The organism is Pseudomonas sp. HMSC057H01, assembly GCF_001836405.1.
Classification (GTDB): domain Bacteria; phylum Pseudomonadota; class Gammaproteobacteria; order Pseudomonadales; family Pseudomonadaceae; genus Pseudomonas; species Pseudomonas aeruginosa.
In genome coordinates, this window is sequence record NZ_KV828521.1 from 14,932 (window position 1) to 60,043 (window position 45,112).

General features: G+C 67.5%; 41 protein-coding genes. 26 read left to right on the forward strand and 15 right to left on the reverse strand.

Annotation, left to right across the window (positions count from 1 at the left end):
- The first annotated feature begins 14 nt into the window (after positions 1 to 14).
- A complete protein-coding gene (locus HMPREF2581_RS29035; RefSeq protein WP_003090035.1) occupies positions 15 to 440 on the forward strand; it encodes a DUF1641 domain-containing protein in 426 nt (141 codons plus the stop codon).
- A complete protein-coding gene (locus HMPREF2581_RS29040; protein ID WP_003139041.1) occupies positions 430 to 1,257 on the forward strand; it encodes a class I SAM-dependent methyltransferase in 828 nt (275 codons plus the stop codon). The genes HMPREF2581_RS29035 and HMPREF2581_RS29040 overlap by 11 nt, the downstream gene beginning before the upstream one ends.
- Before the next feature lie 9 nt (positions 1,258 to 1,266).
- On the opposite strand, the gene HMPREF2581_RS29045 is transcribed toward HMPREF2581_RS29040, so the two are convergent.
- Complete coding sequence (locus HMPREF2581_RS29045) at positions 1,267 to 2,754, reverse strand: SulP family inorganic anion transporter (protein ID WP_003139042.1); 1,488 nt, start codon at positions 2,752 to 2,754, stop codon at positions 1,267 to 1,269.
- A 349-nt stretch (positions 2,755 to 3,103) separates the two neighbouring features.
- Here HMPREF2581_RS29045 and HMPREF2581_RS29050 point away from each other — a divergent pair, with 349 nt between their 5' ends.
- Entirely contained in the window at positions 3,104 to 3,616 is a 513-nt protein-coding gene (locus tag HMPREF2581_RS29050) for an anti-virulence regulator CigR family protein (protein WP_003139043.1), read from the forward strand.
- A 114-nt stretch (positions 3,617 to 3,730) separates the two neighbouring features.
- Here the strand turns inward: HMPREF2581_RS29050 and ctpH are convergent, their stop codons facing one another.
- On the reverse strand, positions 3,731 to 5,347 hold the full coding sequence (gene ctpH, locus HMPREF2581_RS29055) for a methyl-accepting chemotaxis protein CtpH (protein WP_016254204.1): 1,617 nt from the start codon (positions 5,345 to 5,347) through the stop codon (positions 3,731 to 3,733).
- 258 nt (positions 5,348 to 5,605) lie between these two features.
- Between ctpH and HMPREF2581_RS29060 the strand changes: the two genes are divergently transcribed.
- A complete protein-coding gene (locus HMPREF2581_RS29060; RefSeq protein ID WP_003090024.1) occupies positions 5,606 to 5,893 on the forward strand; it encodes a type 4 pili assembly inhibitor PlzR in 288 nt (95 codons plus the stop codon).
- 74 nt (positions 5,894 to 5,967) lie between these two features.
- Here the strand turns inward: HMPREF2581_RS29060 and srfA are convergent, their stop codons facing one another.
- Positions 5,968 to 6,198: a stress response facilitator SrfA gene (gene srfA / locus HMPREF2581_RS29065; RefSeq protein WP_003090022.1), complete on the reverse strand. Its 231-nt coding sequence runs from the start codon at positions 6,196 to 6,198 to the stop codon at positions 5,968 to 5,970.
- Positions 6,199 to 6,516: 318 nt separating this feature from the next.
- Between srfA and HMPREF2581_RS29070 the strand changes: the two genes are divergently transcribed.
- Complete coding sequence (locus HMPREF2581_RS29070; RefSeq protein ID WP_003139045.1) at positions 6,517 to 7,059, forward strand: DUF4946 domain-containing protein; 543 nt, start codon at positions 6,517 to 6,519, stop codon at positions 7,057 to 7,059.
- Positions 7,060 to 7,098: 39 nt separating this feature from the next.
- Here HMPREF2581_RS29070 and HMPREF2581_RS33240 read toward each other — a convergent pair whose 3' ends face one another.
- Positions 7,099 to 7,245, reverse strand: coding sequence for a PSPA7_2676 family Cys-rich small protein (locus HMPREF2581_RS33240; protein ID WP_011666632.1), 147 nt, complete (start codon positions 7,243 to 7,245; stop codon positions 7,099 to 7,101).
- A gap of 136 nt (positions 7,246 to 7,381) precedes the next feature.
- Positions 7,382 to 8,074 (reverse strand): MgtC/SapB family protein, encoded by a 693-nt coding sequence (locus HMPREF2581_RS29075; RefSeq protein WP_003102512.1) that lies wholly within the window; start codon positions 8,072 to 8,074, stop codon positions 7,382 to 7,384.
- 220 nt (positions 8,075 to 8,294) lie between these two features.
- Between HMPREF2581_RS29075 and HMPREF2581_RS29080 the strand changes: the two genes are divergently transcribed.
- The 6 genes from HMPREF2581_RS29080 (at position 8,295) to HMPREF2581_RS29105 (ending at position 16,138) form a co-directional block, all read left to right on the forward strand.
- Entirely contained in the window at positions 8,295 to 9,989 is a 1,695-nt protein-coding gene (locus HMPREF2581_RS29080) for an AMP-binding protein (RefSeq protein WP_003139047.1), read from the forward strand.
- A gap of 68 nt (positions 9,990 to 10,057) precedes the next feature.
- The gene (locus HMPREF2581_RS29085) at positions 10,058 to 11,143 is read left to right on the forward strand and encodes an AraC family transcriptional regulator (RefSeq protein ID WP_003139049.1); all 1,086 of its coding nucleotides are present in this window, start codon (positions 10,058 to 10,060) and stop codon (positions 11,141 to 11,143) included.
- A gap of 176 nt (positions 11,144 to 11,319) precedes the next feature.
- A complete protein-coding gene (locus HMPREF2581_RS29090) occupies positions 11,320 to 12,987 on the forward strand; it encodes an acyl-CoA synthetase (RefSeq protein WP_003139051.1) in 1,668 nt (555 codons plus the stop codon).
- Positions 12,988 to 13,006: 19 nt separating this feature from the next.
- A complete protein-coding gene (locus HMPREF2581_RS29095; protein WP_003090005.1) occupies positions 13,007 to 13,774 on the forward strand; it encodes a 3-hydroxyacyl-CoA dehydrogenase in 768 nt (255 codons plus the stop codon).
- Between the two features lie 17 nt (positions 13,775 to 13,791).
- Complete coding sequence (locus tag HMPREF2581_RS29100; protein ID WP_003139052.1) at positions 13,792 to 14,982, forward strand: acetyl-CoA C-acyltransferase; 1,191 nt, start codon at positions 13,792 to 13,794, stop codon at positions 14,980 to 14,982.
- A gap of 28 nt (positions 14,983 to 15,010) precedes the next feature.
- Positions 15,011 to 16,138 carry an acyl-CoA dehydrogenase family protein gene (locus HMPREF2581_RS29105; protein ID WP_003139055.1) on the forward strand — a complete coding sequence of 376 codons (1,128 nt, stop codon included), beginning with the start codon at positions 15,011 to 15,013 and terminating at the stop codon, positions 16,136 to 16,138.
- A 116-nt stretch (positions 16,139 to 16,254) separates the two neighbouring features.
- Here the strand turns inward: HMPREF2581_RS29105 and HMPREF2581_RS29110 are convergent, their stop codons facing one another.
- The gene (locus HMPREF2581_RS29110) at positions 16,255 to 17,187 is read right to left on the reverse strand and encodes a LysR family transcriptional regulator (protein WP_003139057.1); all 933 of its coding nucleotides are present in this window, start codon (positions 17,185 to 17,187) and stop codon (positions 16,255 to 16,257) included.
- A 173-nt stretch (positions 17,188 to 17,360) separates the two neighbouring features.
- On the opposite strand from HMPREF2581_RS29110, the gene HMPREF2581_RS29115 reads away from it, so the two are divergent.
- Complete coding sequence (locus HMPREF2581_RS29115; protein ID WP_003139060.1) at positions 17,361 to 18,590, forward strand: acyl-CoA dehydrogenase; 1,230 nt, start codon at positions 17,361 to 17,363, stop codon at positions 18,588 to 18,590.
- 42 nt (positions 18,591 to 18,632) lie between these two features.
- On the opposite strand, the gene HMPREF2581_RS29120 is transcribed toward HMPREF2581_RS29115, so the two are convergent.
- The 4 genes from HMPREF2581_RS29120 to HMPREF2581_RS29135 all read right to left on the reverse strand — a co-directional run bounded on the left by HMPREF2581_RS29120 (position 18,633) and on the right by HMPREF2581_RS29135 (position 22,342).
- On the reverse strand, positions 18,633 to 18,824 hold the full coding sequence (locus tag HMPREF2581_RS29120) for a hypothetical protein (protein WP_003089995.1): 192 nt from the start codon (positions 18,822 to 18,824) through the stop codon (positions 18,633 to 18,635).
- Positions 18,781 to 19,824 (reverse strand): TerC family protein, encoded by a 1,044-nt coding sequence (locus HMPREF2581_RS29125; RefSeq protein WP_003089993.1) that lies wholly within the window; start codon positions 19,822 to 19,824, stop codon positions 18,781 to 18,783. Before HMPREF2581_RS29125 ends, HMPREF2581_RS29120 begins: the two co-directional genes overlap by 44 nt.
- 149 nt (positions 19,825 to 19,973) lie before the next feature.
- Complete coding sequence (locus HMPREF2581_RS29130; protein ID WP_003139062.1) at positions 19,974 to 21,368, reverse strand: substrate-binding domain-containing protein; 1,395 nt, start codon at positions 21,366 to 21,368, stop codon at positions 19,974 to 19,976.
- A gap of 59 nt (positions 21,369 to 21,427) precedes the next feature.
- Entirely contained in the window at positions 21,428 to 22,342 is a 915-nt protein-coding gene (locus HMPREF2581_RS29135) for a LysR family transcriptional regulator (RefSeq protein WP_078455726.1), read from the reverse strand.
- 94 nt (positions 22,343 to 22,436) lie between these two features.
- Between HMPREF2581_RS29135 and HMPREF2581_RS29140 the strand changes: the two genes are divergently transcribed.
- Positions 22,437 to 22,868: a VOC family protein gene (locus HMPREF2581_RS29140; RefSeq protein WP_003139067.1), complete on the forward strand. Its 432-nt coding sequence runs from the start codon at positions 22,437 to 22,439 to the stop codon at positions 22,866 to 22,868.
- A gap of 106 nt (positions 22,869 to 22,974) precedes the next feature.
- Here HMPREF2581_RS29140 and xthA read toward each other — a convergent pair whose 3' ends face one another.
- Positions 22,975 to 23,787, reverse strand: a complete 813-nt coding sequence (gene xthA, locus HMPREF2581_RS29145; RefSeq protein WP_003089983.1) for an exodeoxyribonuclease III — start codon at positions 23,785 to 23,787, stop codon at positions 22,975 to 22,977.
- 144 nt (positions 23,788 to 23,931) lie between these two features.
- Here xthA and HMPREF2581_RS29150 point away from each other — a divergent pair, with 144 nt between their 5' ends.
- The 9 genes from HMPREF2581_RS29150 (at position 23,932) to HMPREF2581_RS29190 (ending at position 36,172) form a co-directional block, all read left to right on the forward strand.
- Positions 23,932 to 24,645 carry a GNAT family N-acetyltransferase gene (locus HMPREF2581_RS29150; protein ID WP_003139068.1) on the forward strand — a complete coding sequence of 238 codons (714 nt, stop codon included), beginning with the start codon at positions 23,932 to 23,934 and terminating at the stop codon, positions 24,643 to 24,645.
- Positions 24,646 to 24,778: 133 nt separating this feature from the next.
- Entirely contained in the window at positions 24,779 to 26,518 is a 1,740-nt protein-coding gene (locus HMPREF2581_RS29155; RefSeq protein ID WP_003139071.1) for an autotransporter assembly complex protein TamA, read from the forward strand.
- Positions 26,515 to 30,180 carry a translocation/assembly module TamB domain-containing protein gene (locus HMPREF2581_RS29160; protein ID WP_003139073.1) on the forward strand — a complete coding sequence of 1,222 codons (3,666 nt, stop codon included), beginning with the start codon at positions 26,515 to 26,517 and terminating at the stop codon, positions 30,178 to 30,180. The genes HMPREF2581_RS29155 and HMPREF2581_RS29160 overlap by 4 nt, the downstream gene beginning before the upstream one ends.
- Positions 30,181 to 30,314: 134 nt before the next feature.
- The gene (locus tag HMPREF2581_RS29165) at positions 30,315 to 30,950 is read left to right on the forward strand and encodes a CDP-alcohol phosphatidyltransferase family protein (RefSeq protein ID WP_003139074.1); all 636 of its coding nucleotides are present in this window, start codon (positions 30,315 to 30,317) and stop codon (positions 30,948 to 30,950) included.
- Positions 30,951 to 31,039: 89 nt separating this feature from the next.
- Positions 31,040 to 32,800 (forward strand): bifunctional alpha/beta hydrolase/class I SAM-dependent methyltransferase, encoded by a 1,761-nt coding sequence (locus HMPREF2581_RS29170; RefSeq protein WP_003139075.1) that lies wholly within the window; start codon positions 31,040 to 31,042, stop codon positions 32,798 to 32,800.
- Complete coding sequence (locus tag HMPREF2581_RS29175) at positions 32,800 to 34,149, forward strand: phosphatase PAP2/dual specificity phosphatase family protein (RefSeq protein ID WP_016254202.1); 1,350 nt, start codon at positions 32,800 to 32,802, stop codon at positions 34,147 to 34,149. Before HMPREF2581_RS29170 ends, HMPREF2581_RS29175 begins: the two co-directional genes overlap by 1 nt.
- Complete coding sequence (locus HMPREF2581_RS29180) at positions 34,142 to 34,594, forward strand: hypothetical protein (protein ID WP_003139079.1); 453 nt, start codon at positions 34,142 to 34,144, stop codon at positions 34,592 to 34,594. The genes HMPREF2581_RS29175 and HMPREF2581_RS29180 overlap by 8 nt, the downstream gene beginning before the upstream one ends.
- 11 nt (positions 34,595 to 34,605) lie before the next feature.
- On the forward strand, positions 34,606 to 35,235 hold the full coding sequence (locus HMPREF2581_RS29185) for a lysophospholipid acyltransferase family protein (protein WP_003112154.1): 630 nt from the start codon (positions 34,606 to 34,608) through the stop codon (positions 35,233 to 35,235).
- A gap of 1 nt (position 35,236) precedes the next feature.
- The gene (locus tag HMPREF2581_RS29190) at positions 35,237 to 36,172 is read left to right on the forward strand and encodes a phosphatidate cytidylyltransferase (RefSeq protein ID WP_003089962.1); all 936 of its coding nucleotides are present in this window, start codon (positions 35,237 to 35,239) and stop codon (positions 36,170 to 36,172) included.
- Between the two features lie 188 nt (positions 36,173 to 36,360).
- Here HMPREF2581_RS29190 and HMPREF2581_RS29195 read toward each other — a convergent pair whose 3' ends face one another.
- The gene (locus HMPREF2581_RS29195) at positions 36,361 to 37,356 is read right to left on the reverse strand and encodes an aldo/keto reductase (RefSeq protein ID WP_003139082.1); all 996 of its coding nucleotides are present in this window, start codon (positions 37,354 to 37,356) and stop codon (positions 36,361 to 36,363) included.
- A gap of 118 nt (positions 37,357 to 37,474) precedes the next feature.
- On the opposite strand from HMPREF2581_RS29195, the gene HMPREF2581_RS29200 reads away from it, so the two are divergent.
- From HMPREF2581_RS29200 to tpx, 3 genes are all read left to right on the forward strand, one after another.
- Positions 37,475 to 38,386, forward strand: a complete 912-nt coding sequence (locus HMPREF2581_RS29200) for a LysR family transcriptional regulator (protein WP_003120066.1) — start codon at positions 37,475 to 37,477, stop codon at positions 38,384 to 38,386.
- Between the two features lie 155 nt (positions 38,387 to 38,541).
- On the forward strand, positions 38,542 to 39,891 hold the full coding sequence (locus tag HMPREF2581_RS29205; protein WP_003089954.1) for an alanine/glycine:cation symporter family protein: 1,350 nt from the start codon (positions 38,542 to 38,544) through the stop codon (positions 39,889 to 39,891).
- Between the two features lie 134 nt (positions 39,892 to 40,025).
- Complete coding sequence (tpx, locus tag HMPREF2581_RS29210; RefSeq protein WP_003089950.1) at positions 40,026 to 40,523, forward strand: thiol peroxidase; 498 nt, start codon at positions 40,026 to 40,028, stop codon at positions 40,521 to 40,523.
- A 149-nt stretch (positions 40,524 to 40,672) separates the two neighbouring features.
- Here tpx and HMPREF2581_RS29215 read toward each other — a convergent pair whose 3' ends face one another.
- The 3 genes from HMPREF2581_RS29215 to HMPREF2581_RS29225 form a co-directional block, all read right to left on the reverse strand.
- Positions 40,673 to 41,797: a pyoverdine biosynthesis transaminase PtaA gene (locus tag HMPREF2581_RS29215; protein ID WP_003139085.1), complete on the reverse strand. Its 1,125-nt coding sequence runs from the start codon at positions 41,795 to 41,797 to the stop codon at positions 40,673 to 40,675.
- A gap of 196 nt (positions 41,798 to 41,993) precedes the next feature.
- Positions 41,994 to 43,319: a TldD/PmbA family protein gene (locus tag HMPREF2581_RS29220; protein WP_003139100.1), complete on the reverse strand. Its 1,326-nt coding sequence runs from the start codon at positions 43,317 to 43,319 to the stop codon at positions 41,994 to 41,996.
- Positions 43,319 to 44,752 carry a TldD/PmbA family protein gene (locus HMPREF2581_RS29225; protein WP_003139101.1) on the reverse strand — a complete coding sequence of 478 codons (1,434 nt, stop codon included), beginning with the start codon at positions 44,750 to 44,752 and terminating at the stop codon, positions 43,319 to 43,321. Before HMPREF2581_RS29225 ends, HMPREF2581_RS29220 begins: the two co-directional genes overlap by 1 nt.
- A 256-nt stretch (positions 44,753 to 45,008) precedes the next feature.
- Between HMPREF2581_RS29225 and HMPREF2581_RS33890 the strand changes: the two genes are divergently transcribed.
- Positions 45,009 to 45,112, forward strand: a 104-nt coding sequence (locus tag HMPREF2581_RS33890; RefSeq protein ID WP_235221692.1) for a hypothetical protein, incomplete at its 3' end; no start/stop codon positions are given.

The window sequence follows — 45,112 nt, forward strand, 5'->3', positions numbered from 1 at the left end:
GGGGAGGAGCCGACATGGATAGCCATCAGCAGCCATACGCGTCGCAGGCGCAGGCCGATACCACCCTGTTTCCCGAGCAGACCCGCGAGAGTCTCCAGGCCCTGGCCGTCAAGTTGCAGCCGCTGATCGAGGGCCACCGCCTGGACAACCTGGTGGATCTGCTGTCACTGCTTTCGGATATCGTCGATCTGCTGGACCCGGCCATGGTGGACAGGCTGGCGCAGCTCTTCGAGCAGGTCACCAGTGTCGGTTGGTCAGTCGGTAACGCGGTACGCGTGGCCAAGGCGGAGCTGCTCCGAGAGCAGCCGCCAAGCCTGAAAGACCTGCTGCGGTTGTTGCGCGACGCCGATACCCGGCGCGGGCTGGCTCTCGTGCTGGGTAGTTTGCGCAGCCTGGGGTGCCAACTCGCCGCGGAGCAGGAGGTTGCCCATGGTGCATGACCTTCTCCGAGATCGTGCGGATCTAGAGGCGCGTTGGAACCCTTCCGCCTACATGCAGTTCGCCCGATTGCGCCAGCGGCCGGTGGTCGAGTTGCTGGACAATATCGAGCTGTGCTGTCCGGAACGGATCTACGATCTTGGCTGCGGAACCGGCATCGCCACCGAATTGCTCGCCCGCCGCTGGCCGCTGGCCGAACTGCACGGCGTGGACAGCTCCGTGGAGATGCTCGAGGAGGCCGCGCGCTTGCCGATCAAGGCCAGTTGGGAACGCGCCAACCTGCGCCACTGGTGCGCCGAGCGCCCTGCCAGCCTGCTGTTCGCAGCGGCGGTACTGCACTTTCTCGAAGATCACGGCAAGCTGCTGCCACGCCTGCTGGGGCAACTGGCTCCGGGAGGCTGCCTGGCGGCGCACATGCCGAACTGGCGCGATGCTTCCTGGTATCGCCTGATGCTCGATGCGCTGGACAGTGCGGGCCCCGGCGGTGCATCGCTGGGCAGCCCCGCGTTGCGCTACCGGCTGCATCGGCGCAATGTGCTGTCGCTGGACAACTACTACCGGCTACTGGCACCGCTGACGGCGGAGCTGGACATCTGGGAGACCGAGTACCTGCAAGTGGTGGACGGCAACGACCCGATCTTCGATTGGATCAAGGTCTCCGCCTTGCGTCCGGTGCTCGGCGAACTGGACGAGGAGGCGCGTCGGCGCTTCCTCGACCGTTACCTGGAACTGCTGCACCGTCACTATCCACGGGAACTGGATGGACGAACGCTGTTCCCGTTCCGCCGAGTATTCATCGTCGCCAGTCTCGGCCGTTGAACGGGCGTTTCAGTGATCGGAGAGAATGTCCACGGCGCCCGGCTTGTCGTAGGCGCCGAAGCGATCGACCAGGGTCGCGCTGGCGGCGTTCAGGCCCAGCACGTCGGCCTGCACGCCGCGCTGGCGAAAGCCCAGGACTACCTTGTCCAGTGCCGCGACGGCGGTGACGTCCCACAGGTGGGCGTGGCGCAGGTCGATGAGCACATGCTCCAGCGTCTCTTTCAGGTCGAAGGCAGCGACGAACCTGCCGGACGACGCGAAGAACACCTGCCCGCTCACCTGGTAGTGGCGGCGGGTGCCGTCGGCGGAGCGTTCGCTGTCGATATCGAGGTAGTGCCCGATCTTGTTGGCGAAGAACAGCGAGGCCAGAAGAACGCCGGCGACCACGCCGAAGGCCAGGTTGTGGGTGGCGAGGACCACGCCGACCGTCACCAGCATGACCAGGTTGGTCGATAGCGGGTAGCGCTTCAGGTTGCGGATCGACTCCCAGCGGAAGGTGCCGATGGACACCATGATCATCACCGCCACCAGGGCCGCCATGGGAATCCGCCCGACCCAGTCGCTGAGGAACACCACCATCAGCAGCAGCGTGACGCCGGCCACCAGGGTCGAGAGCCGGCTGCGCCCGCCGGATTTAACATTGATCACCGACTGGCCGATCATCGCGCTGCCAGCCATGCCGCCGAGCAGGCCGGTGGCTATGTTCGCCAGCCCCTGGCCCTTGCATTCGCGGTTCTTGTCGCTGCCGGTGTCGGTCATCTCGTCGACGATGGTGGCGGTCATCAGCGACTCCAGAAGGCCGACCACAGCCAGGGCGGCGGAGTAGGGCAGGACGATCAGCAGGGTGTCGAGGTTCAGCGGCACGTCCGGCCAGAGGAACAGCGGCAGGCTGTCGGGCAACTGACCCATGTCGCCGACGGTGCGGATGTCGAGGCCCAGGTAGATGGATATGCCGGTGAGGACCAGGATGCATACCAGCGGAGAGGGCAGCAGCCGGCCGATCCGGGGCAGGTGCGGGAAGCCGTAGACGATCGCCAGGCCCGCGGCGGTCATCGCGTAGACCGGCCAGCCGACATCGGTGAGTTCGGGTAGCTGGGCCATGAAGATGAGGATCGCCAGGGCATTGACGAAACCGGTCACCACCGAGCGCGAGACGAAGCGCATCAGCGAGCCCAGGCGCAGGTAGCCGGCGAGTATCTGCAGCACGCCGCAGAGCAGGGTCGCCGCCAGCAGGTATTGCAGGCCGTGGTCCTTCACCAGGTTGACCATCAGCAGCGCCATGGCGCCGGTAGCGGCGGAGATCATTCCCGGACGGCCGCCGGCGAAGGCGATCACCACCGCCATGCTGAAGGAGGCGTACAGGCCGATCTTCGGGTCGACCCCGGCGATGATGGAGAAGGCGATGGCCTCGGGGATCAGCGCCAGGGCGACGACCAGGCCGGCGAGCAGGTCGCCGCGAATATTGGAGAACCAGTTCTGTTTCAGCGTCTGTAGCATCGGGATATCCAGGGACGAGGCGCGGCCCGTGCCGTCGGTCGACGGTGCGGGCCGTGGGATGGCATTGAAAAAACAAGGGATGACGACAGGCGTTCAGGCGAACGAACGCTGGCCGCGGTCGCTCGGACCGTTGCCGGAAGGGGCAGGCATGGCTATGGCGGAGTGGGCAGCCAGGTCATCGGGGAGTGCGGGTGGTCGCTTGCGGGGAGCGGCAGCATAGCCGATTCGATAGGCCCGACCAAGCTCTACTCCGGACATTCCCTGGGGGCGCAATCGGTGGCGCTGAATCAAACAGGCGAAACGGTTCTAAGCTATCGAGGGTTCGTCCCCGCATGGAGAGAACATCATCATGTTCAACACTCGTTCTGTGCTCGCGCTGGTCGTGAGCCTGTCTCTGCTCGGCGGTACGCCTGCCGTCCTGGCCGACCCGGGCAATGGCAAGGGTAACCCGCACGGTAACCAGATGGACGGCGGAAAGGGTAACAAGGGCAACAAAGGCAACCAGGGTGGCCACGACAACCATGGCGGCCCCGGCAACAAGGGCGGCGGCGCCGGCCAGAAGGGCAACGGCGGCGGCAACTGGGACTCGGGACCGCGTATCGACGTCGGCGGGGTACGGGTGATCCTCGGCGACAACCGCGGCTACTGGAACCCGGGGCCGGCCCTGCCGCCCGGCATCCAGAAGAACCTGGTGCGCGGCAAGCCACTGCCGCCCGGCATCGCCAAGAAACTCGACGGCCGCCTGCTAGGCCGGCTGCCGCACTACGACGGCTACGAGTGGATGCAGGCCGGCACCGACCTGCTGCTGGTGGCGGTGGCGACCGGGCTGATCTACGAAGTGCTGGACAACGCTCTCGACTGAGCGGGCCAGGGCGGGTAGCGCCATAGGCGCTATCCGCCAGGCCCCGTTGGAGTGGCGGATAACCGTGTTGCGCTTGTCCGCCCTACCTCGTGGAAGTCCTTTTCTTACCCCAGGTCAGGCCCGCAGGCGTTGCAGGGCATCGCCCAGTTGCGCGGAGAGGTTGTGGAGATCACGGCTGGCGGCTTCGGTCTGCTCCACCTGTTCCTGGTTGCTGGAGGCGATCGAGGCGATTTCCGTGAGGTTGCGGGAAATGTCCTCGGCCACGGCGGTCTGTTCCTCGGCGGCGGTAGCGATCTGGCGGTTCATGTCGCGGATCGATTCGACCGAGGCGGTGATCTGGCGCAGCATGGCGCCGGCGTTGGCAACCTGCTCGGCACCGGCCTCGCTGCGCGACTGCCCGCTTTCGATGGCGCGCGCGGCATTCACCGCGCCGTTCTGCACGGTATCGATGATCTGGTGGATCTCGGCGATGGACTCGGCGGTGCGCTGCGCCAGGGTGCGGACCTCGTCGGCGACCACCGCGAAGCCACGGCCGGCATCGCCGGCGCGGGCGGCTTCGATGGCCGCGTTGAGGGCGAGCAGGTTGGTCTGCTCGGCAATGCCGCGGATCACGTCGAGGACCTTGCCGATCCTGCCGCTATCGCTTTCCAATTGGCGGATGACCTCCACCGTATGGTCGATCTCCTTGCGCATCTCGCCGATGCTGCGAATCGTTTCTTCCATCACGTCTTCGCCGCGCTGGGCGGAATCGTCCGCCTCGTCGGCGGCCTTGGCCGCGTCGCCGGCGTAGCGCGCCACTTCCTGGGCGGTGGCGGACATTTCCTGCATCGCCGTGGCGACCTGGTCGGTGCGGCTGAACTGCTCGCGGGTACCGGCCGCCATCAGGCTGGCGATCGCGTTCAGTGAGCCGCTGGCGCTGTCCAGGTCGCGGGTACTGCGCCGCAGCCGCTCGAAGATGTCCACCAGGAAGTCGCGCAGCGTGTTGGCGGCCAGGGCCAGCTTGCCGAGTTCGTCCTTGCGCCGGATCTCGATGCGCTCGCCGAAGTCGCCATGGCTGAGCTGGGCGATGTGCTCGATCAGGCGTTGCACCGGACGGACCAGGTTGCGATTGACCAGCCACAGGCTGAGCAGGGCGACGGCCAGGCTGGCGCCGATCAGCACCAGGCTGCCGAGCAGCATGGTGCGCCGGGCCTCCGCGCTGATGGCGGCGGAACGGAGATCACTGGCCTGGTGCAGTTCGTCACGCAAGGCCTGCATCTGCGCGGTGGTGGCGCGGTCGATGCCGGTCACCGCCAGGTCGCCGGCGATGGGGTCGGCGCCCGCCTCGAGGAACCGTTGCCTGCCTTGTCGGTAAGCCGTACCGAGTCGCCGGTGCTCTTCGCGCAGGCGCTCGACACGATCCTTCAACTCGCCTTCGGCCACGCTGCCCAGGCGCCCGAGGATGTCCTGCACCGCTCGTTCCTGGGCTTCGAACTGGCTCCAGTATTTCGTCTGGGCCTCTGCCTGGCGTCCGCGCAGCAGGACGTTCTTCCATTCCTGGACCTGGCCGCGGAATTGCAGGTTGGCCTCGTCGATCAGTTGCGCCGCCCGCACGGGGCCGCCGAGCAGCTCGCGGTAGGCGCGTACGTCGCCGGTCAGCGAGCCGAAGCAGGCCAGGGCTATGAGTAGCAGCGCCGCCAGGCTGCCGCCGAGCAGGACAAGGATTTGCGCACGTAGGGATTGTTGCAGCATGGAACGCCTCGATGGATTGCCAGGTTGGACCGGCACGCAGGCTGCGACGAGGCAGCCGAGGACGTCCCTGTGGCCCGGCGAGGCGGGCGTGGCGCGTGTTCCGGCTCGCAGAGTATCGACAGCGGATCTGACAACTTGAGGACGACGCAGGGGCCGGGCCAGAGCCGACGAAGGGAAATAGCTGGCATGGATGTTCTGCGGGGCTTCGGTTAATCTCTGTGACGAATGTCACATTGTGCCAGTCGAAGGATCTGACTCATGGATGTCCCTCCCACCGTTCAGGATGAACAGGCCGTTTCCCGCCAGTTGCACTCGTTGAGTGTGCGCAATCTCGCTCACTTGGCTGCCGCCCTGACCCAGCTCGGCTTCGAGCTGTCGCGCAGCTCCGACCCTGGCACCCGCCAGGCGGCCAATGCCTTCATCGGCCAGTTGGCCAATATCAACCAGGACATCGATCGACAGATCGAGCTGCTCGGCGCGCTGGACGCCGACAGCGTGGGGTTTCGCCTGCTGGACGAGGTGCAATACCCGGATGCGCCCGAATGAGCCGACGCCAGGAGCACGCAAAGAGTGGAGGGGGTGTGCGGGCCGAGAGCGGCAGTCTCCCGGCGTGGCGCTGATCAGTCTTCCTGGCGCAGGTCGCTGAGCATCTGCTCCCAGTACTGGTTGGCCTTGCGGTTGAGATCGAAGGCGGCTTGACGCAACTGGTCGTACTCGGCGCCGCTGTAGCCGCTTTCGCGCAGCTTTTGGCGAGCGGCGTCGGCTTCTTCGCGCAGACGGTTGTAGGTCGCCTGGTCGTCCGCCCAGGTCCTACCTGTGCGCCGGGTGTACTTGTCCTGGGGTTCAGCCATGGGTTCTCCTTGCGGGCCGGATGGGACTTGGAAAAACGCTGCGCTGAACAGACTTTTTCCAATGGCAAAAATTCAAAAAAAACTGACGGATTGCGCGACTTCGCTATTGGTACCGATGTCCCATACCTGTACGCCAGCCGATGAAATTTGTGCGTTCCTCGCCAAGTCGGCTAGCTTGTTCAGGCTTGCGCCTTGGCGCTCGCCGTCTCTCCGGTAAGCTGGGAACGTTGTCGCCATGGGCTCGGAGACTGCGCGGACGGCGCCATGGCGACAGGTCCGACCTTTCCCTCCGATGGGTTTTGCGAGTAAGGAAATGCTATGAGAAGCAAGGCGTCCGGCTTGGCGCTGGTGGTAGTGGCGGGGCTTGTGGCGGGTTGCGCCAGCAGTGGCTATCAGCCCGAGGTCGACTGGCCGGCCGGCTGGCAGGTGATCACCGAGAGCATCCCACCCGAGGCCCGCGACGTGGAGCAACTGGGCTCCCGGCAACTGGCGACCAAGCTCGGGCCGGGAGGCGAGAAGGAAGCCAGCATCGAGTTGCTCAGCCTGAAGATGATGGAAGAGGAGTCGGTGGAGATCGACGGCCAGTTCCAGAGTGTCTTCGATGTCGTCCAATCGGGCTACCGCAAGGCCGGGCTGGGCTCGCGCTGCACCACGCCGATCCGCTCGAACCTCGGCGGCCTGGCATCGCTGGAGACCCACTGCCGGATCAGCCAGGGCAACGAGGTGCTGCTGACCCAGATCGTGGCGATGGCCCTGGGACAGCGCGCGATGTACTCCCTGGTATATACCGCCAGTCCGGCCAACAGCGTGGTCTACCGGCAGAGCTACCTGCGCACCCGGGCCAGCCTGGTCCTGCGCTGAAGGGCCAGCCGCTCGACGCCTGGACGCGACCGGCGTCGCTCAGGCTTCCTCGGGCGGTGCCTCGACGCTGAGATAGCGCTGGGCGCCGCAACGCCGGCAACGTTGGCGCAGCATCAGGTCGGGGCCTACCGTGACCAGGCTACCTTCGTCCCAGCGGCAACCTCGCAAGAAACAACGCAAGCGCATGACTCCTCCCCGCGGGGCGGCTCGCCCCGTCCACGAAACAGGCAGTGGTGGTGTGGTTCACTCCGGCTTGTTCTTGTCTGGAGGTGGGAAAAGCCTGCGGCGAAGCGTCTAGAATGGGCAACCTAAATTCGCCGGTTCATTCCGCGGCGGGATTCATCACCCAACTGGCGGCGGTGACCTGCGGTGCCAGGCACAGCTCGCCGACCATCTGTTCCACCAGCGAATCCTCCTTGTGCAGGGTGAACACCACGGCGTTCACTTCTACGTTGCCGCTGCCTTTCAGCGCGTGGCTTTCCAAGCTCTGCAGGTTCAGGCGGTTGTCGCCCATGCGTTGCAGCAACTGCATGCGCACCAGCGCTTCGTTGCGCGCCTCGCAGGACACGCTGATCTGGTAGAAGCGCTCCTGCTCGGCCTCGCCCGAGGTGTGGCGGTCCACCACCCGGCCGAGAGCGGGCAGGAACAGGTTGGCGATGACGATCAGCGCGGTCGTCATGCAGGCCGCCAGGATGAAACCGCTGCCGGCCAGTACGCCGATCGCGCCGGTGCTCCAGATGCTCGCCGCAGTGCTCAGGCCGCGTACGCTGAGGCCGTCGCGCATGATCACGCCGGCGCCGAGAAAACCGATGCCGCTGACTACCTGGGCCGCCATGCGGGTCACGCTGACCTCGTTGTCGAGCAACAGCGGCAGGATCGAGAAGCTGGCCGCACCGAGTGCGACCATCGCGTGGGTGGCCATGCCGGAAGAGCGTTGTCGCCATTGCCGCTCGAGACCGACCAGCGCACCGAGGCCGAGGGCCGTCACCAGGCCGATGGCGATTTCCGGGGTCATGCTGTGCTCCTGTGAAAAACCGCCCATTCTACGCCGTTCCGTTGGGCCGCGCCGGAGCCGACGGCCCTGGGCGGACAAGCCTCTTGCGTTTACCTTTACGTTAACGTAAACATGCTCTTCGACTTCACCGACACCGCTCGCCGGTGTCCGTCGTAGCGCCCTGGCGGCGCAGGACGACGGTTCAGCGACATTCCCAGAACAACCACAACAAGGGAAAGCCATGAATCAGCCGAGCTATACCTCGGGTCGCCAGGATGTCGCCTTGCTGGCGACCACCGTCGGCGACGCCTTCGATGCCACCGTCGCGCATCATGCCGAGCGCGAGGCGCTGGTGGTGCGGCATCAACGCCTGCGCTACAGCTGGCGGCAACTGGCGGAGCGGGTCGATACCTACGCCCGCGCCTTCATCGCCCTGGGCCTGCGCCCCGGCGAGCGCCTGGGGATCTGGGCGCCGAACTGCGCCGAATGGTGCATTACCCAGTTCGCCAGCGCCAAGGTCGGTGCGGTCCTGGTGAACATCAACCCGGCATACCGCAGCAGCGAGCTGGAATACGCTCTCAAGCAGTCCGGTTGCAGCTGGCTGATCTGCGCCGACGCCTTCAAGACCAGCGACTACCACGCGATGCTCGGCGACCTGCTGCCGGAGCTGGCGCGGGCGCGTCCGGGCGAACTGGCCAGCGAGCGCCTGCCGGAGCTGCGCGGCGTGATCAGCCTGGCCGAGCGGGCGCCGGCGGGCTTCCTGCACTGGCAGGGCCTGCCGGGGCTGGCCGCCGCGGTAGGCGCCGAGGAACTGCGCCAGCGCCAGGCCTCGCTGCAGTTCGACGAGCCGATCAACATCCAGTACACCTCCGGTACCACGGGCTTCCCCAAGGGCGCCACCCTCAGCCACTACAACATCCTCAACAACGGCTACATGGTCGGCGAAAGCCTCGGACTCGGCGCGGAAGACCGCCTGGTGATCCCGGTGCCGCTGTATCACTGCTTCGGCATGGTGATGGGCAACCTCGGCTGCGTCACCCACGGCTCGACCATGATCTACCCGGCGCCCAGCTTCGACGCCGAGGCGACCCTGCTGGCCGTGGCCGAGGAGCGCGCCACCGCGCTGTACGGGGTACCGACCATGTTCATCGCCGAGCTGGATCATCCGCGCCGCCGCGAATTCGACCTTTCCAGCCTGCGCACCGGAATCATGGCCGGCGCCACCTGCCCGATCGAGGTGATGCGGCGGGTCATTGGCGACATGCACATGGCCGAGGTGCAGATCGCCTACGGCATGACCGAGACCAGCCCGGTGTCGCTGCAGACCGGTCCGGACGATGGCCTGGAGCTGCGCGTGACCACTGTCGGACGCACCCAGCCGAGGCTGGAGAGCAAGATCGTCGACCAGACGGGCAGGGTGGTGCCGCGCGGCGAGATCGGCGAGCTGTGCACCCGCGGCTACAGCGTGATGCTCGGCTACTGGAACGACCCCCAGGCCACCGCCGAGGCCATCGACCCGGCGCGCTGGATGCACACCGGCGACCTGGCGGTGATGGACGACGACGGCTACGTGCGGATCGTCGGGCGCAGCAAGGACATGATCATCCGCGGCGGCGAGAACATCTATCCGCGCGAACTGGAGGAGTTCTTCTTCACTCACCCGGCGGTGGCCGACGTGCAGGTGATCGGCATCCCCGACGAGCGCTATGGCGAGGAAATCGTCGCCTGGATCAAGCTGCATCCGGGCCACCACGCCGATGACGAACAGTTGCGGGCGTTCTGCAAGGCGCGTATCGCTCACTTCAAGATCCCGCGCCACTTCAGGTTCGTCGACGAGTTCCCGATGACCGTTACCGGCAAGATCCAGAAGTTCCGCATGCGCGAGATCAGCATCGAAGAGATTCGCCTACTCGCGCTGCGCCAGGGGCGCGATTGAGAGGATGGAGCCGCGCCCCGCTCCTGCGCTAAGGTGGCGGGCGGCGCGCAGCGAGGCGAGAGGGACGGGTGAAGAACGACGGCGAGACTCAGGCGAGCACCAAGGGCACCATCTCGGTGCGCCTGGTCGGCGAGGCGCTGGTGGAGTGGCGCCGGCAGGGCGGCGAGGAGGGGGAGGTCCTCCAGGCCGCCGGTATCGATCCGCAGTTGCTCGGCAAACCCTACGCGCGGGTCACCTCGCACGCCTATTCGCGGCTCTGGCTGGATCTGGCTCGGCGCATGGACGACGAGTTCTTCGGCATGGACGCGCGGCGCCTGAAGAGTGGCAGCTTCGCTTTCATGAGCCGCTGCGCGATCCACGAGCAGACCCTGGAACCGGCGCTGACCGGCATCCTGCGATTCCTCTGCCTGCAGTTCGACGACTTCCAGCCGCGCCTGCAGCGCCGCGGCGGCCTGGCGGAAATCGTCCTCGACGAGGCGCCGGGCCGGTACGGGCGAGCGCTGTCCTACTTCACCCTGTGGATGATCACCCATGGCCTGGCCTGCTGGCTGGTCGGCCGGCGCATCCCGATCCTGGCCATCGACCTGCGCTGTCCGCAGCCGGACTACATCGAGGACTACCGGGTGATGTTCAGCGACAACCTGCGTTTCTCCCGTCCCCTCAGCCGCCTGCTGTTCAATGCCGACTGCCTGGCTCTGCCGGTCCGCCGCGACAAGCGGGAGCTGCGGCGCTTCCTGCTCGGCGCGCCGGCCAACATCCTGGTCCGCTATCGCGATCCGCAGAGCCTGGCGGCGCGGATCAAGGCCTACCTGCGCAGCCTGCGGCCGGGACGCTGGCCGGACGCGGACGCGCTCGCCGGGCATTTCTTCATGGCGCCCTCGACCCTGCGCCGCAAGCTGTCCCTGGAAGGGCAGAGCTACCAGGCGCTGAAGGACCAGGTCCGCCGCGACCTGGCCATCGCGCGGCTGGACGCCGGCGCGGCGAATTTCGCCGAACTGGCGCTGGAGCTGGGCTTCGCCGATGGCAGCGCGTTCCACAAGGCGTTCAAGAAGTGGACCGGCTTGACCCCCGGGCAGTACCGGGCGCAGGTCGCGGCGGAAACCGCGTCGGCCGAGTCGTCAGGCGTCTTGTCCGAAACGCTCGGCCGTCGATAGGGCGAATGCCGCGCAGCATCATCCGCGGTATGTCGCGAACGGTTCGGGGGGACAGGCAGCCAGCCCGGATTGTCCAAACCGCTCAGGCAGATTGAAGCCTTTCGACATTGCCCCGCGCCAGCCACGGCGTGAAGATTCCGGCTACTCCATACAAAAACAAGCCGAGGAGTCCTGCAATGCGCGACTACGCCACCACTGCCGCCGGGTTCGACTTGCAGCGGACCGCCGCCGCCACGCTTTCCGGCACGCTCCAGGCGCTCAACGCCTGCGTCGAATGCTGCGACCGGCATGCCCTGCCGGGTCGGATCGCGTTGTTCTGGGAGGGCAAGGATGGCAGTCGCGCCAGCTATACCTTCAGCGAGCTGAAAGCGCTCTCCGGACGTTTCGCCAATTTCCTCCAGGCCCAGGGCGTACGCCCGGGCGATTGCGTCGCCGGCCTGTTGCCGCGCACGCCCGAGCTGCTGGTCACCATCCTCGGCGCCTGGCGCCTGGGCGCGGTGTACCAGCCGCTGTTCACCGCCTTCGGCCCGAAGGCCATCGAACACCGCGTGGCGACCGCCGGCAGCAAGGTGCTGGTCACCGATGCGGCCAACCGCGACAAGCTCGACGAACTCGCCGATCCGCCTCTGGCCGTCACCGTCGGCGGACCGAAGGGGCAGGGCATCCGTCGCGGCGATTTCAGCTTCTGGGCCGAGCTGGAGCGCTATCCGGCCGAATTCGAGCCGGTTCCGCGCAGCGGCGAGGATCCGTTCCTGATGATGTTCACCTCCGGCACCACCGGCCTGGCCAAACCGGTGCCGGTGCCGCTCAAGGCGATCCTCGCCTTCGTCGGCTACCTGCGCGAGGCGGTGGACCTGCGCCCCGAGGACGCCTTCTGGAACCTCGCCGATCCGGGCTGGGCCTACGGCCTCTACTACGCTGTCGCCGGTCCCCTCGCCATGGGCCATCCGACCACCTTCTACGAAGGGCCGTTCAGCGTGGAAAGCACCTGCCGGATCATCCGTGACTACGGCATCACCAACCTCGCCGGATCGCCCACCGCCTATCGCCTGCTGATGGCCGCCGGCGCGGCCGCGGAAACTGCGCTGAAGGGGCGCCTGCGCGCGGTCAGCAGCGCCGGCGAGCCGTTGACGCCGGAGGTGATCCGCTGGTTCGCCGACAGGCTCGGCACCACCATCCACGACCATTACGGGCAGACCGAGCTGGGCATGGTGCTGTGCAACCACCATGCCCTGGCGCATCCGGTGCGGGTCGGCGCCGCCGGATTCGCCTGTCCCGGGCACCGGGTGGTAGTGCTGGACGACGATCTCAACGAACTGCCGCCCGGCCAGCCGGGCATCCTCGCCCTCGACCGGCGGCGTTCGCCGCTGATGTGGTTCCCCGGCTACCAGGGCCTGGAAACCGCAGCCTTCGTCGGCGACTACTACCTGAGCGGCGATACCGTCGAACTCAACGAAGACGGCAGCATCAGCTTCGTCGGCCGCGCCGACGACGTCATTACCACCTCTGGCTACCGGGTCGGCCCGTTCGATGTGGAGAGCGCGCTGATCGAACACCCGGCAGTGATGGAGGCGGCGGTGATCGGCAAGCCCGACCCGGAGCGCACCGAACTGGTCAAGGCCTTCGTCGTGCTCTGCGCCGGCCACCGGCCGACGCCGGAACTGGCGGACGAACTGCAGCGATACGTGCGCCAGCGCCTGTCGGCGCACGCCTACCCGCGGGAGATCGAGTTCCTCGAGGAACTGCCGAAGACCCCCAGCGGCAAGATCCAGCGCTTTCTCCTGCGCAACCAGGAGATCGCCCGGCAACGCGAGGCGGCCCCACGGGCGGCCGCCGCGAACTGATTCAGCAGGAGAAAACGACGTGCGTATCGAAAATCGAGTGTTCCTGGTCACCGGCGGTAGCTCCGGGCTCGGCGCCGCCACCGCGAAGATGCTGGTGGAGCAGGGCGGCAAGGTGGTGCTGGCCGACATCAACGCCGAGGCCGGCGCGGCCAAGGCCGCCGAGCTTGGCGCCCAGGCGCGCTTCGTCAGGGCCGACATCGCCAGCGAGGCCGACGGCCGCCAGGCCGTGGCCACTGCACTGGAGGCCTTCGGCGGCCTCCATGGCCTGGCCAATTGCGCGGGCGTGGCGCCGGCCGAGAAGGTCCTCGGACGCAATGGCATCCATGCCCTGGAGAGTTTCCGCCGGGTCATCGACATCAACCTGGTGGGCAGCTTCAACATGCTGCGCCTGGCCGCCGAGGCCATGTCCCAGGGCCAGCCGGACGAGGGCGGCGAGCGCGGGGTGATCGTCAATACCGCCTCGGTGGCGGCGTTCGACGGGCAGATCGGCCAGGCCGCCTATTCCGCCTCGAAGAGCGGGGTGGTCGGCATGACCCTGCCCATCGCCCGCGAGCTGGCGCGCTTCGGCATCCGAGTGATGACCATCGCCCCGGGCATCTTCGAGACACCGATGATGGCCGGCATGCCCCAGGAGGTGCGCGACTCCCTCGGCGCCAGCGTGCCGTTCCCGCCGCGCCTGGGGCGTCCGGACGAATACGCCGCGCTGGTCCGGCAGATCATCGAGAACAGCATGCTCAACGGCGAAGTGATTCGCCTCGACGGCGCCATCCGCATGGCCGCCCGCTAATACAGGAGGAAGATTCCATGACCCGCGAAGATCCGATCGTCATCGTCAGCGCCGTCCGCACCCCGATGGGCGGCTTCCTCGGCGACTTCAAGGACGTCAACGCCGCTACCCTCGGCGCCGCGGCGGTGCGCGCCGCGGTGGAGCGGGCGCGCCTGCAAGCCGACGAAGTGGACGAGGCCGTGCTCGGCTGCGTGCTCGCCGCCGGCCAGGGCCAGGCGCCGGCGCGCCAGGCGGTGCTTGGCGCCGGGCTGGCGCGCGGCACGCCGTGCTCGACGCTGAACAAGATGTGTGGCTCGGGCATGAAGGCGCTGATGCTCGCCCACGACACGTTGCTCGCCGGCAGCGCCGGGGTCGCGCTGGCCGGGGGCATGGAAAGCATGTCCAACGCGCCCTACCTGCTGGAGCGCGCCCGTAGCGGCTACCGCATGGGCCACGGCAAGGTGCTCGACCACATGTTCCTCGACGGCCTCGAAGACGCCTACGACAAGGGCCGCCTGATGGGCACCTTCGCCGAGGACTGCGCCGAGGCCTACGGCTTCACCCGCGAAGCACAGGACGAGTTCGCCGTGGCCTCGCTGACCCGCGCGCAGCAAGCCATGCGCGACGGGCGCTTCCAGGCCGAGATCGTGCCGCTGACGGTCACCGCCGGCAAGACCGAGCGCCTGGTGGATAGCGACGAGCAGCCGCCGAAGGCCCGGCTGGACAAGATCCCGACCCTGAAGCCGGCGTTCCGCGAAGGCGGCACGGTAACCGCGGCCAACTCCAGTTCGATTTCCGACGGCGCCGCCGCGCTGGTCCTGATGCGCCTTTCCGAGGCCGAGCGACGCGGGCTCGCGCCGTTGGCGGCGATTCGTGGGCATGCTTCGTTCGCCGACGCGCCGAACCTGTTCCCCACCGCGCCGGTCGGTGCGGTGAAGCGCCTGATGCAGCGTACCGGCTGGTCGCTGGGCGAGGTCGACCTGTTCGAGGTCAACGAAGCCTTCGCCGTGGTCGGCATGGCGGCAATGCGCGACCTCGACCTGTCCCACGAGCACCTCAACGTCCACGGCGGCGCCTGTGCGCTGGGCCATCCGATCGGCGCGTCCGGCGCGCGGATCGTCGTGACCCTGCTCAACGCCCTGCAGCAGTACGACCTGGAACGCGGCGTGGCGGCGGTCTGCATCGGCGGCGGCGAGGCGACCGCGATCGCCGTCGAGCGCTTGCGCTGATGCAGGCAGTGAAGAAGAGGAACCCGCGATGATTCCCTGCGAAGAAGAGATCCAGATCCGTGACATGGCGCGGCAGTTCGCCCAGGAACGGCTGAAACCGTTCGCCGCCGACTGGGACCGCGAGCACCGTTTCCCGGCCGAGGCGATCCGCGAGATGGCCGACCTCGGCTTCCTCGGCATGCTGGTGCCCGAGGAATGGGGCGGCGCGCAGACCGGGCACCTGGCCTACGCCATGGCCCTCGAGGAGATCGCCGCTGGCGACGGCGCCTGCTCGACCATCATGAGCGTGCACAACTCGGTCGGCTGCATGCCGATCCACAAGTTCGGCAGCGCCGAGCAGAAGGAGCGCTTCCTCCGTCCGCTGGCCCAGGGTTCGATGCTCGGCGCCTTCGCCCTGACCGAGCCGCAGGCCGGTTCCGACGCCAGCTTCCTGAAGACCCGCGCCCGCCGCGACGGTGACCACTACGTGCTGAACGGTGCCAAGCAGTTCATCACTTCGGGCAGCCACGCGGGGATGGTGATCGTCTTCGCGGTCACCGATCCGGATGCCGGAAAGCGCGGCATCAGCGCGTTCATCGTGCCCACCGACACGCCCGGCTACGAGGTGGTGCGGATCGAGGACAAGCTCGGCCAGCACGCCTCGGACACCTGCCAGCTGGCCTTCAACGACCTGCGTATCCCGGCCACGCTGCGCCTGGGCGAGGAGGGCGAGGGCTACCGCATTGCCCTGGCCAACCTCGAAGGCGGCCGCATCGGCATCGCCGCCCAGGCGGTCGGCATGGCGCGCGCGGCGTTCGAGGCGGCGCGCGACTACGCCCACGAGCGGGAAACCTTCGGCAAGCCGATCATCGAGCACCAGGCAGTGGCCTTCCGCCTGGCCGACATGGCTACCCGCATCGCCGTGGCGCGGCAGATGGTCCACCACGCCGCCAGCCTGCGCGAAGCCGGCCTGCCGTGTCTGACCGAAGCCTCGATGGCCAAGCTGTTCGCCTCGGAAATGGCCGAGGAAGTCTGCTCCGCGGCGATCCAGACCCTCGGTGGCTACGGCTATCTCAAGGACTTCCCGGTGGAGCGCATCTATCGGGACGTGCGGGTCTGCCAGATCTACGAGGGCACCAGCGACGTGCAGCGCCTGGTGATCGTGCGCAGCCTGTAGCGGCGACTATCCGTCGTTTCCGCAACGGCGCCTTCTCCCTTCAGGGAGAGGGCGCACTGAGGCATCTCGGAAGCAAATGCCCGAGCCTCGTTCGCCCTACGCCCCTTGGCAGGCGCTCACGCCGGCTGCGCCGCCTTGTTCTCGCGCGCGGTGACCTGCTGGCACAGCTCGATGATCTGTTCGCGCATCCAGCGGTTGGCCGGGTCCTGGTCGGTGCTTTCGTGCCAGTACAGGTGGGTTTCCAGTTTCGGCACGTCGCTCACCGGCAGCTCCGCGTAGTGCAGGTCGTGGTGACGGGCGAAGCGTTCCGGCACGGTCATCGCCATGTCGGTCTGCTGGACCACCGTGGAGGCCATCAGGTAGTGCTGCGAGCGCAGCGCGATCTTGCGCTGGATGCCCATCTTGCCCAGCGCCAGGTCGATGTAGCCGAGGCCGCTGCGGCGGCTGGAAATATGGATGTGGGTCAGGCCCAGGTAATCGTCCAGGGCCAGCTTCGGCTTGCCCGCCAGTGGGTGGCCGCGGCGCATGGCGCAGACGTAGCGGTCCTCCATCAGCTTGACGTGGCGCACCTGGGGATCGGTGTTCAGCGGCGCGTCGACGGCGAAGTCGAGGCGGCCGGCGGCGAGTTCCTTGGTGGTTTCGCGGCGCTTGGCGAGGAAGCTCTCGATATGCACGTTCGGCGCCAGGCGGCGCAAGCGCTGGAACAGCGGGGGGAGGATGACCGCTTCGGTGAGGTCGGTCATGCTGATGCGGTAGGTCTTGTTCGCCTGCTGCGGATCGAAGCTGCGGCTCTCCTGCACCGAAACCCGCAGCAACTGCAGCGCGTTGCGCACCGGGCCGATGATGTTCTGCGCCATCGGGGTCGGCACCATGCCCTGGGCGGTGCGCACGAACAGCGGGTCGTTGAAGGTCTCGCGCAGGCGGGAAAGGGCGTTGGATACGGCTGGCTGGGTGATGCCGACGATTTGCCCGGCGCGGGTCAGGTTGGCTTCGGTATAGATCGCATCGAACACGATGAACAGGTTCAGGTCGACTTTGTTCAGGTTCATGGCACTGGCTCCGCGACTTTTCTTGTTATTGGGGGCTTGGATGACCCCCATATGGATCATGAATGTTCATGGACGGAAAAAATAGACTGGGCAAATCTTAAGCCCTGTTCCGGCATCGTTACCAGCGCCTTTGTCCGATGCCTCGCCTGCCAACCCGTCAGAAGGTATCCCCCATGGATTTCGCCTATTCCCCCAAGGTCCAGGAGCTGCGTGAACGTGTCAGCGCGTTCATGGAAGCGCATGTCTATCCCGCCGAGGCCGTGTTCGAGCGCCAGGTCGCCGAGGGCGACCGCTGGCAGCCGACGGCGATCATGGAAGAGCTGAAGGCCAAGGCCAAGGCCGAAGGGCTGTGGAACCTGTTCCTGCCCGAGTCCGAGTATGGTGCCGGGCTGGCCAACCACGAATACGCGCCGCTGGCGGAAATCATGGGCCGTTCGCTGATCGGGCCGGAACCCTTCAACTGCGCCGCGCCGGATACCGGCAACATGGAGGTGCTGGTGCGCTACGGCAGCGAGGAGCAGAAGCGCACCTGGCTGGAACCGCTGCTGAGCGGCGAGATCCGCTCGGCCTTCGCCATGACCGAACCGGGCGTGGCCTCGTCCGACGCCACCAATATGGAGGCGCGCGCCGAGCGCCAGGGCAACGACTGGGTGATCAACGGGCGCAAGTGGTGGACTTCCGGCGCCTGCGATCCGCGCTGCAAGATCCTGATCTTCATGGGCCTGACCAACCCGGACGCGCCGCGCCACCAGCAGCACTCGATGATCCTGGTACCGGTCGACACCCCCGGGGTGAAGATCCTCCGTCCGCTGCCGGTGTTCGGCTACGACGACGCGCCGCATGGCCATGCCGAAGTGCTGTTCGAGAACGTGCGGGTGCCCTACGAGAACGTCATCCTCGGCGAGGGCCGCGGTTTCGAGATCGCCCAGGGGCGCCTCGGCCCGGGCCGCATCCACCACTGCATGCGCTCCATCGGCATGGCCGAGCGCGCCCTCGAACTGATGTGCAAGCGCGCGGTCAGCCGTACCGCGTTCGGCAAGCCGCTGGCGCGCCTGGGCGGCAACATCGACCACATCGCCGACTCGCGGATGGAGATCAACATGGCACGCCTGCTGACCCTGCAGGCCGCCTACATGATGGATACCGTGGGCAACAAGATCGCCCAGAGCGAAATCGCCCAGATCAAGGTGGTGGCGCCCAACGTGGCGTTGAAGGTGATCGACCGGGCGATCCAGATGCACGGTGGCGCCGGGGTTTCCAACGACTTCCCGCTGGCCTACTGGTACGCCATGCAGCGCACCCTGCGCCTGGCCGACGGTCCGGACGAGGTGCACCGCGCGGCGATCGGCAAGTTCGAGCTGGGCAAGTACGTGCCCAGGGAGATGCTGCGCAGCAGCCGCTGACGGCTGTGGTATAGGGGAAAGGCCCGCGGGTGCGGGCCTTTTTCATTCCGGGGAGTCTGCCCCTTTTTCCTCGGCGTTGCGTTCCAGCTGCCACGCGCGACGGCTGTGCAGCAGGGCGGCGAACTCGCGGGCCGCCCGCTCGTTGCGGAAGCAGATCCCACGCGTGCCGAGGCGGACCCGCCAGAAAGGTTCAGCGTGGGTGTCCAGACGTTCGATCCAGAGCGTGTTCGGCATTCGGTTCGGCCTTGTCCTCGACGGTGGCTTTCGGCGTGCGGGTCTTCAGCAGGGAGAGCAGGATACCGCCCGCCAGCAGGCCGAAGGTTACGCCAAGCGAGAGGCCGGCGGGAATCTTGCCGATCACACCGTGGAGCATGATCTTCGCACCGATGAACACCAGCACCAGGGCCAGGGCGTATTTCAGGTAGACGAAGCGGTGGATCATCGCCGCCAGCGAGAAGTACAGGGCGCGCAGGCCGAGGATGGCGAAGATGTTCGAGGTGTAGACGATGAACGGGTCCTGGGTGATGGCGAAGATCGCCGGCACGCTGTCCACCGCGAACACCAGGTCGGCCAGCTCGATCAGCACCAGGGCGAAGAACAGCGGGGTGGCGTAGCGCACCAGCTTGCCGCTGGCGTCCGGCAGGCGGACGAAGAAGTGATGCTCGTGCAGTTCCTTGGTCACCCGCATGTGCTTGCGCAGGAAGCGCAGCACCGGGTTGTGCTCCAGGTCGGGTTCTTCCTCGTGCTTGTTGAACAGCATCTTCACGCCGCTGAACAGCAGGAAGGCGCCGAACACGTACATGATCCAGTCGAATTCCTTCACCAGCGCGGCGCCCAGGCCGATCATGATGGCCCGCAGGACGATGGCGCCGAGGATGCCCCAGAACAGCACCTGGTGCTGGTAGCGGCGGGGGATGCCGAAGAAACTGAAGATCATCGCCATGACGAACACGTTGTCCATCGATAGCGACTGTTCGACCAGGAAGCCGGTGTAGTACTCCACCGCGCTGGTGGGGCCGAAGGCGTACCAGACCCAGCCGCCGAAGGCCAGGCCGCAGGCGAAGTAGCCGGCGGACAGCAGCAGGCTTTCGCGCACGCCGATTTCGTGGTGGTCGCGTTGCAGCACGCCGAGGTCGAGGACCAGGAGAACGATGACGATGGCCAGGAAGGCCAGCCAGAACCAGATAGCCGTACCGAGGAACGGTTCGGTGAGAAATGCATGCAGAGCTGCCATTGGGCCCCCTCGCTTCGAATTGTCGGATGGTCATGTGACTCCGACATGGCGGCAATTGCTTACCGTCAGAGGGGCCCGCAGTCACTCGGAAAAAATAAACCAGGCTCCGGGCGCCGGCAAAACGGCGAGGTTACAAAGTGCTACAGCGTTCAGTAGACCCAGACTTCCACCCGCCGGTTCTTCTGTCGGCCCAGTTCCTGGTCGTTGCTGGCGACCGGCAACTCGTCGCCGAAGCCGGCGATCTCGCGGAAACTCACGCCGCCGCGGGCCAGTTCGCGGCGCACGGCCATGGCGCGCAGACGCGAAAGCAGGACCGAGCGCTCGGCGTCGGACTTGGGATCGCCGAAGCCCACCAGCACGGTGCGCTCCTGCAACTTCCGATTTTGCCGCAGGTAGTCCAGCAAACGCTGTACGTCGAGCAGTGCCTTGTTGTCGAGCAGCGCGCTGCCTTCCTGGAAGCGGAAGTTCACCGTCAGGCGCCGCGCCTGTTCCGCGAGCTTGCGGTATTCGGCGGGCATCTGCGGGCGCGGTGCGATCTGCACCGCCTGGATCTTCTGCGCGACGAAGCCGCTGCGGGTGACGATCGCCTGGCCGCGCGGGCCTTGGGCGAAACGTACCAGGGCCTGGGCCCAGGGGTTCTTCTCGCCGGGCTTCAGGTAGAGGAACAGGCGGCGCGACAGCGGGTAGTCCTCGGTGGCGATCAGGCTTTCCTGGGGCGCCATCGGCAGCGATTCGCCGTCGGCGATGGCCAAGGCGCGGGCCCGGCCCACCGACGCGATGCCGACGAAGCCGATGGCGTGCGGATCGGCGCTCACCGCGGCCGCCAGCCGATCGTTGGATTCGAAGCGGCGGGCGTCGCTGGCCAGGCTCTTGCCGTGACTGGCCAGCACCAGTTCCTTGAAGGTGTCGTAGGTGCCGGACTGCTCGTCGCGAGCGTACAGGCGGATGGCGCCGCCCTTGCCGCCCAGTTCTTCCCAGGTACGCACCTCGCCGGCGAACACCGCCGCCAGTTGCGCGGTGTCCAGCGAGGCCAGCGGGTTGTCCGGATGCAGGATGATCGCCAGTCCGTCGATGGCGATCACCTGCTCGGCATATGGGCTGCGCAGGTCGCCGAAGCCGGCCAGGGCGCGAACTTCGCTGTCCTTGACGGGACGCGAGGCCGCGGCGAGTTCGGCGTGGCGTTCGAGGAGGGCGGCGAAGCCGGTGCTCGAGCCGTGGGCGGATAGCTCCACCCTCACCAGGCGGCCGTCGCGGCTCTTGCCGAGCAGATGGAGTTCGTTTTCCCGTTCTCCGGGGGTACGGCGGATATCCTCCAGGCCTTCCTCTTCCATCAGGCCCTCGACCAGGGCCGGCAGGAGCTTCGCGCCGATGGTGTTGGAACCCTGGATGCGCAGCGCCGGCGTGTCGTCCGTGGGGATCGGCAAGGGGGCGGCGAATACCGACCAGGGGAAGGCGTAACAGAGGAATCCGAGGAAAACCAGGCTCAGGGTACGGCTCCAGAGGTCTTTGTCACTGGCGCGCTGGCGGTGTGGCATCGCGGGCATCGTCTTCTATGGGGAAGGGAATTTGCCGGCGAGATTAAGTCAGACGGGTGACGCTAAGGTTACAGCGTTGGGGAATCATGGCCCTGCGCCATTGTCTCGGTCAGGAAGTCGAGAAACACCCGGGTCTTGCCGGCCAGTTGGCGCGATGGATAGACCGCGTGGATCGCCGTCTCGTCGGCCTTCCAGCCGGCCAGCAATTCAACCAGGCGGCCTTCGGCCAGTTCCGCCTGTACGTACAGCCGTGGGATCAGACTCAAGCCGAAGCCGGCGAGCAGGGCATCGCGCACCGCCAGGCTGGAGGACACCCGGTAACGCCCGGCGATAGGCACCGCTACGCACTCGCGGCCCTTGCGGAAGGTCCAGCGGTCGGCATGGCCAGAGAGGCTGAAGCGGATGCACTCGTGTTCGCGCAGGGCCTCCGGCCGCAGCGGCTGGCCATGCTGACCGAGGTAGGCCGGCGCCGCGCAGAGCACGTGCTCCAGGATCAGCAGCGGGCGAGCGACCAGGCCGGAGTCCGCAACCCGGTCGCTACCGCGCAGGGCCAGGTCGATGCCTTCGGCGATCAGGTCCTGGCGGCCGTCCTGCAGGAGCAGTTCCAGGCGCAGGTCCGGATAACGCTGGAGAAAAGCCGGAATGGCCGGGGTCAGGCAGGTGAGGGCGAGGGTCAGCGGGGCGCTGACCCGCAGCAGGCCGCTGGGGCCCTGCTGCATCGAAGTGAGCGCGGCGTCGGCGGCCTCGAGGTCGTCGAGGATGCGCTCCAGGCGCTGCCGGTAGACTTCGCCGGCCTCGGTCAGGCTCATGCTGCGGGTGGTGCGATTGATCAGGCGCACCTTGAGGTGCGCTTCCAGCTCGGCGACGTTCTTGCTCACGGCGGCCGGCGAGAGATTCATCTGCCGGGCCGCGGCGGCGAAGCCGCCATTCGCGGCCACGGCGCGGAAGACCTTGAGGGCGGTGAGGTGATCCACGGGGATAATTCACTGTCAGTAATCAATGAATCAGGGATTAAAGCATTATCAACCCGAGGTGTGCTGGCTAAAGTCTCGCCATAGTCCACGGTCCTAGAGGTGAATGACCATGCAACCCTTCGTCGTCGAACGTCTCGATCACATCGTCCTGCGGGTCCGCGACCTGGAACGCAGCATCGCGTTCTATCGCGATGTCCTCGGTTGCGTGGTGGTGAAGTGGCGCGACGACCTGGAGCTGGCCCATCTACGCCTGGGCACGTCGATGCTCGACCTGGTCGCGGTGTCCGGGTCGCTCGGCCGGGAGGGCGGTGCGGCGCCGGGTGGGGAAGGGCGCAACGTCGACCATTTCTGCGTGCGCATCGAGCCGTTCGACGAGGCCGCGCTGATCGCCCATCTCGAGGGGTTCGGCCTGGTCCCGCAGGTTCCCGCGGAAATCCGCTTCGGCGCCGAGGGCGACGGCTGGTCGCTGTACTTCTTCGATCCGGACGGCAATCGAGTGGAGCTGAAGGGGGCGCGGGTGGACAATCCTGCCTGAGGGAAAGGTCGCGCGCCGGATAGGGGGGCGTCGGCGAGATCGCCCGGGCCAGGCAGCGACCGCCTGAAGGCTCATCCGGGGATGAGCCTTTTCCTTAGGCTGGGTCTCAGGCCAGTTCCAGCCAGATCGGGGCGTGATCGGAGGGTTTCTCCATACCGCGCAGGTCGTAGTCGATGCCGGCGTCCTTGAAGCGCGACTGCAGCACCCGGCTGGCCAGGATCACATCGATGCGCAGGCCGCGCTTGGGGGTGTCCTCGAAGCCACGGCTGCGGTAGTCGAACCAGCTGAAGCGGTCGTTCACCTCCGGATTCAGGGCCCGGAAGCTGTCGACCAGGCCCCAGTTCTTCAAGGTAGCCAGCCATTCGCGCTCTTCCGGCAGGAAGCTGCACTTGCCGGTCTTCAGCCAGCGCTTGCGGTTTTCCTCGCCGATGCCGATGTCGCAGTCTTCCGGCGAGATATTGATGTCGCCCATCACCACCAGGGCCTGCTCGGGCTTGAAGCTGTTCTCCAGCAGCGACTGGAGATCGGCGTAGAAGCGCTGCTTGGCCGGGAACTTGGTCGGATGCTCGCGGTTCTCGCCTTGCGGGAAGTAACCGTTCATCACGGTGATCGGGTTGCCCTGGGCGTCGCTGAAGGTGCCCCAGATGAAGCGACGCTGGGACTCCTCGCCGTCGCTCGGGAAGCCGCGGTGCAGTTCCAGGGGCGCCTGGCGGGAGAGCAGGGCGACGCCGTAGTGGCCTTTCTGCCCGTGGTAGTGGACGTGGTAGCCGAGCGCCTCGATCTCGGCCTGGGGAAACTGGTCGTCGGCGACCTTGGTTTCCTGCAGCCCGATCACGTCGGGCTGGTGCCGCTCGATCAGCGCCGCCAGCTGGTGCGGCCGGGCGCGCAGACCGTTGATATTGAAAGAGACGATTTTCATGGTGGGCGTCCTGGCAAAAACAGGAATGCTAGCCCAGCCGGGGGATGCCTGGCGACCCTGGAGGCGCTGTGCTAGTGTCCGCCGGGTACCCGATGGCTGTGTGGCTTGGCGCTTTGCCGGCCCTGTGGTCTGCCGCGGACGGGGATGGCCAGGCCATCCGCTCGACCAATCGCCGTGGCGAAGCGTGCGTGTCGCTGCGCCGGCGGCCGACAAGGAATGCGTTCCATGCCTGATCAGGTCACCGATGTCCGTCTGCTCGACGACGGCTATAGCCGCGAAGTCCGCTCGCTTTTCTACCACGCCTACCGCCACGAACCGACCTTCGCCTACCTGATGGATGCGCAGCGCGCCGGCTACGACCAGCGCGTGCGTGCCTGCGTCCGGGAGATGGTCGAGCGCCATCTGGGCGAAGAGTTGCCGGCCATCGGCCTGTTCATCGACGATCGGCTGGTCGCGGCGGCCCTGATCACGCCGCCGCAGCGGCGCCTGGATATCACCGAGAGCTGGAGCTGGCGCCTGCGCATGCTGTTCAGCGTCGGCCTGGCCGCGACCCGGCGCTACCTGGATTACCACCGGGCGGTGCAGGCCTGCCTGCCGGTCGGCCCCCATCACCAGTTGCCGATGCTCGGCGTGCATCCCGAGTACCAGGGCAGGCAGATCGGCGAGCAGTTGCTGGCGGCCGTGCAGCGCTGGTGCGCCGAGGACTCCGCTTCGCAGGGGCTGGTCCTGGATACCGGCAATGCGCGCTACCTGGACTTCTACCAGCGGCACGGCTACCGCGAGATCGGCGAGGTGACGCTGGGAGCGGTGCGCGAGCACGTCCTCCTGCATCCTGGCGAGACGCCGGCGGCGACCTGAGCGTTCCCCCGGACGCGCGAGAAAAGCCATGCCTGTCAGGCGCTTGGCGTCATAAAACCCGAATGTCAGGAGGTGGTCGGCGGCGTCCGCGCAAATCTGGACGCGCGCCACCCGCCTGCGTAGCATCCGCGCCATGAGACTGACTCAAGGATTGTTCCGGTTCCCGCTGGCCGGGCTGCTGTGCCTGAGTACGGCCGCCTTCGCGGAGAGCCAGCTTAGCGTGCGCGTCACCCCCGCCAATGCCGCCCTGAAGGCCAATATCGAGGCCTATGTGGGTAGCCTCGGCGAGCGGGACGAAGCGGCGTTGCAACGTTTCCGCCGCAATGCCGAAGCGCAGGCGGAAAAGGCGGCCCAGGCGCTCGGCTACTTCCAGGCGCAGATCGACAGCGAGGTGAAGGACGGCAAGCCGCCGAAGCTCACGCTCAAGGTAGTGCCCGGCGAGCCCGTGCGCCTGCGCCAGGTGAATATCCAGGTGCTCGGCGAGGCCGCCAGCCTGGAGAGCTTCCGCTTGCCGTCGGGCAAGCAACTGAAACCGGGCGCGAAGCTGAACCAGGGCGTCTACGAGGACGCCAAGCGGCTGATCCAGAACCAGGCCTCGCGCTACGGCTTCTTCCAGGGCCGCTTCAGCACCCAGCGCCTGAGCATCGATCCGCGCGCCGGCATCGCCGACATCGACCTGGTCTACGACAGCGGCCAGCGCTACACCTTCGGCAAGGTGAGCTTCGACGGCGACTCGATCATCGAGGAAGAACTGTTGCGCCGCATGGTGCCGTTCAAGGCCGGCCAACCCTATGACTCCGAACTGATCGCCGAACTCAACCAGAACCTGCAATCCAGCGGCTACTTCGAGGGCGTGCGGGTCGACGCCGCGCCGACCCAGGCGCAGGCCGACGGCGCGCGCCAGGCGATCCCGGTAGCGGTCCGGCTGGAGGCGCGCAAGCCCCGGACCATGGGCGTCGGCCTCGGCTTCTCGACCGACGTCGGGGCGCGCGCGAGGTTCAACTGGACCCGCCATTGGGTGAATGCCGAAGGGCATAGCCTGGGATTCGAGTCGGAAATCTCCGCACCACGGCAGAACGTCGGCGCCTGGTACGAGATTCCCCTCGATCCGCCGCTCACCGACAAGCTGCGCTTCACCAGCGGCTACCAGTTCGAAGACCTGGTCGACACCGAGAGCAAGCTGCTGACCCTTGGCGGCGAATGGCACAGCAAGCAGCCCGGTGGCTGGCAGCGGGTGGTTTCGCTGAACTGGATGCGCGAGGAGTACAAGCTGGGCGACGACTCCGGGCTGAGCAGCTTCCTGATGCCGGGGATCGGCTACTCGCTGCTGGAGACCGACAACAAGGTCGACCCCAGCCATGGCTACCGCCTGCAGTTCAACGTCAAGGGGGCGAAGGAAGGCCTGCTGGCCGACGCCGACGTCCTCCATGTCGACGCCATGGCCAAGGGCCTGACCAGCTTCGCCGGCGGCCATCGCCTGCTCGGCCGCCTGCAGGTAGGCGGAATCGCCACCAACGACTACAAGTCGATCCCGCCCTCGCTGCGCTTCTTCGCCGGCGGCGACCAGAGCGTGCGTGGCTACGACTACCGGACGCTGTCGCCGGAGAATTCCGATGGCGACAAGATCGGCGGCCGCTACATGATCGCCGGCAGCGTCGAGTATCAATATCCGCTGGCCGAGCGCTGGCGCCTGGCGACCTTCGTCGACCAGGGCAACGCCTTCAACTCGCTGGACTTCCCGTCGATCAAGACCGGGGTCGGCTTCGGCGTGCGCTGGGTCTCGCCGGTCGGCCCGTTGCGCCTCGACCTGGCCCATGCGCTCGACGACGATGGCGGTTTCCGCCTGCACTTCTCCATGGGGCCAGAACTGTGAAGGCGCTGAAGATCACCCTGCTGGCCATAGTCGGGCTGCTCCTCGCGCTGCTCCTGGGACTCGCTGCGCTGCTCGGCACCCAGGCCGGCAGCGCCTGGCTGCTCGGCCGCGTGCCGGGCCTGCAGGTCAGCGGCTTCGAGGGTCGCCTCGGTGGCGCCTGGCAGGCACAGCGGCTGTCCTGGGCGCAGGACGGTACGCAACTGGTCGTCGAGCGGCCGGAACTGCGCTGGTCGCCGGCTTGCCTGGCGGGGCTGCGCCTGTGCCTGCAGCGGGTGGCCGCCGAGCGGGTCGCGCTGGACCTGCCGCCGAGCGGCGACAGCGCCGACAGCGGGCCGATCAGCCTGCCGACGCTGAAACTGCCGCTGAGCATCGAACTCGGCGAAGTGGCGGTCGGCAGCTTCCTGCTCGACGGCAACCAGCAGGTCGCCGAACTCAAGCTGGCGGCCCATTGGCTGGCCGACGGCCTGCACATCGACTCGCTGACGGCGCGGGGCTTCGGCCTGGACCTGGCGCTCCAGGGGCGCTTGCAGCCGAGCGGCGACTGGCCCTTGCAGGCCGAAGCCACGCTCGGCCTGCCCGCTCCCGAAGGCAAGCCGTGGAAGCTGGCCGTCCAGGTCGGCGGTGAGCTGCAGCAGGCGCTGACCCTGAAAGGCCGCAGCAGCGGTTACCTGGACGGCAGCCTGGAAGGACAGTTGCAGGCGCTGGCGGAAAACCTGCCGGCACGATTGCTGATCCGCGCCGACGGTTTCAAGGGTGCGGCCGGACTACCGGACACCTTGACCCTGAATGCCATCCAGCTCGATGCCGGCGGCGATCTCAAGAGCGGTTACCTGATCCGCGGCGGCGCCAGCCTGCCGGGCGAGGGCGGGGCGGTGGCGTTGAGCCTGGACGGGCGGGTCGACGCCCAGGGCGCGGATATCCGCCAACTGCGCCTGGACGCTGGCGGCGAGCAGCGCCTGGAGCTGGTCGGACGCCTGGACTGGCGCGAAAGCCTGGCCGCCGACGCGACCCTGGACTGGAAGGATTTCCCCTGGCTGCGCCTGTATCCGCTGGCGGAGCCGCCGCCGGTGACGCTGAAGACCTTCAAGGCGGAAGTGCATTACCAGGACCAGCGCTACCTGGGCAATTTCAGCGCGGCGGCGAGCGGTCCGGCGGGCGACTTCACGCTGGCCAGCCCGGTGTCCGGCGACCTCGTCCAGCTCAACCTGCCGTCGCTGCAGCTCCGCGCCGGGCAAGGCCAGGCCGAGGGGCGGGTGACGTTGCGTTTCGACAATGGCGTGGCTTGGGATACCGCCCTGCAGCTCAGCGAACTGAACCCGGCGTACTGGGTCGCCGAGCTGCCGGGTTCACTGGCCGGTCCCTTGCGCAGCCAGGGAAGTGTTCGCGACGAGCGACTGGCGTTGGGCGTGGATCTCGACGTCAAGGGTCGCCTGCGCGGCCAGCCGGCGCTATTCCAGGCGCGCGCCGAAGGCGAGGGGCAGCGCTGGACGCTGGGCAACCTCGACCTGCGCCTGGGGGATAACAAGGTGCAGGGCAGCGGGGCGCTCGACCAGCGCCTGCAAGGCCGCCTGGACATCGCCCTGAACCGTCTCGGCCAGCTTTGGCCGCAACTCTTCGGTCGCCTCGACGGACGCCTCGACCTGGCTGGCAGCCTCGCGGCGCCGCAAGGCAGGCTGAACCTCAAGGGACAGCAGATCGCCTACGCCGAGCAGCGCATCGCCGGCCTCGACCTGCAGGCGAACCTCGATGCCCGGCAGAACGGCACCCTGGCACTGGTCGCTTCCGGCCTGCGCAGCGGCGAAACCGATCTCGGCCTGTTCAAGGCCAATGCCCGCGGCGACCAACACCGCCAGCAACTGGAACTGGACCTGCAAGGTGCCTTGCTCAAGCTCGGCCTGGCCTTCGACGGGCAGCTGGAGCGCGGCAACTGGCGCGGTCGCCTGGCGCGCGGCGAGTTGAGCAGCGGCGGCCAGGACTGGAAGCTACAGCAGCCGGCGCGCCTGGAGCGGTTGGCCGACGGCAGGGTCAATTTCGGCGCACATTGCTGGGTATCCGGCGGCGCCAGCCTCTGCGGCGGCGAGCAGCGCCTGCTGCCCGAGCCGCGGCTGCGCTATACCTTGCGCGACTTCCCGCTGGACAGCCTGAAGCAATGGTTCCCCGAGGATTTCGCCTGGCAGGGCAAGCTGAACGGCGACCTGCAACTGGACGTTCCGGCCCGCGGCCCGAGCGGCGTGGTCAGCCTGGACGCCGGCAGCGGTACGCTGCGCCTGCGCGACCAGGGCCAGTGGGTCGACGTCGGCTACGACAGCCTGCGCCTGGAGAGCCGGCTGGCGCCCAACCGCGTCGATACCTCCCTCGACTTCCGCGGACCGAAGCTCGGCGAGTTGCGGGTGCAGGCGCAGATCGACCCGCGCCCGGCGAGCAAGCCGCTGAGCGGCGAGTTCAGCCTGGCCGGCCTCGACCTGTCGGTGGCGCGCCCGTTCGTGCCGATGGTGGAGAAACTGCAAGGCAGGCTGAACGGCAGCGGCCGGCTGTCCGGCGGCCTGCTGGCGCCGCGGGTCGACGGACGGGTGACGCTGAGCGACGGCAACATCGGCGGCGGCGAGCTGCCGACCAGCTTCGAGAACCTTTCCCTCGACGCTCGCATCGCTGGCGAAAGCCTGGAACTCGGCGGCGGCTGGCGCAGCGGCAGGTACGGCCAGGGCAGCCTGTCCGGCAACCTGAGCTGGGGCGAGGCGCTGAACGTCGCCCTGAACATTCGTGGCAACCGCCTGCCGGTGGTGGTCGATCCCTATGCGCAACTGGAGGTGGAACCGGACCTGAAGATCGGCATGGCCGGCCAGGAGCTGGCGATCTCCGGCAAGGTCCTGGTGCCGCGTGGCGACATCACCATCCGCCAGTTGCCGCCATCGACGGTCAAGGTCTCCGACGACGCGGTGATCGTCGGCTCCGAGCAGCCCGAGCAGCAGCCGCTGAAGATGAAGATGGACATCGATGTCGAGGTCGGCCAGGACAAGCTGGCGTTCTCCGGCTTCGGCCTCAGCGCCGAACTGGCAGGCCACCTGCACATCGGCGACAACCTGGATACCCGCGGCGAGCTGAACCTGAACAAGGGCCGCTATCGTGCCTACGGCCAGCGCCTGACGATCCGTAGGGCGCGGCTGTTCTTCGCCGGACCGATCGACCAGCCGTACCTGGATATCGAGGCGATCCGCCGGGTCGACGATGTGGTCGCCGGCCTGCGCCTGACCGGCAGCGCCGAGCAGCCGACCAGCGCGGTATTCTCCGAACCGGCGATGAGCCAGGAGCAGGCGCTGTCCTACCTGGTGCTGGGGCGGCCGATGAGCACCGGCGAAGACAGCAACATGCTCGGCGAGGCGGCCCTGGCCCTGGGCCTGGCCGGTAGCGCACCGCTCACCGGGGAAATCGCCAAGCAGCTCGGCATCCAGGACTTCCAGCTGGACACCGAGGGCACCGGCAACAGCACCAGCGTGGTCGCCAGCGGGAATATCACCGACAAGCTCAGCCTGCGCTATGGTGTTGGAGTGTTCGAACCGGCAAATACCATCGCCTTGCGCTACCAGTTGACCAAACGCCTCTATCTCGAAGCGGCGAGCGGCCTGGCCAGTTCGCTGGACCTGTTCTTCAAGCGCGATTTCTGACGGATGCGCTGATACGGGCCATGCGTAACGCATAAAAGTGTGTCACTTTTAGCGGCGCATCGACGTCGTAGAATGGAGCGGGCGCCGACCGCCAGGTCGGTGCCCGAAGCAACTCGGCACAAGGACTGGCTGACATGATTTCCGTCTATCAACTCAAACCGCGCTTTCAGAATCTTCTTCGTCCCGGCGTGCAGCGCCTCTACCAGCGCGGCATCACTGCCAACCAGGTGACCCTGGCGGCCTGCCTGCTGTCGCTGCTGGTCGGCGCGCTGGTCGCCGGTTTCGCCAGCCATCTCTGGCTGTTCGCCCTCGTTCCGCTGTGGATGTTCCTGCGCATGGCGCTGAACGCGGTGGACGGCATGCTCGCCCGCGAGTTCGGCCAGAAATCCGACCTGGGCGCCTACCTCAACGAACTCACCGACGTGATCGCCGACAGCGGCCTGTACCTGCCGTTCGCCCTGTTGCCGGGAGTCAATCCGCTGTGGGTGGTGCTGGTGGTGCTGCTGGCGGTGATCAGCGAATATGCCGGTGCGCTGGGCACCATGGTCGGCGCTTCGCGCCGCTACGACGGCCCGATGGGCAAGAGCGACCGGGCGCTGTGTTTCGGCGTGATCGGTGCCGGGGTAGCCAGCGGCCTGTTGCCGCTGGCCTGGATCGACTGGCTGATGTTGCTGATCGCGGCCCTGCTGCTGCTGACCATCGGCAACCGTGTGCGCCAGGGCCTGGCCGAGCTGGCCGCGAGTCGGCGGGGCCGCGACGAGCAGGCCTGAGCGGGAATGGGCGAGCACCATGGAGGTGGGCGCCCGCAGGAAGCAACCCCGCCGGGTTCCCGGCCGGGGCAACGACATAGGGACATCACATGCGCGACGTACAGGAATTGCGTTTCACCACCCACGACGGGGTAGAACTCTTCTACCGCCACTGGCCGGCCAGCCGCCCGGCGCCGGACGGCACGCGCCAGGCGGTGTTGCTGTTCCACCGCGGCCATGAGCACTCCGGGCGGATCGCCCACCTGGTCGACGAACTCGACCTGCCGGAACACGACTTCTTCGCCTGGGACGCCCGTGGCCACGGCCTCTCGCCAGGCGCCCGCGGCGACAGCCCGAGCTTCGCCACCAGCGTGCGCGACGTACAGACCTTCGTCGACCATATCCAGGCCGTCCACGGTATCGCCGAAGAGCGGATGGCGGTGGTGGCGCAGAGCGTCGGCGCGGTGCTGGTTGCCACCTGGGCCCACGACTACGCGCCGAAGGTGCGCGCACTGGTGCTGGCTTCGCCGGCGTTCCAGGTCAAGCTCTACGTGCCGTTCGCCCGCAGCGGGCTGAAACTGATGCGCCTGTGGCGCGGCAATTTCTTCGTCAACAGCTATGTCAAGGCACGCTTCCTCAGTCACGACCCGCAGCGGATCGCCTCCTACGACAGCGACCCGCTGATCGCCAAGGCGATCTCGGTGAACGTCCTGCTCGGCCTCTACGAAGCTGCCGAGCGGGTGGTAGCGGACGCACAGGCGATCCAGATTCCCACCCAACTGCTGATTTCCGGGGCCGACTTCGTCGTCCATCGTGCGCCGCAGGAGCGCTTCTTCGAGCGTCTCGGCAGCCTGCGCAAGGAAAAGCACATCCTGCCCGGCTTCTTCCACGACACCCTTGGCGAGCGCGATCGTCACCTGGCCGTCGGCCGTGCCCGGCGCTTCCTCCTCGAGGCATTCGCCACGGTCCCCGAACGACCGAGCCTGCTCGATGCCGACCGCCTGGGTCATACCTGCGCCGAGGCCGAGGCGCTGGCCGCGCCGTTGCCGAAGAACTCGCCGCGCGATCTCTACTGGCGCGCCACCCGTGCCGGCCTGCGCCTGGGCAGCCTGTGGTCGGACGGGGTCAAGCTGGGCTTCGACACCGGTTTCGATTCCGGGAGCACCCTCGACTATGTCTACCGCAACCAGCCCAGCGGCAGCGGCCCGCTGGGTCGCCTGATCGACCGCAACTACCTGGACTCCATCGGCTGGCGCGGCATCCGCCAGCGCAAGCTGCACGCCGAGGAGCTGCTGCGCCTGGCCATGCAGCGGTTGCGCGAGGAGCAGCGCGAGGTGCGCATCGTCGACATCGCCGCCGGCCACGGCCGCTACATCCTCGAAGCCCTGCAAGGCGTCGAGCCGCTGCCGGAAAGCATCCTTCTGCGCGACTACAGCGAGATCAACGTGCGTGACGGCAGCGCCCTGATCGAAAGCAAGGGCCTCGCCGGCATCGCCCGCTTTGTCAAGGGCGACGCCTTCGATCGCGCCGACCTGGCGGCGCTGCAACCGAAGCCGAGCCTCGGGGTGGTTTCCGGGCTCTACGAGCTGTTCGCCGACAACCGCATGGTCGGCGACTCCCTCGCCGGCCTCGGCGAGGCGCTGGAGGAGGGCGCCTACCTGGTCTACACCGGACAGCCCTGGCACCCGCAGCTGGAACTGATCGCCCGCGCGCTGACCAGCCACCGCCAGGGCCAGGCCTGGGTGATGCGGCGCCGGACCCAGGCGGAAATGGACCAGCTGGTGGCCGCCGCCGGCTTCCGCAAGATCACCCAGCGGGTCGACCAGTGGGGCATCTTCAGCGTATCGCTGGCGCAGAAGGTCGCCCGCTGATGGCGCCGCACGAGCCGGGGGTACTGAAACGGGCGGTGCTCTGGCTGCTGTTCCTCGGCCCGTTCTTCTTCGCCAGCTATGGCCTGGCCAACTGGTTGACCAGCCAGCGCGGCGACGTCGGCAGCCTGGTCTTCGACTGGGAACGCGGGATGCCGCTGTGGCCCTGGACCATCCTGCCGTACTGGTCGATCGACCTGCTCTACGGCCTGTCGCTGTTGTTGCCGCGGGACAAGCGCGAGCTGGACACCCACTGCCTGCGCCTGCTCAGCGCCCAGGTGCTGTCGGTGACCTGCTTCCTGCTGTTCCCCCTGCGCTTCACCTTCGAACGGCCGGAACTGGGCGGCGTGTTCGGCTGGCTGTTCGACGTGTTGATGGGGTTCGACAAACCGTACAACCAGGCACCGTCGCTGCACATCGCCCTGCTGGTAGTGCTCTGGGTCTGCTACGCGCGCTACGCCAGCGGCGCCTGGCGCTGGCTGCTGCATGGCTGGTTCGCGCTGATCGGGCTGTCGGTGCTGACCACCTGGCAGCACCATTTCATCGACGTGCCCACCGGCGCGCTGGCCGGTTGGCTGTGCGTCTGGCTGTGGCCGCAGGCGCAGCCCGCGCCGTTCGCCCGCGCCAGCCTGAGCCGCGACCGGCAACGGCGGCGGCTGGCTGCTCGCTACGGCCTCGGCGCGCTGGCCTGCGCCGCCGTCGCCTTTGCCGTCGGCGGTGCGGCGTTGTGGCTGTGCTGGCCGGCGCTGGCGCTGGCGCTGGTGGCGCTGAACTACCTGCTGTTCGGCGCCGCCGGCTTCCAGAAGGGCAGCACTGGCCGCCTGAGCGCCGCCGTGCGCTGGCTGCTGGCGCCATATCTGCTTGGCGCGTGGATCAACGCCTGGCTCTGGACCCGTCGCCGGCCGCAGCCGGACGAGGTGCTGCCGGGCCTCTGGCTGGGGCGCCTGCCGTCGTCCGCGGAACTGGCCGACGGCCGCTTCCGCGCATTGCTCGACGCTACCGCCGAACTTTCCTGCGAGCCGCAGGGGCTGGCCTATCGCAGCCTGCCGTTGCTCGACCTGGTCGCGCCGGACGTCGAGGACTGCCGGCGCGCCGCCGCGCTGATCGACGAACTGCTGGCGCAAGGGCCGCTGCTGGTGGCCTGTGCCCTGGGCTATTCGCGCAGCGCCACGCTGGTTGCCGCCTGGCTGCTGCTCAGCGGCCGCGCGGCGGACGTCGAGTCGGCCGTGGCGGTGTTACGCCGGGCGCGACCGCAAGTGCTGCTGGGCGAGGCCCAGCGGCGGACCCTCGCGGCGTTGAGCGGGAGCGTGCCGGAGCCATCGGCGGAACTGGGCGAGGTGCGCCATGCCTGAGCAATCCCTGGCCCTGGTGGCGGCGCTGCTGCGCCGTGGCCGCGAGCTTGACCGGCTGTCCGCCGCACTGACCCTGCTGGCCATCGGGCTGGGCCTGTACCAGGCCGTGCAGGGCATCGGCTGGCGCTATTTCGCTGCGGCGATGCTGGCGATCGCCATGCTCGGCCTGTGGCAGAAGTACTGGGCGCTGCGAGTGGCCCTGGACGCCGAACTGTTCGAACGTTTCAGCCGCGCCGGCGACAGGCTGGAGGCGCAGACCCAAGACCTGGACCGGGCCCTGGCCGACCTCGGCCTGGCCCGCGCGGACGCCGCGGGGCGCACCTGGAACCAGCGCAGCCGCGGCGCCCTGCGCCTGCTACGCTGGCAGGCGCTGGCCTGTGGCGCCCAGTTCCTGCTGGCCTTGTCGTGCCTGTTGTCGATCCCTCTATTCAACGCTCAAACCTGAAGAGTCTTCCCATGCTCGAATCAGTCGTCGCCTATGGCATCATCGCCGGCGCCCGCGCCATCACCGGCTTGCGCAGCCTCTGGCTGGGCACTACGCCGATCCCCAAGCAACGCATCTATTACGCCAACCACAGTAGCCATGGCGACTTCGTCCTGCTCTGGGCCTCGTTGCCGCCGGAGGTGCGGCGGCGTACCCGGCCGGTGGCGGGCGCCGACTACTGGAACAAGGCCGGCCTGCGCAGCTACGTGATCAACAAGGTGTTCAACGGCGTGCTGGTCGACCGCCAGCGCAGCGATGCCAATGCCAATCCGCTCGAACCCCTCGACCGCGCCCTGGACGGCGGCGATTCGCTGATCATCTTCCCCGAGGGCACCCGCAACCTGGACGACGAGGTCAAGCTGTTGCCATTCAAGAGCGGTATCTACCACCTGTCCCTGGCCCACCCGGAGGTCGAGCTGGTGCCGGTCTGGCTGGCCAACCTCAACCGGGTCATGCCCAAGGGCCGCATGCTGCCGTTGCCGCTGCTCTGCACCCTGAGCTTCGGCAAGCCGCTGGTCGCCACGGCGGAAGAGGGCAAGGAGGCGTTCCTCGAACGAGCGCGCATGGCCCTGCTGGACCTGGCGCCGGAAGAGGAGGCCTGAGATGAACGAACAGACCTGGATGCTCTTCGGCGGGATCGGTGCGCTGCTGCTGCTCGCCTCGCTGGTCGGCTTCGTCCTCAAGTGGCGCGCCGGTCCCGGCCCGAACGCGGTGATCGACAACCTGAACGCTCGGATCAACGCCTGGTGGGCGATGGTCCTGGTGATCGGTTTCGCCTTCTGGCTTGGCCAGGCGGCGGTGATCCTGCTGTTCTATGGCGTGTCGTTCTACGCCCTGCGCGAGTTCATCACCCTCACCCCGACCCGGCGCAGCGACTACCCGGCGCTGGTGGCGGCGTTCTACTTCGTGCTGCCGATGCAGTACCTGCTGATCTACATCGACTGGTACAGCATGTTCTCGATCTTCATCCCGGTGTACGTGTTCCTGCTGTTGCCGATCCTCGCCTCGCTGGGCGGCGACACCAAGCACTTCCTCGAGCGCGCCTCGAAAGTGCAGTGGGGCCTGATGCTGGCGGTGTTCTGTATCTCCTTCGTGCCGGCGCTGCTGACCCTCGACATCCCCGGCTTCGAGGGGCGCAACCTGCTGCTGATCGCCTACCTGGTGATCGTCGTGCAGCTCTCCGACGTGATGCAGTACATCTGCGGCAAGCTGTTCGGCAAGCGCAAGATCGCTCCCAACCTGTCGCCGTCGAAGACCGTCGAAGGCTTCGTCGGCGGCATCGCCCTGGCCACCGCCATCGGCGCCTCGCTGTGGTGGATCACCCCGTTCAACCTCTGGCAGGCGGCGCTGATCGCGCTGCTGATCAACCTGCTGGGCTTCTTCGGCGGCCTGGTGATGTCGGCGATCAAGCGCGACCGTGGGGTCAAGGACTGGGGGCACATGATCGAAGGCCACGGTGGCATGCTCGACCGCCTGGACTCGGTGTGCTTCGCCGCGCCGATCTTCTTCCACGTGGTGCGCTACTGGTGGACGCCCTGAGGTTCGCCCGTCGCCGTTTCCCCGCCGTGTAGGCAGCCAGGAAATTGCGAGCGATAGAGACTCGTAGGGCGAATACCGCCACAGGCGGTATCCGCCGATACCCCGGATAAGCGGCGGATAACCGCAAGCGGTGATTCGCCCTACAACCAGGCTCCGGCATACGGGGACGTGACCGCAGCTTCACTGTCTCAGAGATTGACCAGGCGCATGCCTTCCTCGCTATAGCGACTGCCGGCGACCGCCTCGGCGGGGAAGATCGCATCCAGCTCGGCCAGTTCCGCCGCGCTCAGGCGCAGTTCCGTCGCGGCGACGTTCTCCTCCAGGTAGCGCCGCTGCTTGGTGCCGGGAATCGGGATCAGGTCATCGCCCTGCGCCAGCACCCAGGCCAGCGCCAGTTGCGAGGGTTTCACGCCCTTGGCCGCGGCCAGTTCGCCGACCTTGTCCACCAGCTTCAGGTTCTTCGCGAAGTTCTCGCCCTGGAAGCGCGGGCTGAAACGACGGTAATCGTCGGCGGCGAAGTCTTCCGGGCGCTTCAGGGTGCCGGTAAGGAAACCTCGGCCCAGCGGGCTGTAGGGGACGAAGGCGATGCCCAGGCGACGGCAGGCGGCGAGCACCCCGGTGTCCTCCGGATCGCGAGTCCACAGCGAGTACTCGCTCTGCAACGCGCTGATCGGGTGCACCCGGTGGGCACGTTCGAGGGTTTCCGCCGAGGCTTCGCTGAGGCCGATGTGGCGGATCTTGCCGGCCTTCACCAGGTCGGCGAGGGCGCCGACGCTGTCCTCGATGGGCACCTGCGGGTCCATGCGGTGCTGATAGTAAAGGTCCAGGCGGTCGGTACCGAGGCGCTTCAGGCTGCCTTCGATGGCGCGGCGGATATACGCCGGGCTGCCGTCGACGCCGCGCGCCTGGGGATTGGCAGGGTCGCGGATGATGCCGAACTTGCTGGCCAGGAACACCTGCTCGCGTTTGCCGCGCAGGGCCTCGCCGAGCAGTTCCTCGTTGCTGTGCGGGCCGTACATGTCGGCGGTATCGAAGAAGTTCAGCCCGAGTTCCACGGCGCGATGCAGGGTGGCGATGGCCTCCTGGCGGTCGCCGCCGGTGGTGTAGAAGTCGGTCATGCCCATGCAGCCGAGGCCGATGGCGGAGACGGAAGGGCCGTTGTGGCCGAGTTGACGGGTTTTCATGTGTCGAGCCTCGCGGGAGGGAAGGAAAACGCCGTCATTCTTCGCTCCGCATTGGCCTGGATAAAGCCCATAATTACGGTTTTACCATTCGTATTTTCCAAATAATCGAGGACGTCCGATGGATCGTTTCCAGGCCATGCAGGCCTTCACCCGCATCGTCGAGCTGGGCGCCTTCGGCAAGGCCGCGGACAGCCTGGAGCTGCCGCGCGCCAGCGTGACCCAGGCGATCCAGCAACTGGAGGCGCACCTTGGCGTGCAGTTGCTGCAGCGCACCACCCGCCAGGTCAGCCTGACCCTCGACGGGCAGGCCTACTACGAGCGTTGCGTGCGCCTGCTGGCGGACCTGGAGGAGGCGGAAAGCTGCTTTCCACGCGTCCTGAACAACCCGCGCGGGCGCTTGCGGGTCGACCTGCCGGGCGCACTGGGGCGGATGCGGGTGATTCCGTTCCTGCCGGAGTTCTGCGAGCGCTACCCGGAACTGGAGCTGCAGTTGAGCAGCAACGATCGCCTGGTCGACCTGCTGCGCGAGGGTGCGGACTGCGTGCTGCGGGTCGGCGAGCTGCACGATTCCAGCCTGGTCGGCCGGCACCTGGCCGACCTGCCGCAGGTGACCTGCGCCAGCGCCGCCTACCTGGAGCGTCATGGCCATCCGCGGCAGCTCGCCGAACTCGGCGGGCACCTCGCGGTGAACTACCAGTCGCCTTCCAGTGGGCGTACCTTCGACTTCGAGTTCAGCGTCGACGGGCGCCTGCGCACGTTGCCGATGCGCAGCCGGGTCAGCGTCAACAACGCCGATGCCTACGTCGCCGCCTGCCGGGCCGGGCTCGGGCTGATCCAGGCGCCGCACTATCACGTCGCCGCCGGCCTGGCCGACGGCAGCCTCCGACAAGTGCTCGGCGAATGGTTGCCGCCATCGCTGCCGCTGCATGCCGTGTATCCCTCGCAGCGCCAGTTGTCGCCGCGGGTGAGGGTGTTCGTCGACTGGCTGGTGGAACTGTTCGGTCGCCAGGCGGCCGGCGAGACGCAATGAGACGCAGGCTTTCCGGGTGAAGATTTTTCTCGATTTCGCCGGGATAACCTCGTTAGGATCGGCAGCCTTGGCCTGTCGAGCAGGGATGTTCGTCCGAGTTCCGGATGCCCACTGCCGCCAGGCCGCATTCATTCGAACAAGAATAAGGATCGCTGATGGAAAGCTTGCAGAAGTGGGTGGTCGACCTGAACGGCGTGGTCTGGGGGCCGTTGATGCTGGTGCTGATTCTCGGCACCGGCCTGTACCTGATGCTGGGGTTGAAATTCATGCCCCTGGTGCGCCTGGGAGTCGGCTTTCGCCTGCTCTGGCAGGGGCGTAGCAAGGATGACGAGAGCAGCGGCGAGATCAGCCCGTTCCAGGCGCTGATGACCTGCCTGGCGGCCACCGTCGGTACCGGCAACATCGCCGGGGTGGCCACGGCGATCTTCCTCGGCGGCCCGGGCGCACTGTTCTGGATGTGGTGCACCGCGCTGGTGGGAATGGCCACCAAGTTCTCCGAAGTGGTGCTGGCGGTGCACTACCGCGAGAAGGATGAGCGCAACGAACACGTCGGCGGTCCGATGTATGCCATCAAGAACGGTCTGGGCAAGCGCTGGGCCTGGCTCGGCGCGGCCTTCGCGCTGTTCGGCGGGCTCGCCGGCTTCGGTATCGGCAACATGGTCCAGGTCAACAGCATGGCCGATGCCCTGGAGGTTTCCTTCGGCGTGCCCGACTGGGTCACCGGGGTCGCCACCATGCTCGTCACCGGGCTGGTGATCCTTGGCGGCATCCGCCGTATCGGCAAGGTCGCCGAAGCCCTGGTGCCGTTCATGTGCGTCGGCTACATCGTCGCCTCGGTGATCGTCCTGGTGGTCCATGCCGAGGCGATTCCCGGCGCGTTCCAACTGATCTTCACCCACGCCTTCACGCCGATCGCCGCCACCGGCGGCTTCGCCGGCGCAGCGGTGATGGCGGCAATCCGTTTCGGCGTCGCACGCGGGATCTTCTCCAACGAGGCTGGCCTCGGCACCGCCGGCATCGCCCAGGCCGCCGGCACGACCCATAGCGCGGTGCGTTCGGGCCTGATCGGTATGCTCGGCACCTTCATCGATACCCTGATCATCTGCAGCCTGACCGGCCTGGCGATCATCACCTCGGGCGTCTGGACCAGCGGCGCCAGCGGCGCGGCGCTGTCCTCGGCGGCGTTCGAGGCGGCGATGCCGGGCGTCGGCCACTACATCCTGTCGCTGGCCCTGGTGGTGTTCGCCTATACCACCATCCTCGGCTGGAGCTACTACGGCGAGCGCTGCTGGGAGTACCTGGTGGGCACCCGGGCGATCCTGCCGTTCCGGATCGTCTGGACCCTGGCGATTCCGTTCGGCGCCATGACCCAGCTGGACTTCGCCTGGCTGGTGGCGGATACCCTCAACGCGCTGATGGCGATTCCCAACCTGATCGCCTTGCTGCTGCTGAGTCCGGTGGTGTTCCGCCTGACCCGGGAGTATTTCGCCAAGGCCAGGAGTTGAGCCTCGGGGGACGGCGACGCTCAAACCCGAGGTTTTCGCTCGGGTAAAGCGTGCTAGCATCGTCGCCGGCCCCGAATGCTTCCGCTGCCGGCCACAGGGCCGGCGGCTTCTCACTGACTAGAAGGATCAACGCAATGGCTCAAGTGACTCTCAAGGGCAACCCGGTCAACGTCGATGGCCAGCTCCCGCAGAAAGGCGCCCAGGCTCCGGCCTTCAGCCTGGTCGGCGGCGACCTCGCCGACGTGACCCTGGAAAACTTCGCCGGCAAGCGCAAGGTGCTGAACATCTTCCCCAGCGTCGACACCCCGACCTGCGCCACCTCGGTGCGCAAGTTCAACGTCGAGGCCGGCAAGCTGGCCAATACCGTGGTGCTGTGCATTTCCGCCGACCTGCCGTTCGCGCAGAAGCGCTTCTGCGGCGCCGAAGGTTTGGAGAACGTAGTCAACCTGTCGACCCTGCGCGGTCGCGAGTTCCTCGAGAACTATGGCGTGGCCATCGCCAGCGGCCCGCTGGCCGGCCTGGCCGCGCGCGCCGTGGTGGTGCTCGACGAGCAGAACAAGGTGCTGCACAGCGAACTGGTCGGCGAAATCGCCGACGAGCCGAACTACGCGGCGGCCCTGGCGGCTCTCTGAGCCCCACGGCCAACCCGCTTCGTCCCATGACTGTCAGCCAGGCTGGCTGGTAACGGGCGAACCCGATTCCCTTGGCTGCTCGCCTCGGGCTATGAGCAGGGCGGATAATCGCAGCGCGGTCATCCGCCCTGCGTCGCAGAGACGCAGCGCTAGCGCATGGCGACCTGGTGGCGCCGGCTGACGCTGGCGAAGGCGCTCCGGAACGCCTGCATCTCTTCCTCGCTGCCTACCGTCACGCGGACCCAGTTGGGCCAGGAGGCCCACGGGCGGCCGACGTGCACCCGCTGTTTCTCCAGTTCGGCGATGACCAGCTCGGCGGGACGGCGCATATCCACCATGAAACAGTTGGACTGCGAGGCGGTGCAGCGGAAGCCCTGCTGGCGCAGCCAGGCGATGGTGCGCTCGCGGACCTCTGCGTTCTGCTGCTTGCGCCGTGGCACCAGATCGTCGTCACGCAGGCTTTCCAGCCCGGCGTGGGCGGTCGGCGAGGGCACCACGTTGTGGCCGCCGAAGCGCTCCAGCCGCGCCAGCAGCTGCGGATGCCCGATGGCCAGGCCGAGCCGGGCGCCGGCCATCCCGTAGAGTTTCGAGAAGGTACGCAGGACCAGCACATCCTGGCGCTGGACGGCCAGGCCAACGACGCTGGGTGCGTCGGAAAAATGGATATACGCCTCGTCGACCAGCACCACGCTGCGCTCGGGCTTGCGTTCGATCGCCCTGACGATCCGCTCGTGCGGGGTGAGGGTGCCGGTCGGGTTGTTCGGGTTGCAGATATAGATCAGCCCGGCGTCGCGTTGCGCGGCGGCGAGCATGCGCTCGATGTCGTGGGCCGCCTCGGCGTCCAGCGGCACGGCAGCGACCTTCGCCCCCTGGGCCTGGGCGGCGCCGAGCACGGAGTCGTAGGAGGGATCGGCCATGACCAGGCTGCGCTCCTTGCCGGTGAACGCCGCGACGGCGTATTGCAGCGGCTGGCGCGAGCCGCAGTAGGCATGCACGGATTCGGCGGGGATGCCGTTCTGTTTGGCGAACAGGCCGACCAGGGCGTCCTGCGCGTCGTAGTCGTAGCGGCCGCAGAGCGCGGCCGCCTGCTGCATGGCGGCCCTGGCCTTGGCGGAGGGGCCGTAGGGGCTTTCGTTGAAATCCAGGAAGGTCTCTTGCGGCTTCCCGGCGGCGCTTGTCGCGCCGCTCCCGGCGAAGGCTCGCGGGCTCAGCAGGATGCTGCTGGAGGCCAGGGCGGTCAGGGTCACGAACGAACGACGACTCAAAGCGGGCATAGCTTCACCTCCGTGTACCGAATGGGATATGCGTGCGGTGGGTTCCTCTCGGGCGTGTGTCACCAGAGTGGAGAACGAGGAGGGAGCCGGTCCGTTTATGGTGGCGTGATAATGGCGCCAGAATATCGGCGGGTGTTCTTCGGATTGCGCACGCGGCGCTCCCGGGCGGCGAACCGCCGGGGAGCGCCGCGCGGGCTCAGAGCGTGAGGGTGAAGCGCCCGGTCAACGCGCCCGGCAGGTGCATCGAGTCGGTCTGGCGTTCGCCGTAGGTATTGCTGGACAGGCGCAGTTCGCGCTCGTGGCTGAGGTCTTCCAGGTGGGCACCGAGGAAGCTGTACAGGCTGTCGTCGAAGCGCATGGTGCTGACCGGCGCCCGGATCTGGCCGTTCTCCACCCAGAAGGTGGCGAAGCGGGTCATTCCGGTCAGGCGCGCGGCGGGCATGTCCGAGTAGTTCAGGTACCACAGGTTGCCGATGTACAGGCCGGTATCCAGGGCCTCGAGGATGCGCGCCTGTTCCAGGCTGCCGCCGGCCATGTCCAGCGCCGTGGGCGCCTCGTTGGCCCCGGCGCCATTGGCTACCAGGCCGTATTCGCGGGCGCTGCGCGAACTCACCAGGCGTCCGCTCAGGCGGCCGTTGCCGACCAGTTCGACCTCGGCGCGCGGCGAGCCTTCCGCGCTGAATGCCGGGGAGGGCGAGGTGGCAGGGCGCTCGGCTAGGTTCAGCAGCGGGCTGAGCAGGGCGTCGCCGTTCTGCAGGCGTTGCAGGGGGCTTTCGCCGGTAGCCAGGGCGCGCGCGGATAAACCGCCCCAGCAGAGCATCTGCATGACTTCTTCGAGCGCCGCCGGCGCCAGGTAGGCGCGGTAGTCGCCGGGGCGCAACTGGCGCAGCGGCTTGCCCAGGTGGCCGAGCTGCTCCCGGGCCTGTTCGAAGCGCCGGGCGAAGGCTTCGTCGTCCCAGCGCTGGCCGGCGTAGTCGGCCTTCACCGCCTGGCCGTTGCCGTGGAACAGGCTCCAGTCGAAGTTGAAGCTGCTGCCGGCATGCCAGCCGAAGGCGCCCCAGGAGTTGGCGAAGCCACGGAACAGCGGTCCGGCGGCATAGATGCCGACCAGGTCGAGGTCGCGCGCCTGGCGTTCGAGGCTGGCCAGCAGCGCGCCGCTGTCGGGCGCTGCGCTGAGGTCCTGGTTCTCTCGCTGCCAGGCCGTGGTGTCGAGCAGCAGATAGGGATCGGCGGGAATCCAGGCCAGGCTCTGGCGCAGTTGCCGAAGGCCTTCGGCCAGACGCTGGCGGTCTTCTTCCGGCGCGCCGGAGAGCGTCAGGTCGAGGCTCGCCTGGCGTTCGTCGCGGATCAGCCGGAGCAGCGCGCTGGCCTGGCGCACCCGGCCGGCCTGGCGCACCCGCGCCCGGTTGAAGCGGATGAACTCGGAGTCCTCGGCGCTGTACCAGAGGGTGAAGTCCTCGCCCTCGGCCAGATGCCGGCGCAGGTCCTCGGCGAGGGCTTCGAAATGCTGTCTCTGGTGCATCAGGCGTCTCCCCCGAATACGTCCACATCGCTGAATACGCAGGCCGGCGAGGCATGGCCGACACGGATCACCTGGTTCGGCTCGCCCTTGCCGCAGTAGGGCGTGCCGAGCACCTCGAAGGTGCCGGCGTTGCCCACCGCGCTGAGGTTGCGCCAGAACTGCGCGGAGATGCCTCGGTAGTTGGGGTTCTTCACCACGCCCTTGAGTTCGCCGTCCTCGATCAACTGGCCCCATTCGCAGCCGAACTGGAACTTATTGCGTGCGTCGTCGATCGACCAGGAGCGGTTGTAGGACATCAGCACCCCGCGCTCGATACCGGCCACCAGCTGCGCGAAGCTCTTGTCGCCGGGCTCCAGGTTGAGATTGGCCATGCGGTCGATGGGCGCGCGGTTCCAACTGCTGGCGCGGCTGTTGGCGACGCCCTCCAGGCCGCTGCGGTGTTGCGACAGGGCGCCGCCGAGCGGGCGCAGCAGGCGGCCTTCGCGGATCAGGTATTCCTTGCGCGCGAGGCTGCCGTCGTCGTCCTGGCGGTAGCTGGCCAGCTCCTCGGGGATTTCCGGGTCGAAGCTGACGTTGAGCAGGCTGGAGCCGTACTGGTAGCGACCGAAGTCCTCGGTCTTGATGAAGCTGGTACCGGCGTAGTTGCGCTCGTCGCCGAGGATGCGATCCAGCTCCAGCGGGTGGCCGATCGACTCGTGGATCTGCAGGATCATCTGGTCCGGCATCAGCAGCAGGTCGCAGCGGCCGCTCGGGGTGTTCGGCGCCGCCAGCAGTTGCAGGGCCTGGTCGGCGATGCGCGGCGCGGCGCCGACCAGGCCGAGGCGCTCGATCACTTCGGCGCCGCCCTGCTGGCCGGCATGGTGGCCGCCGAAACTGCGGGTCTGGCTGTCATGGCCGTCGTAGGCGGTGACGCTGGCGCCGGGATAGACGAAGCGCTGCTCGTGGTATTGCTCGGCGCCGGCGCTGTTCAGGTAGAGCTGTTCCTGGCGGCTGACTTCGAGGAATACGCTCCAGTTCACCAGGCGCTCGTCGCGCGGCACCTTGGCGGACTCCTCGGCGAGCAGTTCGTAGCACTCGGCGAGGGAGGGGAAAGGGGCGTCCTGGTTCGGCGAGCGATACTGCGAGCGGCCGCTTGCCGGCGGCAATCCGCGGACGTCGAACAGGGCGTGCCGGGCGATCCGCTCGGCTTGCCGCTCGGCCTGCTCCAGGGCGGCCTGCAGGCCGGCCGCGGAGAGATCGTTGGTGGCGGCGTAGGCTTCCACGCCGTTCAGCCGTACGCAGAGCATGGCGCCGCGGTCCTGGCTGAAGTGCGGCGGTTCGCTGACGTTGCGGCGCACCGAGAGGTACTCGCCGCTACGCTGGACGTAGCGCAAGGAGTGGAATTCGGCGCGGCTGCGGAGCGCCGCGAAGCGGTGTTTCAACGGGTCGATCATCTGTGCGTCCCTGGCCGATTGCGGAGTGGGCGAGTGCAGGACGCTCTATTTCAAGCCTTCGCCCGTAACGGAGCAAGCCGTTTGTTGTCATAGCCTGGTGCCAGGCTGCGGATGGCTCGCCGAAGCATGCGGGCGGAATGCCTAACTATCGGTAAAGCAAGGGTAAATAGCGGGTAAAGAGGCTTTGCCTGGGCCCCCGCAATGCTTATCGTGCAGCCTGGAAAAAGCGCCTCCGTTCTAAGCCTGAAGAAGAACCATGACTCCAACGACCGGTAAATCCAAGTTCCGTACCCTGCGCCCGTGGCTGATCACCGCCCTGGCCTTCGCCGCCGTGATCGGCCTGGTGATGTGGCTGGGGGG

Bases quoted from the DNA above. Each gene is read 5' to 3' on its own strand.
- HMPREF2581_RS29035 (WP_003090035.1), top strand. From the start codon at position 15: ATGGATAGCCATCAGCAGCCATACGCGTCGCAGGCGCAGGCCGATACC.
- HMPREF2581_RS29040 (WP_003139041.1), top strand. From the start codon at position 430: ATGGTGCATGACCTTCTCCGAGATCGTGCGGATCTAGAGGCGCGTTGG.
- HMPREF2581_RS29045 (WP_003139042.1), bottom strand. From the start codon at position 2,754: ATGCTACAGACGCTGAAACAGAACTGGTTCTCCAATATTCGCGGCGAC.
- HMPREF2581_RS29050 (WP_003139043.1), top strand. From the start codon at position 3,104: ATGTTCAACACTCGTTCTGTGCTCGCGCTGGTCGTGAGCCTGTCTCTG.
- ctpH (WP_016254204.1), bottom strand. From the start codon at position 5,347: ATGCTGCAACAATCCCTACGTGCGCAAATCCTTGTCCTGCTCGGCGGC.
- HMPREF2581_RS29060 (WP_003090024.1), top strand. From the start codon at position 5,606: ATGGATGTCCCTCCCACCGTTCAGGATGAACAGGCCGTTTCCCGCCAG.
- srfA (WP_003090022.1), bottom strand. From the start codon at position 6,198: ATGGCTGAACCCCAGGACAAGTACACCCGGCGCACAGGTAGGACCTGG.
- HMPREF2581_RS29070 (WP_003139045.1), top strand. From the start codon at position 6,517: ATGAGAAGCAAGGCGTCCGGCTTGGCGCTGGTGGTAGTGGCGGGGCTT.
- HMPREF2581_RS33240 (WP_011666632.1), bottom strand. From the start codon at position 7,245: ATGCGCTTGCGTTGTTTCTTGCGAGGTTGCCGCTGGGACGAAGGTAGC.
- HMPREF2581_RS29075 (WP_003102512.1), bottom strand. From the start codon at position 8,074: ATGACCCCGGAAATCGCCATCGGCCTGGTGACGGCCCTCGGCCTCGGT.
- HMPREF2581_RS29080 (WP_003139047.1), top strand. From the start codon at position 8,295: ATGAATCAGCCGAGCTATACCTCGGGTCGCCAGGATGTCGCCTTGCTG.
- HMPREF2581_RS29090 (WP_003139051.1), top strand. From the start codon at position 11,320: ATGCGCGACTACGCCACCACTGCCGCCGGGTTCGACTTGCAGCGGACC.
- HMPREF2581_RS29100 (WP_003139052.1), top strand. From the start codon at position 13,792: ATGACCCGCGAAGATCCGATCGTCATCGTCAGCGCCGTCCGCACCCCG.
- HMPREF2581_RS29105 (WP_003139055.1), top strand. From the start codon at position 15,011: ATGATTCCCTGCGAAGAAGAGATCCAGATCCGTGACATGGCGCGGCAG.
- HMPREF2581_RS29110 (WP_003139057.1), bottom strand. From the start codon at position 17,187: ATGAACCTGAACAAAGTCGACCTGAACCTGTTCATCGTGTTCGATGCG.
- HMPREF2581_RS29115 (WP_003139060.1), top strand. From the start codon at position 17,361: ATGGATTTCGCCTATTCCCCCAAGGTCCAGGAGCTGCGTGAACGTGTC.
- HMPREF2581_RS29120 (WP_003089995.1), bottom strand. From the start codon at position 18,824: ATGCCGAACACGCTCTGGATCGAACGTCTGGACACCCACGCTGAACCT.
- HMPREF2581_RS29125 (WP_003089993.1), bottom strand. From the start codon at position 19,824: ATGGCAGCTCTGCATGCATTTCTCACCGAACCGTTCCTCGGTACGGCT.
- HMPREF2581_RS29130 (WP_003139062.1), bottom strand. From the start codon at position 21,368: ATGCCCGCGATGCCACACCGCCAGCGCGCCAGTGACAAAGACCTCTGG.
- HMPREF2581_RS29140 (WP_003139067.1), top strand. From the start codon at position 22,437: ATGACCATGCAACCCTTCGTCGTCGAACGTCTCGATCACATCGTCCTG.
- xthA (WP_003089983.1), bottom strand. From the start codon at position 23,787: ATGAAAATCGTCTCTTTCAATATCAACGGTCTGCGCGCCCGGCCGCAC.
- HMPREF2581_RS29150 (WP_003139068.1), top strand. From the start codon at position 23,932: ATGGCCAGGCCATCCGCTCGACCAATCGCCGTGGCGAAGCGTGCGTGT.
- HMPREF2581_RS29155 (WP_003139071.1), top strand. From the start codon at position 24,779: ATGAGACTGACTCAAGGATTGTTCCGGTTCCCGCTGGCCGGGCTGCTG.
- HMPREF2581_RS29165 (WP_003139074.1), top strand. From the start codon at position 30,315: ATGATTTCCGTCTATCAACTCAAACCGCGCTTTCAGAATCTTCTTCGT.
- HMPREF2581_RS29170 (WP_003139075.1), top strand. From the start codon at position 31,040: ATGCGCGACGTACAGGAATTGCGTTTCACCACCCACGACGGGGTAGAA.
- HMPREF2581_RS29175 (WP_016254202.1), top strand. From the start codon at position 32,800: ATGGCGCCGCACGAGCCGGGGGTACTGAAACGGGCGGTGCTCTGGCTG.
- HMPREF2581_RS29180 (WP_003139079.1), top strand. From the start codon at position 34,142: ATGCCTGAGCAATCCCTGGCCCTGGTGGCGGCGCTGCTGCGCCGTGGC.
- HMPREF2581_RS29185 (WP_003112154.1), top strand. From the start codon at position 34,606: ATGCTCGAATCAGTCGTCGCCTATGGCATCATCGCCGGCGCCCGCGCC.
- HMPREF2581_RS29190 (WP_003089962.1), top strand. From the start codon at position 35,237: ATGAACGAACAGACCTGGATGCTCTTCGGCGGGATCGGTGCGCTGCTG.
- HMPREF2581_RS29195 (WP_003139082.1), bottom strand. From the start codon at position 37,356: ATGAAAACCCGTCAACTCGGCCACAACGGCCCTTCCGTCTCCGCCATC.
- HMPREF2581_RS29200 (WP_003120066.1), top strand. From the start codon at position 37,475: ATGGATCGTTTCCAGGCCATGCAGGCCTTCACCCGCATCGTCGAGCTG.
- HMPREF2581_RS29205 (WP_003089954.1), top strand. From the start codon at position 38,542: ATGGAAAGCTTGCAGAAGTGGGTGGTCGACCTGAACGGCGTGGTCTGG.
- tpx (WP_003089950.1), top strand. From the start codon at position 40,026: ATGGCTCAAGTGACTCTCAAGGGCAACCCGGTCAACGTCGATGGCCAG.
- HMPREF2581_RS29215 (WP_003139085.1), bottom strand. From the start codon at position 41,797: ATGCCCGCTTTGAGTCGTCGTTCGTTCGTGACCCTGACCGCCCTGGCC.
- HMPREF2581_RS29220 (WP_003139100.1), bottom strand. From the start codon at position 43,319: ATGCACCAGAGACAGCATTTCGAAGCCCTCGCCGAGGACCTGCGCCGG.
- HMPREF2581_RS29225 (WP_003139101.1), bottom strand. From the start codon at position 44,752: ATGATCGACCCGTTGAAACACCGCTTCGCGGCGCTCCGCAGCCGCGCC.